At 69.8% G+C, this 42,900-nt stretch carries 41 protein-coding genes and 1 pseudogene; 20 read left to right on the top strand and 22 right to left on the bottom strand.

The annotated features are described in order from the left end of the window. The coding region (locus tag MEICH_RS23830) for an acyltransferase (protein ID WP_036218371.1) at positions 1–427 on the top strand (427 nt) is incomplete at its 5' end. 287 nt (positions 428–714) lie between these two features. After that, entirely contained in the window at positions 715–1,350 is a 636-nt protein-coding gene (locus tag MEICH_RS0105870) for a hypothetical protein (protein ID WP_027891839.1), read from the top strand. Here the strand turns inward: MEICH_RS0105870 and MEICH_RS0105875 are convergent. Next, entirely contained in the window at positions 1,331–2,479 is a 1,149-nt protein-coding gene (locus MEICH_RS0105875; protein ID WP_027891840.1) for a hypothetical protein, read from the bottom strand. The two genes, MEICH_RS0105870 and MEICH_RS0105875, sit on opposite strands and share 20 nt — an antisense overlap. A 281-nt stretch (positions 2,480–2,760) precedes the next feature. On the opposite strand from MEICH_RS0105875, the gene MEICH_RS0105880 reads away from it, so the two are divergent. From MEICH_RS0105880 to MEICH_RS0105895, 4 genes are read left to right on the top strand one after another with little or no spacing between them, the layout of a single operon-like run. Further along, positions 2,761–4,041 (top strand): sensor histidine kinase, encoded by a 1,281-nt coding sequence (locus tag MEICH_RS0105880; protein ID WP_027891841.1) that lies wholly within the window; start codon positions 2,761–2,763, stop codon positions 4,039–4,041. After that, a complete protein-coding gene (locus MEICH_RS0105885) occupies positions 4,038–4,670 on the top strand; it encodes a response regulator (RefSeq protein ID WP_027891842.1) in 633 nt (210 codons plus the stop codon). The genes MEICH_RS0105880 and MEICH_RS0105885 overlap by 4 nt, the downstream gene beginning before the upstream one ends. 3 nt (positions 4,671–4,673) lie before the next feature. Then, on the top strand, positions 4,674–5,420 hold the full coding sequence (locus tag MEICH_RS0105890) for an SDR family oxidoreductase (RefSeq protein WP_027891843.1): 747 nt from the start codon (positions 4,674–4,676) through the stop codon (positions 5,418–5,420). Between the two features lie 44 nt (positions 5,421–5,464). Beyond that, entirely contained in the window at positions 5,465–6,040 is a 576-nt protein-coding gene (locus MEICH_RS0105895; protein WP_027891844.1) for a histidine phosphatase family protein, read from the top strand. A 171-nt stretch (positions 6,041–6,211) separates the two neighbouring features. Here MEICH_RS0105895 and MEICH_RS0105900 read toward each other — a convergent pair whose 3' ends face one another. Then, positions 6,212–6,514, bottom strand: coding sequence for a hypothetical protein (locus tag MEICH_RS0105900; protein ID WP_027891845.1), 303 nt, complete (start codon positions 6,512–6,514; stop codon positions 6,212–6,214). A 73-nt stretch (positions 6,515–6,587) separates the two neighbouring features. Between MEICH_RS0105900 and MEICH_RS0105905 the strand changes: the two genes are divergently transcribed. Continuing rightward, positions 6,588–7,766: a cytochrome P450 gene (locus MEICH_RS0105905; protein ID WP_027891846.1), complete on the top strand. Its 1,179-nt coding sequence runs from the start codon at positions 6,588–6,590 to the stop codon at positions 7,764–7,766. An 8-nt stretch (positions 7,767–7,774) separates the two neighbouring features. Continuing rightward, positions 7,775–8,194 carry a hypothetical protein gene (locus MEICH_RS23835; protein ID WP_036218374.1) on the top strand — a complete coding sequence of 140 codons (420 nt, stop codon included), beginning with the start codon at positions 7,775–7,777 and terminating at the stop codon, positions 8,192–8,194. Positions 8,195–8,386: 192 nt separating this feature from the next. Here MEICH_RS23835 and trhA read toward each other — a convergent pair whose 3' ends face one another. Continuing rightward, positions 8,387–9,025 carry a PAQR family membrane homeostasis protein TrhA gene (gene trhA / locus MEICH_RS0105915; protein ID WP_027891847.1) on the bottom strand — a complete coding sequence of 213 codons (639 nt, stop codon included), beginning with the start codon at positions 9,023–9,025 and terminating at the stop codon, positions 8,387–8,389. An 88-nt stretch (positions 9,026–9,113) separates the two neighbouring features. Between trhA and MEICH_RS0105920 the strand changes: the two genes are divergently transcribed. Further along, positions 9,114–9,386 carry a hypothetical protein gene (locus MEICH_RS0105920; protein WP_027891848.1) on the top strand — a complete coding sequence of 91 codons (273 nt, stop codon included), beginning with the start codon at positions 9,114–9,116 and terminating at the stop codon, positions 9,384–9,386. 86 nt (positions 9,387–9,472) lie between these two features. On the opposite strand, the gene MEICH_RS0105925 is transcribed toward MEICH_RS0105920, so the two are convergent. From MEICH_RS0105925 to purB, 8 genes are all read right to left on the bottom strand, one after another. Beyond that, entirely contained in the window at positions 9,473–10,099 is a 627-nt protein-coding gene (locus MEICH_RS0105925; protein WP_084542198.1) for a Uma2 family endonuclease, read from the bottom strand. Between the two features lie 42 nt (positions 10,100–10,141). Continuing rightward, positions 10,142–11,560: an amidophosphoribosyltransferase gene (purF, locus tag MEICH_RS0105930; protein ID WP_027891850.1), complete on the bottom strand. Its 1,419-nt coding sequence runs from the start codon at positions 11,558–11,560 to the stop codon at positions 10,142–10,144. Positions 11,561–11,625: 65 nt separating this feature from the next. Beyond that, positions 11,626–13,857: a phosphoribosylformylglycinamidine synthase subunit PurL gene (gene purL, locus MEICH_RS0105935; RefSeq protein WP_051303951.1), complete on the bottom strand. Its 2,232-nt coding sequence runs from the start codon at positions 13,855–13,857 to the stop codon at positions 11,626–11,628. Between the two features lie 112 nt (positions 13,858–13,969). Further along, entirely contained in the window at positions 13,970–14,713 is a 744-nt protein-coding gene (locus MEICH_RS0105940; RefSeq protein WP_027891852.1) for an HAD family hydrolase, read from the bottom strand. Between the two features lie 22 nt (positions 14,714–14,735). Next, on the bottom strand, positions 14,736–15,434 hold the full coding sequence (gene purQ / locus MEICH_RS0105945; protein WP_027891853.1) for a phosphoribosylformylglycinamidine synthase subunit PurQ: 699 nt from the start codon (positions 15,432–15,434) through the stop codon (positions 14,736–14,738). Positions 15,435–15,522: 88 nt separating this feature from the next. Then, positions 15,523–15,783: a phosphoribosylformylglycinamidine synthase subunit PurS gene (gene purS / locus MEICH_RS0105950; RefSeq protein ID WP_027891854.1), complete on the bottom strand. Its 261-nt coding sequence runs from the start codon at positions 15,781–15,783 to the stop codon at positions 15,523–15,525. Positions 15,784–15,844: 61 nt separating this feature from the next. Continuing rightward, complete coding sequence (gene purC, locus MEICH_RS0105955; protein ID WP_027891855.1) at positions 15,845–16,555, bottom strand: phosphoribosylaminoimidazolesuccinocarboxamide synthase; 711 nt, start codon at positions 16,553–16,555, stop codon at positions 15,845–15,847. Between the two features lie 58 nt (positions 16,556–16,613). Then, entirely contained in the window at positions 16,614–17,924 is a 1,311-nt protein-coding gene (gene purB, locus MEICH_RS0105960; RefSeq protein WP_027891856.1) for an adenylosuccinate lyase, read from the bottom strand. Between the two features lie 477 nt (positions 17,925–18,401). On the opposite strand from purB, the gene MEICH_RS0105965 reads away from it, so the two are divergent. Both MEICH_RS0105965 and MEICH_RS26960 read left to right on the top strand, forming a co-directional pair. After that, on the top strand, positions 18,402–20,801 hold the full coding sequence (locus tag MEICH_RS0105965; RefSeq protein WP_157202629.1) for an Ig-like domain-containing protein: 2,400 nt from the start codon (positions 18,402–18,404) through the stop codon (positions 20,799–20,801). Positions 20,802–20,803: 2 nt separating this feature from the next. Next, positions 20,804–22,936, top strand: a complete 2,133-nt coding sequence (locus tag MEICH_RS26960; protein WP_027891858.1) for a S8 family serine peptidase — start codon at positions 20,804–20,806, stop codon at positions 22,934–22,936. A 477-nt stretch (positions 22,937–23,413) separates the two neighbouring features. Here the strand turns inward: MEICH_RS26960 and MEICH_RS0105975 are convergent, their stop codons facing one another. The 8 genes from MEICH_RS0105975 to MEICH_RS0106010 all read right to left on the bottom strand — a co-directional run bounded on the left by MEICH_RS0105975 (position 23,414) and on the right by MEICH_RS0106010 (position 33,784). Next, positions 23,414–24,256 carry a hypothetical protein gene (locus MEICH_RS0105975; RefSeq protein ID WP_157202630.1) on the bottom strand — a complete coding sequence of 281 codons (843 nt, stop codon included), beginning with the start codon at positions 24,254–24,256 and terminating at the stop codon, positions 23,414–23,416. Between the two features lie 98 nt (positions 24,257–24,354). Then, positions 24,355–27,123: an eCIS core domain-containing protein gene (locus MEICH_RS23845; protein ID WP_084542200.1), complete on the bottom strand. Its 2,769-nt coding sequence runs from the start codon at positions 27,121–27,123 to the stop codon at positions 24,355–24,357. A gap of 128 nt (positions 27,124–27,251) precedes the next feature. Then, positions 27,252–27,827 (bottom strand): hypothetical protein, encoded by a 576-nt coding sequence (locus MEICH_RS0105985; protein ID WP_027891860.1) that lies wholly within the window; start codon positions 27,825–27,827, stop codon positions 27,252–27,254. Positions 27,828–27,919: 92 nt separating this feature from the next. Further along, the gene (locus MEICH_RS0105990) at positions 27,920–29,212 is read right to left on the bottom strand and encodes an ABC transporter permease (RefSeq protein ID WP_245587624.1); all 1,293 of its coding nucleotides are present in this window, start codon (positions 29,210–29,212) and stop codon (positions 27,920–27,922) included. Between the two features lie 69 nt (positions 29,213–29,281). Further along, the gene (locus MEICH_RS23855) at positions 29,282–29,998 is read right to left on the bottom strand and encodes an ABC transporter ATP-binding protein (RefSeq protein WP_476695752.1); all 717 of its coding nucleotides are present in this window, start codon (positions 29,996–29,998) and stop codon (positions 29,282–29,284) included. Continuing rightward, positions 29,995–31,332 carry an efflux RND transporter periplasmic adaptor subunit gene (locus MEICH_RS0106000; protein ID WP_157202631.1) on the bottom strand — a complete coding sequence of 446 codons (1,338 nt, stop codon included), beginning with the start codon at positions 31,330–31,332 and terminating at the stop codon, positions 29,995–29,997. The genes MEICH_RS23855 and MEICH_RS0106000 overlap by 4 nt, the downstream gene beginning before the upstream one ends. Then, positions 31,329–32,363: a TolC family protein gene (locus tag MEICH_RS23860; protein ID WP_245587625.1), complete on the bottom strand. Its 1,035-nt coding sequence runs from the start codon at positions 32,361–32,363 to the stop codon at positions 31,329–31,331. The genes MEICH_RS0106000 and MEICH_RS23860 overlap by 4 nt, the downstream gene beginning before the upstream one ends. Before the next feature lie 80 nt (positions 32,364–32,443). Then, positions 32,444–33,784: a TolC family protein gene (locus tag MEICH_RS0106010; RefSeq protein ID WP_027891863.1), complete on the bottom strand. Its 1,341-nt coding sequence runs from the start codon at positions 33,782–33,784 to the stop codon at positions 32,444–32,446. 277 nt (positions 33,785–34,061) lie between these two features. Here MEICH_RS0106010 and MEICH_RS0106015 point away from each other — a divergent pair, with 277 nt between their 5' ends. The 3 genes from MEICH_RS0106015 (at position 34,062) to MEICH_RS0106025 (ending at position 36,651) form a co-directional block, all read left to right on the top strand. Further along, positions 34,062–34,523: a hypothetical protein gene (locus MEICH_RS0106015; RefSeq protein ID WP_157202632.1), complete on the top strand. Its 462-nt coding sequence runs from the start codon at positions 34,062–34,064 to the stop codon at positions 34,521–34,523. Positions 34,524–34,666: 143 nt separating this feature from the next. After that, the gene (locus tag MEICH_RS0106020) at positions 34,667–35,344 is read left to right on the top strand and encodes a response regulator transcription factor (protein WP_036218382.1); all 678 of its coding nucleotides are present in this window, start codon (positions 34,667–34,669) and stop codon (positions 35,342–35,344) included. After that, positions 35,341–36,651, top strand: coding sequence for a sensor histidine kinase (locus MEICH_RS0106025; RefSeq protein WP_036218911.1), 1,311 nt, complete (start codon positions 35,341–35,343; stop codon positions 36,649–36,651). The genes MEICH_RS0106020 and MEICH_RS0106025 overlap by 4 nt, the downstream gene beginning before the upstream one ends. Before the next feature lie 123 nt (positions 36,652–36,774). Here MEICH_RS0106025 and MEICH_RS26965 read toward each other — a convergent pair whose 3' ends face one another. Beyond that, on the bottom strand, positions 36,775–37,233 hold the full coding sequence (locus MEICH_RS26965; RefSeq protein ID WP_051303956.1) for a DUF6265 family protein: 459 nt from the start codon (positions 37,231–37,233) through the stop codon (positions 36,775–36,777). A gap of 51 nt (positions 37,234–37,284) precedes the next feature. Here MEICH_RS26965 and MEICH_RS0106035 point away from each other — a divergent pair, with 51 nt between their 5' ends. The 4 genes from MEICH_RS0106035 to MEICH_RS0106050 all read left to right on the top strand — a co-directional run bounded on the left by MEICH_RS0106035 (position 37,285) and on the right by MEICH_RS0106050 (position 39,182). Then, on the top strand, positions 37,285–37,956 hold the full coding sequence (locus MEICH_RS0106035) for an HAD family hydrolase (RefSeq protein ID WP_027891867.1): 672 nt from the start codon (positions 37,285–37,287) through the stop codon (positions 37,954–37,956). 18 nt (positions 37,957–37,974) lie between these two features. Further along, complete coding sequence (locus MEICH_RS0106040; RefSeq protein WP_027891868.1) at positions 37,975–38,325, top strand: carboxymuconolactone decarboxylase family protein; 351 nt, start codon at positions 37,975–37,977, stop codon at positions 38,323–38,325. Next, positions 38,322–38,798, top strand: a complete 477-nt coding sequence (locus tag MEICH_RS0106045; protein ID WP_051303959.1) for an 8-oxo-dGTP diphosphatase — start codon at positions 38,322–38,324, stop codon at positions 38,796–38,798. The genes MEICH_RS0106040 and MEICH_RS0106045 overlap by 4 nt, the downstream gene beginning before the upstream one ends. Before the next feature lie 177 nt (positions 38,799–38,975). After that, entirely contained in the window at positions 38,976–39,182 is a 207-nt protein-coding gene (locus tag MEICH_RS0106050) for a cold-shock protein (protein WP_027891870.1), read from the top strand. A gap of 279 nt (positions 39,183–39,461) precedes the next feature. Here MEICH_RS0106050 and pfkA read toward each other — a convergent pair whose 3' ends face one another. Then, complete coding sequence (gene pfkA / locus MEICH_RS0106055) at positions 39,462–40,430, bottom strand: 6-phosphofructokinase (protein ID WP_027891871.1); 969 nt, start codon at positions 40,428–40,430, stop codon at positions 39,462–39,464. Between the two features lie 93 nt (positions 40,431–40,523). Continuing rightward, positions 40,524–41,321: a 16S rRNA (cytidine(1402)-2'-O)-methyltransferase gene (gene rsmI, locus MEICH_RS0106060; RefSeq protein ID WP_027891872.1), complete on the bottom strand. Its 798-nt coding sequence runs from the start codon at positions 41,319–41,321 to the stop codon at positions 40,524–40,526. 245 nt (positions 41,322–41,566) lie between these two features. On the opposite strand from rsmI, the gene MEICH_RS0106065 reads away from it, so the two are divergent. Then, on the top strand, positions 41,567–42,271 hold the full coding sequence (locus MEICH_RS0106065; protein ID WP_027891873.1) for a class I SAM-dependent methyltransferase: 705 nt from the start codon (positions 41,567–41,569) through the stop codon (positions 42,269–42,271). A 242-nt stretch (positions 42,272–42,513) separates the two neighbouring features. Beyond that, a pseudogene (gene mce / locus MEICH_RS23870) lies at positions 42,514–42,900 on the top strand (methylmalonyl-CoA epimerase); the annotation flags it as partial.

A 42,900-nucleotide genomic window follows, 5' to 3' on the forward strand; every position in this document is an offset into this window, starting at 1 on the left:
GCACCGCTACGCCCTCCTCGACGACATCGGCGGGCTGGTGATCGGCGACCGCTCGTCCGTCTCCGACTACGTCAACCTCTACAGCCACACCCACCACGTGCTGGCCTCGCCCGACGTGACCCTCAGGCAGACCCTCATCGGCTCGGGCGTCCGCATCACCTACCACGCCACCGTGCTCGCCGGGGTGTGCGTCGGCGACGACGCGCTCATCGGCACCGGGGCCGTGGTCACCAAGGACGTCCCGCCCCACGCCATCGCGCTGGGCGTCCCGGCCAGGCCGGTGCGCTACAAGGTGCGCCACGACTGCCCCTACTGCCGCCGCGGCGAGCCCCACCCCTCGCAGTGCCAGGACCGCCTCCCCGACCGCAAGCCCAACCCCGACTACCCCGACTTCCTCAAGCCCGGCTTCGGGACGCGGGAGGCGTGAGAGCCGCCAGCGGGGGCGGCCAGCCCTCAGCCCTCAGCCGTCAGCGGTAAGCAGGAGGCCCATGGCCTGTGGTTCGTCCCACCCCGTCCCTCCCCGCGGGCGGGGAGGGTTTATCCCCCCTAACCCCCCTTGCTAAGGGGGGTAAAGAAAGGGCGTTTCGCGTCTTGCGTCTTGCGTCTTGCGTTTTGCGTTTGGCTATCAGCTATCGACTATCGACTATCGACTATCGACGTTCGGCCATCGGCGTTCAGCTACCGACCCCCCACCTCCTATGGCACCATAAAAGAATGCGCCGCGGATGCTTGTTCTTCCTCGCCGGCTTCGTGATCCTGCTGGGCGTGCTGGGCTGGCTCGCCAACGCGTTTCTGATCCAGCCTGCCCGTAATCTGGTGCAGGACTTCCGGCAACTGGTGCAGCTCGAGAGCGGGGTGCAGCGGCAGCAGGCTTACCGGCCCCCGGCCAGCGGGCAACTGAGCCCGGGCCAGGTGCAGCGGCTGGTGCGGGTGCAGCGGGCCGTCCGGGAGGGGCTGGGCTCGAGGTATACGGCCATCGAGGGGCGCCTTCGCCAGCTCTCCGAGCGCTTCGGCGCCGAGCAGCAGCTCGACTACCGCGCCGTGCTCGACCTCTTCCGCGAGTCGGGGGCGCTGGTCGTGGACGCGAAGAAGATCCAGGTGCGAAGCCTCAACGCGCAGGGCTTCTCGCTCGAGGAGTACCGCTGGGTGCAGCGCCAGGCCTACGCGGCGCTCGAGCTGGGCATCCCCAAGCTCGACCCGCAGAAGCTGCTGCAGCAGATCGCCTCGGGCGACTTCAACCCCCAGACCGCGCTCGAGGCCCCCGCCCCCAACCCCGCCAACCGCAGGCTGGTGCAGCCTTACGAGAAGGAGCTGCGGGACTTCTACCCCCTCACCTGGTTTGGCCTTTAGGGCCGGGGTCGGCGGTGGCGAGGGGGTCGTAGAGCAGCAGCCGGATGGGGTAGTTCGAGCCGGCGGCGGGCAGGGTGGACAGGCGGATGCGGCGCTCGCTGCGCGCGTTCACCGTGACGCGGGTGAGCTCGTAGGGCTGGCCGGGGCGCAGCAGGGGGAGCTCGTAGCCCTGCCCCTCGAGCCACACCACCCCCCGCGCGATGCCCCCGGCCGCGCTGAGCCGCAGCCCCACCGTGCGCGGGGCGTCGGAGGGGTTTTGCAGCAGCAGCTCGTAGGTGTAGAGCACGCCCCAACTGCCCTTGATGGCCTTGCCGGCCCCGTTCTCGAAGGCCCCCTCGCCCAGCGTCATCAGGGTGCCCTTGCCCGCGACGTGGGTCTGGCTGACGCGCTTCTCCAGCGACTCGAAGCGGTAGGCCGGGCTCTGGGCGTAGGTCTCCAGCGGCGGGTCGGCCTCGCCGGGGGTCCGGGCGACGAGGTCGAGGGTGACGGCCGGGCCCCGGGTGACGACGGCCTCGAGCAGCCCGCTCACCACCTGCTGGCCGCGGCTGGGGAGCCGCAGCAGCGTGCGGGTGCTGTAGGGCGGGAGCTCGACGAGCTGGCCCACCTGGTTCCAGTACAGCTCGAGCCAGCGCTTCGTGGCGACGTGCCCGGCGTAGAGCTCGTCGGCCACCGGGCCCCCGGCCGCGTCGCTGACCCACACCTGGACCTCCTGGGCGGTGGGGTTGCTCAGCCGCAGCTCGAAGTCGAGCGGCCCCAGGCTGCCGTTCTTGTGGTGGTACACCAGCCGCACCCCCTCGCCCGCGGCGAAGCGGTAGTGGAAGAGCCCGCGGCTGGCGGTGACGGTCTCGGGGGCGTTGGAGAGCAGGAGCTGGGTGGTGCGGTGGGGCGGGTAGGGGGCGTGCTCGAGGGCCACCTGGGCCGGGCCCACGTTGAGCAGGCGCTGCTGGCCGTACTCCAGCGGGGCCTGGGCGGGAAGGGCAGGGGCCTCGAGGCCGCTCCAGCCCAGCGCCCGCCGCAGGGCCTGCTCCACGAAGGACGGGGGCACCGGGTTGCCGGTGAGCCGCACCGGCTGGGCCAAGCCGAGCCCCAGGAGCAGGGCCGCCCCGAAGAGTGAGGTGAGTGCGCGCATGGCGAACCCAATCTAAAAGCCGGGGCTCGGGGGAGGGTCGTGGCGGGATTAAGAGGCCTTAAGGCCGTTGCCATCCGGTCACCTCCACCAATCGGTTGAGCCCCACCCACCGCCGTCATTAAGCCCCCGCCCCCCATCCGGCGCTTATGTCCCCCGGCCCCCAACCCCCAGGCTAAAGGTGGGTCCAACGTGCGTGGAAAGGAGGAGGCGTGCGGGCATTCGGTCGGCTCAGGGAAGAGCGTTTACGGTTGAGATCGGAGTTCCCCATTAAGATGGATGGGATGTGGGCTATTTTCGCCCAGCGGCCCGTAGCCAGGGCGGTCGCCATCTTCGCGGCGCTCAACCTGCTGACGGTACTGCTGTTCACCCTGCTGGTGCCGGGCCGTTCCCAGCTCAAGCCCGACAGCATCCCCCTGCAAAACCCCCAGGAAGTGCTGTGGCGGGTGAGCCTGGCGCTCCTGACGTACCTGGTGATCCTGTGGGCGCTGCGCCCCGGGCGGCGCTCGTGGTGGGAGACCGCCCTGCTGGCGGCCTTCGGGGCGGGGGTTGTGGTCTGGCTGACCAACTACTACATGCCCTTCCTGGCGCTGGGCATCGTGCCGGTGGTGGCGCGCTACTTCCTGCCGCTACCCTGGGTGTTGAGCCTGGTGATCGCGCTGGCCGGGCTCTCGGGCTGGTGGAGCGTGCGCCAGCCGCTGCAACTGACCCTCGAGGTCAAGCTCACCCAGATCCCCACCCGCTCGGAGAGCATCTCCGCCCGGCCCGTGCCCACCAACCCCACCGCCCAGACCAGCTTCTGGGTGTTCATCACCGTGCTCTACGCGGGCTACTCGCTGTTCGCCCTCGAGCTGCTGGTGCGTGAGGCCAAGGCCCGCCAGGCCCTCGAGCTCGCCCAGCGCGAGCTGGAGGAGGCCAGCCGCCAGGCCGGGATGCTCGCCGAGCGGCAGCGCCTGGCCCGCGAGATCCACGACACCCTGGCCCAGAACTTCGCCAGCGTGGTGGTGCACCTCGAGGCCGCCGAGGGGGCGCTGGGCAGCCCCAACGTGGTCAACCACATCAGCCAGGCCCGCAGCACCGCGCGCGAGGGGCTCTCCGAGGCGCGGCGGCTGGTGTGGGCCCTGCGGCCCGAGCTGCTCGAGGGCGTCCCCCTGCCCGAGGCGCTGCAGCAGCTCCTGCGGCGCTGGCAGTCGGCCAGCAGCCACGAGACCCGCTTCACCCTGGCGGGCGAGCCCCGCCCCCTGCACCCCGAGATCGAGCTGAGCCTGCTGCGCATCACCCAGGAGGCGCTCAACAACGTGCGCAAGCACGCCCAGGCGAATCTGGTCAACGTCACCCTTTCGTACCTCGAGGGCCTGGTGATGCTCGACATCCAGGACGACGGGGTCGGGATCGACGAGCGCGCCACGAACAGCGGGGGCTTCGGCCTGCGCTCGATCCGCGAGCGGGTGGAGGCGCTGGGCGGGGAGTTCACGGTGGAGAGCGAGCCGGGCCGGGGCACCATCCTGGCGGTCAGCCTGCCCGAGTTCCCCACGCCCAAACCCAAAGTAGGAGGCCCTAGATGAGCCGTATTCGCATCCTTATTGTCGACGACCATCCGGTGGTCCGGGCCGGTCTGGCCGGGCTGCTCTCGAGCCAGCCCGACTTCGAGGTGGTGGGGGAGGCGGGCAACGGGGTTGAGGCGCTCAACATGCTCGAGCGCCTCAACCCCGACGTGGTGCTGATGGACCTGCGCATGCCCGGCATGGACGGGGTGAGCACCATCCGCCGCATGCGCGGGCAGTACAAGAGCCAGGTGCTCGTGCTCACCACCTTCGACACCGACGCCGAGATCGTGCAGGCAGTGGAGGCGGGGGCCACGGGCTACTTGCTCAAGGACGTGCCCCGCGAGGAGCTCTTCCGCGCCGTGCGCCTGACCGCCAAGGGCGAGGCGGTGCTCTCCCCGCCCATCGCGGCGCGGCTCTTAGGCCGCATGCGCTCGCCCAGCGAGGATCATCTCTCCAACCGCGAGCTCGAGGTGCTGGGCCTCGTCGCCAAGGGCTTCTCCAACAAGGAGATCGCCAAGCGCCTGCACATCAGCGAGGCCACGGTCAAGACCCACCTGCTGCACACCTTCGGCAAGCTCGGCGTCGACGACCGCACTGCCGCCGTGACCGCGGCGCTCGAGCGCGGCATCCTGCGCCTGGAAAGCTAGCCCATGGCCCGGGTCCTCACGGTTACCAGATGCAGCCGGGGCATTGGGGCGGCCACCGCGCGGCTGGCCGCCCGGCAGGGCTACGCCCTCGCCCTGAGCTACCGCGAGAACCGGGAAGCCGCCGAGGAGGTGGCCGCGGGCATCCGGGCCGGCGGGGGGGAGGCCCTCGCCCTGCAGGCCGACGTCTCCAGCGAGGCGCAGGTCTTGGAGCTGTTCGCCGCCGTGGACCGGGCGTGGGGGCGGCTCGACGCCCTGGTCAACAACGCCGGCATCCTCGAGGCCCAGATGCGGCTCGAGGCCATGAGCGCCGAGCGGTTGCAGCGGGTCTTCGCCACCAACGTCATCGGCGCCATGCTGTGCGCCCGTGAGGCGGTGCGGCGCATGTCCACCCGCTACGGCGGGCAGGGCGGGGCGATCGTCAACGTCTCCTCGGCCGCCGCCCGGCTGGGCTCGGCGGGGGAGTACGTGGACTACGCCGCCTCCAAAGGCGCGCTCGACACCTTCACCCTGGGCCTGGCGAAGGAGGTGGCCGCCGAGGGCATCCGGGTCAACGCGGTGCGTCCCGGCCTCATCCACACCGACATCCACGCCAGCGGGGGCGAGCCCGGGCGGGTCGATCGCCTGGCCGCGACGGTGCCCATGGGCCGCGGCGGGCGCGCCGAGGAGGTGGCCGCGGCGATCCTCTGGCTGCTGGGCGAGGAAGCCGCCTACGTCACGGGCGCCCTTCTGGACGTGAGCGGCGGGCGCTGAGCGGGCTTTTCTTCCGTCCTTGCTCGGGCTAAGCTGGGCTCACCGTGAGCGCCTCACGCCGCCTTTTCCTCATCAAGCACGGCCGCCCCCATGTCGTGCCCGAACTGCCCGCGCGGCAGTGGGCGCTCTCCGACGAGGGCGTTCGCCAGAGCGAGCGGTTGGCCCAGTGGTTCCAGGCCCACCTGCCCACCCAGGTCGTCAGCAGCCTCGAGCCCAAGGCCCGCGAGACCGGCAAGGTGCTCGCCAGCCGCCTCAAGCTGCCCTTCAGCCCGGCGCCCAACCTGCACGAGCACCAGCGCGAAAACGCCCCATTCTTCCCCGACCCTGCCCAGTTCGAGGCCAAGGTGCAGGAGTTCTTCGGCGAGCCCAACCGCCTGGTCTTCGGCGAGGAGACCGCCGACCAGGCCCACAGCCGCTTCGGCCAGGCCGTGAACAAGGTGATGAACGAGTACCTCATCGACGACGTGGCCCTGGTGGCCCACGGCACGGTGATCGCCCTGCTGGTGAGCCGCGCCAACGGGCTGGCGCCCTTCCCGCTGTGGAAAGCGCTGGGCTTCTGCGGGGTGGTGGAGGTGGAGTGGCCGAGCTTGAAGCTGGTGCGGGTGATGGAGCGGGTTTAGGTGGATGGTCGATGGTGGATGGTCGATAGCTGATAGCCGATAGCCAAACGCAAAACGTGGGTCGTACGTCGTACGCAATACGCGAAACGCAAAACGCAAGACGCAAGACGCCTTGGCTCCCGGCCCTAGACCCTAGACCCTAGGCAAACCACGAGCCACTGGCCTTTTCCATCACGCCTTCGGCAGCAAATTCCGCTCGATCTCGGCGCGGAGCTTTTCGGCGAGCTCGAGCGTGTGTTCCGAGACGGCCCGGGGTTTGATGGAGAGCCAGAGCTGGTGCTGCTGGGGCCAGTAGGTGGCCTCCACGACGCCCGGGGTTCGGGCCTGCTCGAGGTGCCAGTGGGTCGAGCCGGGGTGCTTGGCCGAGGTGGTGCGCAGGGTGACGGTGAGGCCGAGCTCGCGGGCGGCGGCCTCCACGGCGGCCCAGACCGCCATCAGGGTGAGGAAGGGGGGGAGGGGGATGTCGAGGCGCACGGTGGGTCGAGCTTAGCAGGCTTGGCCTCTGCTATCCTCAGGCGTACAGCCCCCCAGCGGAAAGGATGCAGCCATGGACGCTTCAGCCCTCGACCTCAGAGACCCGGCCTTCGTGCGGGACCCCTACCCTTTCTACGCCCGCATGCGGGCCGAGGCCCCGGCCTACTGGCTGCCCCACGGCAACGGCGGGATGTGGATGTTCACCCGCTACGCCGACGTCGAGCTCATCCTCAAGGACCTGCGCTTCAAGAAGGACACCAGCCGCCTCGTGCGGCCGGGCGAGCAGAACTTCCCGCAGATGCTCAACACCGACCCGCCCGACCACACCCGCCTGCGGTCGCTGGTGAGCAAGGCCTTCACGCCCAAGGTGGTCGAGGGGATGGGGCCGCACATCCAGGACATCGTGAGCTACCTGCTCGAGCGGGCTAAGGCCAAGGGCGAGCTCGAGCTCATGGCCGACTTCGCCATGCCCCTGCCCGTCATCGTCATCGCCGAGCTGATGGGCGTGCCGATGGAGGACCGCGAGCAGTTCCGCGAGTGGAGCACCTACTTCGCCCTGGGCAACGACGCCCTGGCGACCCCCGAGGCCCGCGAGCGCGCCGGCTTGGGCATCCAGTCGCTGGTGGGCTACTTCCAGCACCTCCTCGCCCAGCGTCGCCAGGAGCCCCGGGACGACCTCATCAGCGGCCTGATCGCCGCGCACGACGAAGGGGGCAAGCTCTCGGCCGAGGAGCTCATCGGCACCTGCATCCTGCTCCTGATCGCGGGCCACGAGACCACCGTCAACCTCATCGGCAACGGCACCCACGCGCTGCTGCGCCACCCCGAGGAGCTCGAGCGCCTGCGCAAAAACCCCGGGCTGCTCGAGAGCGCCGTCGAGGAGTTGCTGCGCTACGACGCCCCGGTGCAGCGCTCCACCTTCCGCTACGCCGGGGAGGAGGCCGAGGTGGCCGGGCAGGTCATCCAGCCGGGCCAGCAGGTGAGCGCGGTGATCGGCTCGGCCAACCGCGACCCCGAGGCCTTCCCCGACCCCGACCGCCTGGACCTGGGCCGCACCCCCAACCGCCACCAGTCCTTCGGGCGCGGCATCCACTTCTGCCTGGGCGCCCCGCTGGCCCGCCTCGAGGCCCAGCTCGCCTTAAAGGGCCTGCTCGAGGCCTTCCCCGAGCTGGAGTTCGCCGCCGAAGCCCCCACCTGGCGCCCCGCCACCATGTTCCGCGGCCTCGAGCGCTTCCCCGTCGCCTTCGCCTGAGGTGCGCCGTGTTCTCCCTGTCGCGCTTCTTCGGGGTGCTCGGGGTGTACATGGCCTACACGCTCTTCATCAGCCTGTACTTCCCCGCCCGCGACCCCGCCTTGTTCGTGGTGCTGCTGCTGCTGGGGATCGGGGCGCTTTTCTACCTCATCTTTTTCGCCCGCAGCGTCTTCGCCGACCCCAAGTACAAGCGCCTACTGGCCGAGGGCAAGGACGCGGTGGCCGTGGTGCAGGACATCGCCGACACCGGCATCACCCTCAACAACTCGCCCTACGTGCGGCTCACCCTCGACGTCTACCCCGACGGCGCCCAGCCCTTCCGGGCTGAGGTGAAGGTGTTCGTCTCGAGGGTCGCCATCCCCCGCGTGGGCGACCAGCTCAGCGTGAAGTACGACCCGCGCAGGCCGCAGGACTTGATCGTGGTGTGAGGGGGTGGGTCGGGCGTCGTGCGTCGAACGCCCAACGCCGAACGCCGAACGCAAAACGCCGAACGCAAAACGCAAGACGCTAAACGCAAGACGCTAAACGCTAAACGCACGTCCTACGTCGTACGTCGTACGCTTTGGCCCTTGGCCCTAGACCCTCGACACGCTGACGGCTGATAGCTGACCGCTTATGGCTCACCCCACCACCTGCGACCACACTGCCACGACGTGCGCCGTGCTGCCCAGCAGAACGAAGACGTGCCAGATGGGGTGGGCGTACTTCAGGCGTTTGTTGAGGAAAAAGTACGTGCCTGCTGTGTAGAACAGCCCGCCCAGAACCAGCCAGAGCAGGCCCCAGGCTGTGATCTTGGCGAGCAGGACGGGGAAGGCGATCACGATGAGCCAGCCCATCGCCACGTAGAGCAGCGTGGAGACCCGTTCGAAACGCCCGGTGGCGAAGGACTTGAACACTACGCCTAGCGCGGCTAAGCCCCACACCACGCCGAAGAGGCTCCAGCCCCAGGGGCCGTTGAGGGTCACCAGCAAGAAGGGGGTGTAGGTCCCGGCGATCAGCAGGTAGATGGCGCTGTGGTCGAGGATCTCCAGCACGCGCTTGGCCCGGGGCCGCTGGATGGCGTGGTAGAGGCTCGAGGCCAGGTACATCAGGATCAGCGTGGCCGAAAAGACGGCGGCGCTGACGACCTGCCAGGCGTCGCCGGTGAGGGCGCTGAAGACGACCAGCACCGCGCCGGCGGCCAGGCTCGCGACCGCTCCGAGCTCGTGGGTGAGGGCGTTGAGAAGCTCGACTTTGGGGGGGTGGGTGGTCGCGGTCATGAGGGTTCCTCGAGGGCAGAACTCACCCGATTATGCACCGTAGCCCCTGAGGGGGGTGAGCCCACACGCGGCCCGTAGACTGGGGGAGATGGACGAGCGCGAGATCCGCTTCGCCCCCACCGAGCAGGTCGAGCGGCGGCAGGCGTTGGTGGACGAGTTCGTGGCCGAGGTGCTGCGCCTGCCCTGGGCCTTCATCTCCGACGGCACCCGCCTGCAGGACTTCGAGGGCGTTCGCACCGAGCTCGAGCTCGCCGAAGCCTGCTACGAGCGCTATGGGCTCGAGCTCGAGGCCTGGCACTTCGAGATGCCCTTATACCTGCTGCTCGACGAGCTCGAGGCGGCGCGGCGGAAAATGGGGTAGAGTTGGCCGGACGTCGAACGTTTAACGTCCAACGCCGAACGTCCAACGCAAAACGCAAGACGCCGTTCGATTTTACTGATGGCCTTCTATACGGGCCCCTCGAACAGCTTGGCTATCTTCAAGGTAAATCCAGGGAGCAGTTCGGGTTCCTGCAGAACGTCTTCGGCCTGCAGGATGCGGACGGTGCGGCTCGAGGTGTGAACTTCGACCTCCTTGAACCTGGGGTAGACGAGCCAGACCACCTGGGTTCCAGCCGCGAAGTAATCGGTCAGCTTCTCCTTGATGACCTCAGCGGTGTCGCTGGTGGAGACGATCTCGGCCACCAGATCGGGGGCCACTTCCCAAAACCCTGCCGGGAATTCGGCGGGGATGTTTTCCTTGCGTAAGAACCACACATCCGGCCCGCGCACCCGGTCGGGATTGCGCCCGAGGATGAAGCCGCCATCGGTGCCTGCCAGGCCGGCCTTGCTCTGTTTGAGCCAGAGATTTAGTGCTGTTACCAACGCTCCTGCGATCTGCCCGTGTTGTGGAAGAGCCGGCACAAGCTCGACGACTTCTCCGTTGACCAGCTCGGCCCGCTCGAGGTGCAGCGCCCAGAACTCCTCGGCTGTGAGTTTTGCTCTGGCTACCGACATTTCCTCACCTCGCTCTACCCAGAATACAGGGTCTGGAGAACCAAGGGGCGCCTCAGTGCCGGCATTGCTGGGGCGCATCCGCGCCTTCACTGCGCGCTGCGCCCCTACGAAGTCCCGCGGTCAGGCCTGCTCGAGCGCTTCCTTCTGCGCTTCTTCGGTGGGCACGCCCGCCGGGTAGCGCCCGTTGAAGCAGGCCAGGCACACCGGGCCGCCCACCGCGCGCTTCACGCCCTCCTCGCTCAGGAAGGCCAGGCTGTCGGCGCCGATGAGCTCGCGGATCTGCTCGAGGGAGTGGGTGGAGGCCACCAGCTCCTTGCGGGCGGCGGTGTCGATGCCGTAGTAGCAGGGGAACTTGATGGGCGGGGAGGAGATGCGCACGTGGACCTCGGTGGCCCCGGCGTCGCGCAAGAGCTGCACGATGCGGCCCGAGGTGGTGCCGCGCACGATGGAGTCGTCCACCATCACCACCCGCTTGCCGCGCACGGCGGGGGTGGGGGCGAGCTTGAGCTTGGTCTTGAGGTCGCGCAGCTCCTGGGTGGGCTGGATGAAGGTGCGCCCGGCGTAGGGGTTCTTGTAGAGGCCGTAGTCGAAGGGGATGCCCGAGGCACGGCTGTAGCCGATGGCGGCCCCGATGCCCGAATCCGGAACCGGAACCACCAGGTCGGCCTCCGCCGGGGCTTCGGCGGCCAGCACCTCGCCCATGCGCACCCGGCTCTCGTGGGTGCCGATGGAGTCGAGCACCGAGTCGGCGCGGGCGAAGTAGATCCACTCGAAGGCGCAGGGGGTGGGGCGGGGCTCGAGCACCTGCAGGCTCCTGAGCTCGCCCGCCTCGACCCACACCAGCTCCCCGGGCTCCACGTCGCGCACGAACTCGGCCCCTACCAGCGTCAGGGCCGGGGGCTCGGAGGCGAAGACCCAGCCGCCGCCCGGCAGCCGCCCGATCACCAGCGGGCGCACCCCGTTGCCGTCGCGCAGGGCCAGCACGGTGTGGCGGTCCATCAGCACCACCGCGAAGCCGCCCTGGAGCTCGCGCATCGAGCGGGCGGTGGCCTCGACGAGGTTGAGCTTGGCGTAGCGGGCGATGAGGTTGATCATCACCTCGGTGTCGTTGGTGGTCTGGAAGACCGCGCCGTGCTCCAGGAGTTCCTGACGGATGGCCTTGGCGTTGACGAAGTTGCCGTTGTGGGCGATGGCCAGGATGCCCTTGGAGCTTCGCACGTTCAGGGGCTGGGCGTTGAAGCGGAGGTTGGAGCCGGTGGTCGAGTAGCGGGTGTGCCCGATGCCCAAGTTGGCCCCCGGAATCCGCAGCCGGGCCATGCGCGCTTCGTCGAAGACCTGCGCCACCAGCCCCAAATCCTTCTCGATCACCAGATCCTGCCCGTTGGAGACGCAGATCCCGGCGGCCTCCTGCCCCCGGTGCTGCAAGGCGAAGAGCCCGAGCTGCAGCATCCCCGCCACGTCCACGGGCTCCGGGCTCCAGATCCCGATGACGCCGCACTCCTCGTGGGGTTTGTCGTAATCGCAAGACGCAAAACGCAAGACGCTAGACGCTCTAGGGGATTCTTCTAGCGTTTGGCGTTTGGCGTTTGGCGTTTGGCGTTCCCTCACGGCAGCACCTCCCGCAGCGGCGCTTCCCAACTTCGCTTGAGCTCGTTCACGCTCCACTTTAGCTGCGCCTTGGGCAGGAGGATTGTGAGTTCGTCCCCGCCCACCTGGCCCAGGACGCGGTGGGGGAGGCCCAGGCTCTGGAGGTGGGCGACGGCCGACTGCAGGTGGCCCTGGTCGATGCTGAAGAGGATGCGGCTGGGGGCCTCGCCGAAGAGCAGGGCGTCGGGGCGGCCGGGGTCGCGCAGCTCGAGCGTCGCCCCCAGGCCGTAGGGGAAGGTCATCTCGGCCAGGGCCACCGCCAGGCCGCCCTCGGCCACGTCGTGGGCGGTCCGGACCCAGCCCATGCCGATGAGGTCGCGGATGGCGGATTGGGCTTTGGCCTCGCGCTGGAGGTCGAGGCGGGGCGGGTGGCCGGCCTCGAGGCCCTCCGTCACCCACAGGTACTCGCTGGCCCCCAGCTCGCCCAGCGGCTCCCCGATGAGCACCACGAACTCGCCCGGCTTCCTGAAGCCCGTCTCGGCGCGGCGCTCGACGTCCTCGAGGAGCCCGACCACGCCCACCATGGGGGTGGGGGGGATGCGGTAGCTGGGGCCCTCGTTGTAGAGCGAGACGTTGCCCGAGACCACCGGGATGCCCAGGGCCCTGGAGGCCTCGGCCAGCCCGCCGATGGTCTCGGAGAGTTCGTAGTAGCCGTGGGGCGTCTCGGGGTTGCCGCAGTTGAGCCCGTCGGTGTAGGCCAGCGGCTCGCCGCCCACCACGCTGACGTTGCGCGCGGCCTCGGCCAGGGCGTGCATGGCCCCCAGGCGTGGGTGGAGGCGGCAGTAGCGGGGGTTGGCGTCCACCTTGAGCGCCACGCCGCGCTTCGTCCCCTTGACCCGCACGATGGCGGCGTCCCCCTTGCCCGGAACCAGCGCGGTGTTGGTGCCCACCTGGTGGTCGTAGCGCTCGAAGACGGGGGCGCGGCTGCAGAGGTTGGGCGAGGCCAGCAGGTTCAGCAAAACGCCGTGCAGGTCGGTGGGGATGGGGAGGGCGGCGAGGTCCTTGGCCCGCAGCGCCCCGACCTCCGGGCTCTCCTGGCCCTCGCGCACGTAGGTGACGGAGTCGGCCAGGGCGTGGGTGGGGACCTCGGCCACCACCTGGCCCTCCGACTTGATGCGGAACACCGGCTCGGCGATGGTCACGGCCACCGGCACCGCGTCCAGGCCCCAGCGGGCGGCGAGCTCCTCGAGCGCCCTCTCCCTGCCCGGGCGCGGCACCAGCACCATGCGCTCCTGCGACTCGGAGAGCATGAGCTCGAGCGGGCTCATCCCCGCCTCGCGGCGCGGGACCTTGTCCAGGTCGAGCTCCAGGCCCAGCCCCGACTTGTGGGCCATCTCCGAGAGCGAGGAGGTGAGCCCGGCGGCGCCCATGTCCTGCACGCCCTCCACCAGGTCGAGGCGGATGGCCTCGAGGGTGGCCTCCAGGGTGAGCTTGCCCATGAAGGGGTCGCCCACCTGCACGCTCGGGCGCTTGGACTCGCTCTCCTCGGAGAGCTCTTCGGAGGCGAAGGCCGCCCCGCCGATGCCGTCGCGCCCGGTCTTGGAGCCTAGGTAGTAGACCGGGCGGCCCAGCGTGGCGAAGCTCTTCTTGAGCTCCTCCACGCGCAGCAGGCCCACGCACATGGCGTTGACCAGCGGGTTGTCCTGGTAGTCGGGGTGGAAGTACACGTCCCCGCCCACGGTGGGGATGCCGATGGCGTTGCCGTAGTGGGCGATGCCCCCCACCACGCCCTGCACCAGGTAGCGGGTGCGGTCGCCCTCGGAGCCCTCCAATTTTCCGAAGCGCAGCGAGTTCAGCAGCGCGACGGGCCGGGCGCCCATCGCCATGATGTCGCGGATGATGCCCCCCACCCCCGTCGCGGCCCCCTGCACCGGCTCGACCGCCGAGGGGTGGTTGTGGCTCTCGATCTTGAAGGCCACCGCCCAGCCCTCCCCGATGTCCACCACGCCCGCGTTCTCACCGGGGCCCTGCAACACGGCGGGGCCCTCCTTGGGCAGCGTTCGCAGCAGGGGGCGGGAGTTCTTGTAGGAGCAGTGCTCGCTCCACATCACCTTGAAGAGGTAGAGCTCGAGCCGGTTGGGCTCCCGCCCCAGCAGGCGCACGATCTCCTGGTACTCGCCTAGGGGAATGCCGGTTTCCTTGAGCAGCGCCTTGGCCTGCTCGGAGAGGGGGGTTAGGGTGTCTTCCATAGAGGTCATCAAGGGGCTCGGGGGTTAGGGGAGAGGAGGCTCGTGGCGTTTGGGGTCGCGGGTCGAGGCGTCTCGCGTTTTGCGTACGACGTGAGGCGTACGACCCCTGCCATCAGGCCTCGGGCAGCAACCTGAACAGCTCGCGGTGGTCGCCCACCCGCGCGGTGGGCTCGGGGCCGCCGTTGAGGCTGCGGTGGCCGGTGTACTGCACCGCCCAGCTATAGCCGGCGTTGAAGGCCCCGCCGATGTCGGTGCGGGGGATGTCGCCGACGTGCAGGGCGTTTTGCGGCCCGACGCCCAGCTCGTCGAGGGCGGTCATGAAGGCCTCGCGGCGGGGCTTGACGGTGAGGGTCTCGTCGGAGAAGGAGAAGCCGCTGAAGTGCTCGAGCAGCCCGTGGCGCTCGAGGTGCTCGCGCAGCAGGCGGCCGCTGGTGATGCCGGTGTCGGAGACCACGCCCAGGCGGTACTTCTGGGCCAGCTTGGGCAGGCTCTCCTTGACGCCGGGGAGGGGGGTGAGGCTGCCGTGGAGGGAGGCCTCCTCGAGGCGCCGCGCGGTGAGGGCGACGAGGCCCTCGTCGGGCCGGGCGCCCAGCAGCTTGAAGATGAGGGCCACGCGCTCGTAGGGGGTCATCATCTGCTCGGCCTGCCAGGCCTGCTCGTAGGCCAGCGCGGCCTGGCGGTAGGCCTCGCGCACCTGGGCCTCGTCGGCGGGGGTCCCGGCCTCCGAGAGGGCGTCGAGCAGCACCTCGTAGCGCAGCGAGAGCACCTGGTAGGCGTAGTTCTCGCCCTCGGTGAACAGCGTCCCCCAGAAGTCGAAGGTGATGGCCTTGAGGTTTTCGATGCCTTGCGCGTTCATTGCACCTCTCCTCTCCAAAAACTCACGCCATGGCCGAGAGCGCCTTGCTCAGGCTTGTGAAGATCCCCTCGCCGTCCACCGACCCGAGCACCTCCTCCACCGCGCGCTCGGGGTGCGGCATCATGCCCAGCACGTTGCCCCGCTCGTTGACGATGCCCGCGATGTCGAGCAGCGAGCCGTTGGGGTTGTAAGGGGCCTCGGACGCGGCGCCCGGCTGGGGCACGTAGCGGAAGACCACCTGGCCCTGGTTCTCCAGCCGCGCCAGCGTCTCCTCGTCGGCGTAGTAGCGGCCCTCGCCGTGGGCGATGGGAAGGCGCAGGACCTGGCCCTTGCGGTAGTCGGAGGTGAAGGCCAGGTCGGTGCGCTCGACCCGCAGGAACACCTCCTTGCAGGTGTAGTGCAGGTTGGTGTTCGCCAGCAGCGCCCCCGGCAGCAGCCCGGCCTCGGTGAGCACCTGGAAGCCGTTGCAGATGCCCATCACCGGGTAGCCCTGCTGGGCCAGGCGGCGCACCTCGCCCATGACGGGCGAGAACTTGGCGAGCGCCCCCGCCCGCAGGTAGTCGCCGTAGGAGAAGCCCCCGGGCAGGAACACCGCGCCGTAGCCCTCGAGGCTGCCCTCGGTGTGCCAGACCAGCTCGGCCTTCAGCCCCGCGCGCTCCAACGCCCAGCGGGTGTCGTGGTCGCAGTTGGAGCCGGGGAAGACGACGACGGCGACCTTCACGGCGCCTCCGGCGCGCGAAACGCCAAACGCCATACGCCACACGCGTCGTTACTCCCAGCGTTTTGCGTCTTGCGCCTTGCGTTTGGCATCACAAAACCTCCTGCAACGGCCTCAGGGCTTCCAGCGCGTAGACCTCCATCACCGGGTTGGCGAGCGCCCGGGCGATGGCGAGGGCGGTTTCGCGGGCCTCGGGCTCGGAGGCGGCCTCGAGCTCGAGCTCGAGCACCCGCCCTACCCGCACGTTCTCGACCCGGTAGCCCAGGCCGGTGAGCACGCCCTCGACCGCCCGGCCCTGGGGGTCGAGGATGCCGTCTTTGAGTTCGATCAGGATCGTCGCGTGGTATTTCATGAGTGCGCCTCCGGCGCGCCGAACGCCAAACGTTGAACGCCAAACGCCAAAAACCCGGCCTTCACCCCGCGCCCCCCAGGACCCGGCGCAGCACCTCCTGGTAGGCCTCCTCCACCCCGCCCAGGTCGCGGCGGAAGCGGTCCTTGTCCATCTTTTCGCCGGTTCCCACCTCCCACAGCCGCATGGTGTCGGGGCTGATCTCGTCGGCCAGCACGATCTCCCCGCCCTCCAGGCGGCCGAACTCGAGCTTGAAGTCGACGAGCTCGAGGCCGCGCTCGAGGAAGAAGGCCCTGAGCGCGTCGTTGACCCGCAGGGCCAGCTCGCGGATGCGGGCCAGCTCCTCCCCGCTGAGCAGGTCCAGCGCCAGCGCGGCGTCGTCGTAGATCAGGGGGTCGCCCAGGGCGTCGTTTTTGAGGGAGAACTCCACCAGCGGGCGGGGGAGGGGGCGGCCCTCCTCCACGCCGTAGCGCTTGGCGAAGGTCCCGGCCGTGCGGTTCCTGACGATCACCTCCAGCGGCACGATCTCGACCTGACGCACCAGCATCTCGCGCTCGGAGAGCTCGCGCAGGAAGTGGGTGGGCACGCCCTGGGCCTCGAGGTGGCGGAAGAGCCGGGCCGAGATGCGGTTGTTGACCACCCCCTTGCCCGCGATGGTGCCCCGCTTCTGCGCGTTGAACGCGGTGGCGTCGTCCTTGTAGTACACCCGGTAGGTCCCGGCCTCGGGGCCCGGGTACACGATCTTGGCTTTGCCCTCGTACAGTTTCTCCGTCATCGGCCTCACCGCCTAGCTGAACAACGAGGGAAAGGGTTTACCCATCTTACCCCTCCCCTTAAAGCCCGAAACGGGCGTAGATCGCGTCCACGTGCCGCAGGAAGTACGCCGGGTCGAAGGCCGGGGCCAGCGCCTCGCCCTTCACCAAGCACGCTGGGTCGGCCTCGAGCAGCTCGCGGAAGTCGCGGCCCTCCTCCCAGCTCCTCAAGGCGTTGCGCTGCACCACCTCGTAGGCGGCGGTGCGGTCCATCCCGGCCCCCACCAGCAGGCCCAGCACCCGCTGCGAGTAGACCAGCCCCCGGGTGAGGGCCAGGTTGCGCGCAATGTTGGCCTCGTAGACCACCAGCCCCTCGAGCACCCGCCTGAGGCGGCGCAGCATGTAGTGGGCCAGGGTGGTGGAGTCGGGCAGGATGACCCGCTCGACCGAGGAGTGGCTGATGTCGCGCTCGTGCCACAGCGCCACGTTCTCCAGCTCGGCCTGCAGGTTCGAGCGCAGCAGCCGCGCCAGCCCCGAGACGTTCTCCAGCGCCACCGGGTTCTTCTTGTGGGGCATGGAGGAGGAGCCGGTCTGCTTGTAGCTGAACGGCTCCTGCGCCTCGAGCACCTCGGTGCGCTGGAGGTGGCGCAGCTCGACGGCGACGCGCTCGAGGTCGGCGCCCAGGATGGCCAGCGCGCCCATGAGCTCGGCGTGGCGGTCGCGGGGGACCACCTGGGTCGAGACCGGCTCGACCGCGAGCCCCAATTTGCGCGCCACGTAGGCCTCGACGGCGGGCTCGAGGTGGGCGTAGTTGCCCACCGAGCCCGAGAGCATGGCGACCCCCACGGCCTCGCGGGCCCGCCGCAGCCGCTCGGCGTCGCGCTTCAAGGCGGCGTAGAAGCCCAAAAAGCGCAGCCCGAAGCTGGTGGGCTCGGCGTGGACCCCGTGGGTGCGCCCCACCGCCGGGGTGTGCTTGTAGCGCAGGGCGAGCCGCTTGAGGGCCTCCTGAGCGCCCTCGAGCTCGGCCTCGATCAGCCGCAACGCCTCCACGAGCAGGAGGTTCTGCGCGGTGTCCACCACGTCGGTGCTGGTGAGGCCGAAGTGCAGCCACTGGGCCACCTCGGCGTCGTCCACCCAGGCCGAGAGCACCCGGGTGAAGGCCACGATGTCGTGGCGGGTCTGGGCCTCGAGCTCGTCGACCTGCGCGGCGAAGGCCGCGTCGATGGGCCTTCGCTCCAGCCCTTCGGCCAGTTTGGCGGCCACGCCCTTGGGCACCACGCCCAGCTCCTCCCAGGCCTCGAGGGCGTACTGCTCGACCACGGCCCAGGCCTGGTACTTGCGGGCCTCGGTCCAAAGCGCCTGCATCTCGGGGGTTTGGTAGCGCTCGATCATCCGGCTCTCCGTGGGGCCCCGCCGTGCCGGGGCTCAAAACGATTCACGCCAGGCCCCAGGGCCTGGCGGTACACTGCTCCGTCGTCGGTTGGCAGGAAAAGAAGGGATAAGGTCGGGATCACCCGGATCACTCGCTGTCCGTCGCCGTCTCACGGGGCGGCCTGGTGGACAACGGCAAGAGTCTAACACAAAGGCCGGGGGGGCGGGCCAGCCACCCGAACCCCGCGCCGCCACCCGTGGCCTAATCGCGCTCTTCCCTTGGCCCACGGCGGCCCTCGAGGCACTTGACCGGTTGATTTCGGAGTGAGTATATTTTACCGGATTCGATCCGACGGAAGGGGGTGATAAAACCCTTTAGGAGACACTTTTTCCTTGATAAGCCTACCAACTTTATGAAAGTGCTCCGGACTCCCGAGCGCTGCGGGTGCTCGGGCGGAGTTCCTTGCTGCTTAGCCAGAGATCGAGGAGAGGAAGAACGTGAAGTTGAAGCTTCTTTACGCCGGGTTGGCCGGAGCGCTCCTGCTGTTCGGGTGTACCCCGGCCGACACCAGCCCTCCCGTCGTGCGGGTCAGCCAGCCCGCCGACGGCGTTACCGTGAACACCAACGGCGTGGAGGTCCGGGGCAGCGCCACGGACGAGCGCGCGGTCGCTCGGGTCACCTACCAGCTCAACGGGGGCCCCGAGCAGCGGGTGGACGTTTCTGCCGGGAAGCAGGTCGACCTGAAGCTCGACGTCGGCGGCCTGGAACAGGGCAACAACGTGATCACCCTCAACGCCTACGACGCCGCGGGCAACAAGGGCAGCGCGCAGCTCAAGGTCAAGTACCAGCCCGGCGCGCCCAGCGTCAGCATCACCCAACCGGTCGCCGAGGCGGTCGTCAACGTCGCCAGCGTGACCGTGAAGGGCAAGGCCACCGACGACCAGCAGGTCACCCGGCTCACCTACCGGCTCAACGGCGGGGCCGAGGCGGAGGTGGCGATCACCCCCGGGGCCGAGGTCGACTTCGGCTTCAGCGTCGGCGGCCTGGCCCAGGGCAACAACGTCGTCACCGTGAGCGCCTACGACGCGCTCGGCCTGAGGGCTAGCGCTGAGGTCAGCGTCAGGTACCAGCCCGGGGCGCCCGGCGTCGTCATCACCCAGCCTGCCGCCGGGACCACGCTCAACCGCACGGGCGTGAACGTCGTGGGCAGGGCCACGGACGACCAGGCCGTGACCCGCCTGACGTACCAGCTCAACGGCGGGGCCGAGCAGGAGGTGGGCATCACGGCGGGGGCGCAGGCCGAGTTCAGCTTCGCCGTCAGCGGCCTGCGCGAGGGCAGCAACACCCTCACCGTCAACGCCTACGACGCGCTGGGCCTCAAGGGCAGCGCCACCGCGAGCGTGGTCTACGGCCCGCTCGTGCTCACGGGCTTGGTGGTGGACAACAACGCCGGGGCCGCGGTGGCGGGGAGCACCGTCACGGTGGACGGAAGCCCGGCCACCGCGGTCACCGACGGCGACGGGGCCTTCACCCTGCACCTGCCCGCGGGCACCTACAACCTCAGCTTCAGCAAGCCGGGCTACGCGGGGAGCCGCGTCGAGGGGCTGCGCCTCGAGGCCGACCTGGGCCCCATCAGCGTGGTGCAGAAGCGCGCGACCAACCCCGGCCTCGCCACCACCCCCCCGAGCCTTTCCGTAACCACCGGCGCGGGCGGGTGCGGGGAGATCGCCGCCGGGGCGGACTTCGCCAGCGTGACCCGGGCCCAAGCCTGCGTCCCCTTCCGCATCACCGCCACGGCCCAGGGCAGCGGGAACATGGCCCGGCTCATCTACGCGGGCCTCGCCAAGACCCCCGGCTCCGGCTTTTTCTCCAACCCGCGCTTTAGCTGGCCCGCCGACGTCAACGGGCCCGACACCGGCAACCGGCAACTCTCCGGCGCGGCCGTCGCCGGGGTGAACGGCCCCACGACCTTCGAGGTCGTGGCCTACGACCTCAACGACAACCGGGTGCACCGCATCTACTACCTCGACTTCGCCCAGAACACGGCCAGCCCCGCCGTCACCCCCGTGACCGCCTTCCAGGTGCTGTCGGTCACCCTGGCCCAGGCGGTCGGGTTCTACGGCCCCCCTAAGCCCACTGCCGTGCGCCTGCCCGCCGCCTCCAGCATCTCGGTCCAGGGAGCCCCTTCCGCCGACAGCACGCTGTGGGTCGAGCTCTCCTGGAATTACAGCGGCACCAACCCCGACCGCTTCGAGGTCTGGCGCTCCTTCGACGGCTCCACCTTCGCCAGGATCGCCACCCTGGGCGGCGCCGCCCGGGCCTACAACGACGGCAGCCCGCAGTTGGCGGTGGGCCGGAGGGTCTACTACCGCGTCGACGCCGTGGGCAGCACCACCGCCGCCGGGCCGGTGCTGGCCACCACCCCCCTCGACCGCTTCACGGTGAGCCTGCTCAGCCCGGCGAAGAACCAGACCGGCGTGTCGGTGCGCCCCACCTTTTCCTGGAGCGTGAGCCGGGTGGTCGGTGACCAGCGCTTGTTCGCGCCCTTCATCCTGGACTACCCGCAGCAGGGGGAGTACTTCATCTGGTCCCCCTACTTCTCCACCGGGCAGTTGTTCTCCGACGCCGACCTCGAGGTCAGCGGCAACACCTACAGCGTGGCCTACAACGCCGACGGCGCGGCCAGCCTGAGCCGTCTCGAGGCCCACCACGCCTACTCCTTCGACCTCTCGGCCGCGGCGGTGAGCTTCGACCCCGCCGACCCGGCCCGCGTCGAGGCCATCTCCATCGCCCAAGACATCTGGAACGTCTTCCACCCGCTGGGCGTGTGCAACTTCGGCGGTCCGGTCTGCACGGGCGAGTGGAACGAATTCGTGACCGGAGACGGGAGCTACTGAACATGCGCCAGGTTCTTCTGATCGTCCTGCTGAGCCTCTTGGCGGCCTGCGGCCTCCAGACCCGCCCCCCCGCGCCGGACGGCTCGAGCCCGGCCCTCACCATCCCCCAGGAGCGGCAGTTGGTGGTGGGCTATAAAGACCGGGCCAACCTCGAGGCCATCGCCCGGCGGGTCGGGGCGCGGGTGGTCGCCACCATTCCCCAGCTCGAGGCCGCGCTCCTCGAACTCCCCCAAGGCCTCAGCCAGGCCCAGGCCGCGCGCCGCCTGATGGCCCAGGCCCGCTACGCCGAGGCCAACCGCTTCGACCGCCAGCCCATCCCCCTGCCCGCCCCCAGGCCCACCGCCCAGGGCCTCAGCTCCCAGGCGGCCTTCAACGACCCCCTGCTGCCGCAGCAGTGGTGGCTCGGGAAGATCGGCGCCCCCGACGCCTGGAGCCAGGGCGCGGTGGGCACCGGCGTCACCATCGGCGTCGTCGACTCCGACTTCGACCGCTCCCACCCCGACCTCTGCGACCAGCCCAGCCGCAGCCGCTGCGTGAGCGGCTACAACGCCTTCACCCTCAGCCCGTACGCGCCCACCGACCCCTTCCAGGGCAACCCGGGCCGCGACACCCACGGCTCGGGCTCGGCGGGGATGGCCGCGGCGCTGTCCAACAACGGCCAGTTCGTGGCCGGGGTGGCCGGGGGCGACGGCAACCCGGCCAGCGCCGCCCGGCTCATGCCCGTCACCATCTTCGGGGGCTCGAGCGGTGGGTACGCCGGCGACTTCAACGTGGCGCAGGCCGTCGTCTGGGCGGTCAACGGCCCCGACGGCCTACCCCCCACCGACCCCGGCGACAGCGGCGACGGGGCCGACATCCTCAACAACTCCTGGGGCGGCGGCGGTTACAGCCACCTCCTGAAGGACGCCTTCGACTACGCCCTGCTGAACCGGGTCGTGGTGGTGGCCTCGGCAGGCAACGACTACCGCGACGCCTACCACCTCCCCTCGGGGCTGCCCGGGGTCATCGCGGTGGCGGCCACCAACCCCCACGACGAAAAGACCGACTTCTCCACCTACGGCCCCTGGGTCGACATCTCCGCCCCCGGCGACGACGTGCTGACGACCTACGTGAACCTCGGCAGCAAGACCTGGCTCTTCGGCGGGACCTCCGCGGCCGGTCCGGTGGTGGCAGGGGCGGCGGCGGCGGTGCTGCAGGTCCTGCGCGACAACGGCCTCAGCCCGACGCCCTATCAGGTCATGCGGATCCTGCAGATGACCGCCGACCCGGTGGCGGGGCCGCCCGCCGTAACCGCGGGCATGGGGGCCGGCCGGGTGAACGTGGCCAAGGCGGTGCGGCTGGCGAAGGGGATCACCACCCCGGCCGCGCTGCCCGCCGACGGGAGCAACATCACGGTGGGCGTGCTGAACAAGGCCGCCGACGCCGGCACCGACATGCTGGGCTTCGTCCCCTTTAGCAGCGTCACGCTCGTGCACGCGGCCACGGGCAAGCAGTACCACGCCCAGATCGGCGTCGGCCCTGGCGCCCTTTTCCTCGGGAGCGAGCCGGGCAACTACCGGGTGCTGGCCGGAGGCCCCAGCCAGCTTCTCCTGGGCGGCAGCGAGGACCCGCAGGAGACCGTGGTCGCCGCACCCGCGGGCAGCTCACCCCTCGTGATCCTCCGCCAGCAGGCCGACTTGTACGAGACCGCCGGGGGCTCGGGTCCGGCCCGCAACGAAACCCCCGGCACGGCCACCGACCTCGCCGGGTTCTTGGGCACGCTGCTCCCCTCCTTCACCCTCAGCGCGGCCTTCGACTCCAACAACTTCGCCCACCTCGGCCTCCCGGAGGGCGGGCCGGACGTGGACGTGTACGCCATCTCCCTGGCCGAAGGGACGACGCTTCACCTCCGTGCGGCCAGCACGTACATCGGCGGGCAGGGGAAGGTCAAGCTCAGCCTCGTCGCCCCGGACCAGATCACCGTAGTCGCCAGCGACACCGAGGCCGCCGTGCCCGCCTCGCTCAGCTTCACCGTGGGGACGGGCCAGGCCGGGACGTACTACGTCAAGCTCGAGGAAGCCAGCGGCGAGCAGGGACTGGGCTACTTCTACCGCCTGGGCGTGGGCACGAACGCCAGCCCGGCCCCCGACTTCTGACGCCGCGCCCGGGAAGACAGCCTCTCGGGTCTGGCGGCTATCTTCCCGGACCCCAGCGCACACCCCTCCCCGGCGAGCGGGCCCCCACCTTGGGTGGGGGCCCGCTCGAGCGTTTCATACGGCGCGAGGGCCGGCGCGGCTCAGCGCTTGCTCAACAGGGCAACCAGGTCGGTGAGGGTCTTCCTGGCGGGGTCCTCTTTGAAGGAGCCCGTGAGCGTATAGAGGCCGAGGGGCTCGTCCGGTGCTTTTTTTCAGTATTGGGACGGACTTTTTAAGCCTCCTTACACACGCTTCGAACCTTCTTGCGCACTGCGCCTTACCTCGAATGAGTGTTCGAGTTCTAGCCTTGGCGGCTGGTCAGGCAACTCGACTTCTTCGTCCAACCGCTCGACTCAAGTACGCCCCCAGGTAAGCCCGCTGGCGGCGGGACCACAGGCCGGGCTCGTACCGGAGGTCGGTCGGCAGGGCATGGCCCGCTCATCGCAGGGCGGCGCTGACCAGCAAGGTGCCCCCCTCGCCGTGGGGGGTGTAGCTGAAGGCGAAGCGCATAGACTTGTAAGCAACGTTATCCTCGATGACGTAAGCGTCAACCAAACCGTTCTCCCGGTAGCTCATGACGTAGTTGGGTGGAAGGTTCCTCACCTCGGGGGGGTCATTGGGGTCTGGAGGAGCGGCCCACAACTCCCCCTTATAGGTGAACGCACCGGTGGCGTAGCGCTTCCAGAACTCGTCTTTTGGGCCGGAAAAGTACCGTTCGGCCATGGCGGCGGCGAACTCCATACGGCTCATGCCCAGCTCGAGGCAGTACTGGTGGGGCTGGAGGGCGCGGGCTTGGGGGCAGGCCTGCTCGGCTTTGCGCAGGCGGCTGGGGGAGTAACCCGCCCGGTAGAGCAGGCTCCAGGCGGCGTCCCTGGCCGCGGTGCCCAGGTCCACGAGGGCGTAGCTGCCTTTAGGCATCTCGGGGCTCCTCCATTTGCCGTCCTCGGTGTACAAAAAAAGCTCCAGCACGCCTCCTAGATCGCTCAGCTCGAATTCGAGCCCAGGGTACTGGGGGATGAAGGCGAAGGTGTTCGTGCCCATGTCCCCCACCCGGAACTCCTCCACCACGACGCCCCTGGCCCGCAGGGCGGGGATCAGCTCGGCGTTGAGGTTCCTGAAGTCGCCCTTGCCCAAGTTGAAGCAACGCATATAGCGGTAGTCAGCTTGTCCACCACATGGGTTATAGCCGATCCACGCAATGCCCTCGATCAGCGCAGTGATCTCCTCGAAGACCCGGTCCATGCCCTCGATGGTCTTGACGTCCACCTTCTCTGCGTTCATAAAGCCTCCCTTCGGGGGAATGAAGAAGAGAGCAATGAGGGCAGCCCCCAGCCCCAAGGCCAGCAACATGGGAGGCAAGGGCTTTCCAAAATTCATGTTTATCGGTCCTTATCCTTGAGGGCTTCCTTGGCCGCCTGCCACAGCCTCACCGTGGCCTCGTCGGCGCGGGGGTGCTGGGCGTACCACAGGTCGGCGAGGTGCTTGTGTAAGAGCTGTCGGTTCATCTCCAGTACTTTCTCGTCCAGGTGCAGGAAACCGCCAAGGTACTTCCTCTCCAAGTCCCTCAGCGCGGCGACGCGGTACGGGATGAGGGCTTTGGGGACGTGGTGGGGGTTGAAGGGGCCTCGCTCGGGAAGCCTCCCCCCGAGGATGCCCTCCAGCGTGCCGATCTCCCTGCGTACCGCCTCCGGCGTCGTGCCAAAGGCCAGGGTGAAGTGGCGCAGGCACTGCGGGGTGTTGGGGATCTGCTCCAGGGCGTTGGCCTGCTTGAGGATGCCCTCAAGCCGGTCTACCAAGTAAGCCACGCCACCCTTCGCCGTGACTGCTTCAGGTGTGAGGGATCTGAGCTTGGGCTGCACCCACTCGACGAGGGCGTTGTAGCCGACGCTGTAGGTGTAGGCCGCGCGGAAGGAGGCGGTGGAAACGAGGGGCAGGAGGTCCTGCTTGGCGGCCTCGCCGCGCAGGATGGGGTCCTTCTGGCTGGGATGGACGGAGACGGCCACCGGGGTGACGCCGTCCTGGGCGGCGCTGGTCTCGTCGGGGTCCTGGCTGCCCAACCGGACGATGGCCTGCTGGTCGGGGGTGAGGTGCTGGGGGCCCAGGCTCTCCAGGGCCTCGGCCAGGGTGGGCATGTTGTGGGTCTTGGCGGGGTCGAGGGCCTGGAGGGATTTCCCTCGCCGGTAGGTGTGGACGCGGCCGTCCACCAACTGCTGCCCGGCCATGGGCACCACGTCGTTGGAAACCCGCAGGTGCAGGGCCTGGAGCTGGGGGTTGGCCCGGCGCAACTTCTCCACGTCGGCCTTGCGGATGCCGGGGGACTGGAAGGTGAAGACGTGGCGGAAGTGCTGGGGGTGCTCGGCGGCGGCGATCTGGGCCAGCGCCCCGCCCAGGCTGTGGCCGCAGATAGCCATAGGGCCGGGGCTGGCCTGGCGGGCTTCCTGAATGACTTTGGCGATGACGTCCCGGTTGGCTTCGTACTGGCTGTAGCCGGTGTGCTCGCTGGCGAAGTCGGTGAGGGTGTCGAGGTCGCTCTCGAGCTCCTTGGCGAACTGGGCGGCGGACATGGTCTTGGGGTCGGCCGCCTTCATGAAAGGCAGGTTGACCCCCTCGGTGCCGCGCATGGCCACGAAGGCAAAGGGGAAGCGGGCCCGGCCAGGCAGGGGCAGGAAGACCCGCATCTGGAAGCCCCACTCCCCCTGGACGGCGGGCAGGGCCCGGTAGCCGAAGGTGGCCAGCAGCCGGGCGGGGTTGGCGTTGCCCTGGCCCCCGGAGGGTTGGGGATAGCCCTTGGCGTCGGAGAGGTCGAATTGGTTGGCGTAGGCTAGGCTGATGGCGAGCTGCTCGGCGAAGGCCGCGAGGGTCACCTCCTCCTGCGAGCCGAGGGCGGCCAGGCCCAGCCGGTTGAGCAACTGGGGGCTTAGGCCGGTCCACTCCAGCTTGTGTAGCTCGTTGAGCAGCGGGCGCCCCTCGCGCCGCTCATACTCCTTGGCTACGGCGCACAATTGCTCGTGGCTGAGGGGCGAGAGCAGCTCGGTAATCCTGAAGCTATGCTGGAAGACCAGTGCCCGTCGGACAGCCGCCACCAGATTAAAAATCGCCTCACCCTGGCCGGCCTTTTCCTTGCGCTGCACGGCGGGTGACGCCTGGGCGGCCGCGGGGGCGGGGGTGGGCCTGGGCTCCTCCCCCCGGTAGGCCCGCAGCAGGCCGGCCTTCAGCCCCTCGGCCCTCCCCAGGAAGGTCAGCACCGCCTCCAGCAGGGGCATTTGCGTGGCTGCTTCAGCTTTGTGAAGGGCGTGGGCTACTTCGGCAGCGCTCGAGCCCTGCCGGTAGGCCTGGGCCAGCCTGTGGGCCACGGCGCGGTACGCCCCCCGCAGGGCCAGGGCGCTGCCCTCGTCGAGCACCCGCCGCTCGTCGGCGGGGAGCTCCACCTCCAGCCCCGCGGCCAGCCCCAGCCGCAGGGCCGGGCGGGGGGTGAAGCCTTGTTCCGCCCGCCTCGCCTGCGCCTCCAGGGCGGGGTCGGGGTCGAGGCCGGGCCGGGCCAGGCCCCGGCTCTGCTGCAGGACGTGGGCGGCCTCGTGGGCGAGGAGCCGCTGCCCGGCCTCGCTTTCCGGGTCGTAGGCGCCCTGGCGGAAGAAGACGTCGTTGCCGCTGGTGAAGGCCTCGGCCCCCAGCGCCCCGGCCAGCGCGTCGGCCTCCTCGTCGGCGTGGATCACGATCCTGGGCAGGGGGCCGCCCAGGTGCGCCTCCAGCCGGTCGTGCAGTTCAGCGGGGAGGGGGGTGCCCCGGCCCCGGCGGGCCTCGAGGCGCCCGGCGAGGCCCTCGGGAGCCTCCCGGGTCTCCTCGAGCCGCCGCCGGTAGCGCTGTATCTGGAGGTGCAGCCACTCGCGATCCAGGCGGGCTTTGCGTTGGAGAGGGGAGTCGTGGGGGTGCAGCACCAGCCCCAGCCTTCCCTCGGCCTCCTCGCCCTCGGGAGTCCAGGTAGCTCGAGGCCGCCGGGGCTCCTCGGTCTCCCTCGTCGGGGGAGTTGGGCGGTGGGGGAGGGGGAGGCTGTCCAGCGCCTCGCTCACCCATTCCTCGGCCTTCCTGGCTTGGGGGCGCGCAGGGGCGAGGAACCGCTGCTCCCTGGAACGGTCCCCGTAAACCGACATGAGCCAAGTCTACGAACTAGGTCCAGGGTGGGGCAAGCGTTGAAGCTTAATGTTCTGTGCTGGGGCTTGCGGAAGATCAGGTCAGCCTCGAGCCGGATCTCGTTACCCTCACTTCAGCCCCTTGGGGCTCAGCGCTTGCTCAACAAGGCAATCAGGTCGGCGAGGCTCTTCTTGCCGGGGTCTTCCTTGAAGGGGTTGAAGGGCTTGCCCTGCTGGATGGCCTGGAAGAGGCCGCCGCCTCGAGGCCCCCCCTGCCCGCCGGGGCCGCCCGGCCCCTGCAGGTTGTTGCCTTGCCCACCCTGGCCGCCGTTCTCCCGCCGCTGGCGCAGCTCCTGCTGCCGCTTGAGCTGGGTCTGGTCCATCCACTTGAGCTGGGCGGGGGTGAGGATCTTGTCCTCGATGTTGGCGAGGATCTTGCCGGCGTCGGCGGGCTTGAGGTCGGCGCGGGTCTGCAGGTCCTTGAGGATGGGCAGGAGCTTCTGGGCCTGGGCCTTGCTGAAGGAGAGGTTTTTCTGCTTGTCGAGCTCGAGCATCAGCCGCAGGCTGTTCTGCAGCTCGAGGACCGGGCGGTACTGCTCGAGGCGCTTGCGCGCTTCGGGGTCGAGCTGCCCTCCGGGCCCGGGGGCCTGCTGGACGACGAACCCCTGGGCCAGCGCGAGCGAGGACAGCAAAGCCAAAACCGTGGCGAGGATCGTTCTTGCCATAAGAGCTCCTTGGGTCGAAATTGCCTGCGAGGTACTTCTGTCGCGAGGTATTTCGGGCTGTCGTGCCGGACGTAGCTATCGGCGTCTTCGGCTCACTCGTACCTGAGCGACTCCACCGGGTCGAGCCGGGCGGCCCGCAGGGCGGGGTAGTAGCCGAAGAACACGCCCACCATCACCGAGAAGCCGAAAGCCAGGAGCATGCTGCCGGGGGAGAAGACCGGGCTGATGCTGAGCAGGTTGCCCACGCTGCGGGCCAGCCCCAGCCCCAGCGCGATGCCCAGCACCCCGCCCCCCACCGACAGCACCACCGACTCCACCAGGAACTGGGTGAGGATGTCGCGGGGCTTGGCCCCCAGCGCCTTGCGGATGCCGATCTCGCGGGTGCGCTCCGTGACCGAGACCAGCATGATGTTCATGATCCCGATGCCCCCCACCAGCAGGCTGATCCCGGCCACCCCGCCCAGGAAGAGGGTGAGGGTCTGGGTGACCTGATTGACGGAGGCCAGGGCGTCGGCCTGGTTCTGTACGTTGAAGTCGTACTCCTCGGGGTCGGCGATTTTGTGGCGTTCGGCCAGGAAGTCGGTGATGCGGGCCTGCAGGTCCTTGAGGGCGTTCTTGTCGAGGCCCTGCACGTAGATCTGGCTCACCGTGGGCTCGCCGCGGTTGTTGCTGCGGCCCAGGCGCTGGTGGTAGGTGCCCAGCGGCACCAGGACCTGGGAGTTGGGGTTGGCGAAGCCGGAGTCGCCCTTGTCGGGCAGCACCCCCACCACCGTGAAGGAGATTCCGGCGATCTTGATCTTCTGGCCCAGCGCCTCGCCGCCGTCGAAGAGGTCCTGGGCCACCTGGTAGCCGATCACCGCCACCCGCTTGCGGCCCTGGTCGTCGGCCTCGGTGAAGAAGCTGCCCTGCTCGGGCTGGGCGTTGCGCACGGCGGCGTAGTCGGGCCAGGTGCCGATGACGGTGGCGCTGGTGTTGTTGGCCCCGAACTTGACCTGCTGGTTGCCCTGGGCCACCGGGGCCACCCCCGCGACCTCAGCGGCGAACTGCTCCCGCAAGGCCTCGGCGTCCTTCAGGGTGAGGCTCTGGGCCCCGCCGAAGCGCACCAGCCCCGGCGGCCCGCCGCCCCGCCCGCCCGACACGGTGAGGAGGTTGGTGCCCAGGCTCTGTAGCGAGCGGGTGATGTTGGCGGTGGAGCCCTGGCCCACCCCCGTGAGCGCGATCACCGCCGCCACCCCGATGATCACGCCCAGCGCGGTGAGCGCCGAGCGCAAGGGGTTGGCGCGGATGGCCCGCCAGGCGATAGCCACGACCTGCAAGGGGTTCATGCCGGCGAGGCTCGAGCGCCGCTGGGGCCTTTCTTTAGGAAGTTCTCGGGTTGGGTTCATCCGCACCCCCCTTAAGTGCGAGCCCGCCCTGAGTGTTTAGCGTTCGACGTTTGGCCTTTGGCATCTTCTTCACGCCACACCTCCCACGGGCCGCCTGCGGTGCGGGTTGGGCCCGTCCGACTCGATGAGGCCGTCGCGGATGCGCACGATGCGCCCGGTGTAGTCGGCGATGTCGGCCTCGTGGGTCACGATGACGACGGCGGTGCCCTCGTCGTTGAGCTCCTGGAAGAGGCGCATGACCTCGGTGGCGGTGTGGGAGTCGAGGTTGCCGGTGGGCTCGTCGGCCAGCAGGACGGCGGGGCGCATGGTGAGGGCGCGGGCGACCGCCACCCGCTGCTTCTGCCCGCCCGAGAGCTGGGAGGGGAGGTGGCGCTCCTTGCCTGAGAGCCCCACCCGCCGCAGCACCTCCATCGCCCGCTCGCGCCGCTGGGGGGCGGGGACCCCGGCATACGTCAGCGGCACCTCGACGTTCTCGAGCACGCTGAGCCGGGGCAGCAGGTGGAAGGCCTGGAACACGAAGCCGATCTGCTGGTTGCGGACCTCGGCGCGCTGGTTCTCGCTCAGCGCGGTCACGTCCTGCCCGGCCAGGGCGTAGGTCCCGGCGGTGGGACGGTCGAGCAGGCCGATGATCTGCATCAGCGTGGTCTTGCCCGAGCCCGAGGGGCCCATCAGCGCGACCATCTCGCCGGGGGCGATCTCGAGCGAGACCCCCTTGAGGGCCTCGAACTCCACCTCGCCCATGCGGTAGACCTTGCGCACGCCCTCGAGCCGGACCACCGCCTTCACCGCCCACCCCCCGCCGGGATGCGCACCGGCAGCCCGAAGCCCGTGCCCTGCCGCTGTTGGCTGCTCCCGCCGCTGGTGCTGCGGGCGGGCAGCACCACCAACTGGCCGGGCTCGAGGCCCTCGGTGATGACCTGGTTTACCCCGTCGTCGGGGCCCAGGCCCACCCGCACCGTCTCCCGGGTGCCGTCGGGCTGGAGCACCTCGACGTAGCCGCGGTTTCGCACGGTCTGCACCGCCCGCTTGGGCACGGTCAGCGCCCCGCGCACCTCCTGGGCGATGATCTCGGCCTCGGCGCTCATGCCGGGGCGCAGCAGGCGCTGGGGGTTGTCGAGGGTGACGGTGGCGTAGAAGACCGGGATGTTCTGCACGGGGGTGGCACTGGGGGAGATGCGGGTGACGCTGCCCCGGAAGGTCTGGCCCTCGAGCGCGTCGAGGGTGACCTCGGCCCGCTGCCCCACCCTGACCTTGCCGATCTCGGTCTCGTCGACCTGCACCGGCAGGTTGAGCCTGGAGTCGTCGACGAGGGTGAAGAGCGCGGCGTTGCTGGCGGCGGGCCCCCCGAGCTGGGCGCTCACCGCCGTGACCACGCCGCTGAAGGGGGCGTAGACCTTGGTGCGGGCCAGGTTCTGCTGGGCGTTGCGCAGGTCGAGCCGGGCCTGCTCCACGGCGAGCTGGGCGTTCTTGAGGTCCTGGGCGCTCGAGCTGGCCTTGAGGCTGAGCGCCTGGCGGGCGGTCTCGAGGTTGACCCGGGCGCTCTCGAGGCCGGCCTGGGCCTTGGCGTAGGCGTCCTTGGCCTGTTGCAGGCTCTGCAGGCTGGCCCCGCCCACGTCGTAGAGCTTCTGGGCGGCGGCCAGGCCGTCGCGGGCGCTCTGCAGGTCGCGCTGGGCGTTGGCGTAGCCGACCTCGGCGTTGGTCACGCTCTGCCGGTTGGCGGCCTGGGTGCTGGCCTGGTTGGCCCGCAGGGCGTCGAGGTTGGCCTGGGCTTTTTGCAGCGCGAGCTGGGCGTTCTCGAGGGCGCGCTGGTAGTCGGCGGGGTCGAGCCGGGCCACGAGCTGCCCCTTCTGCACGCGGTCGCCCACCTGCGGCAGGCTCAGCACGGTGCCCGAGGTCTGGGGCTTGACCTCGAGGGTGCGGGCGGCCTCGAGGCTCCCCGGCCCCGACACCGAGACCCGGAACACCCCCCGGCTCACCGCCACCGTCTCGGGGCCGCTGTCCTGGGCGGCCTGCCCCGCCGGGCGCCCCCGCAGCCAGAGGAAGACCCCGCTCCCGATCAGCGCCAGCAGCAGCAGCCAGACCCACCCGGCCACCCGGCGGCGGCGAACGACCGCGCTCACGACCCACCCCCTGCCCGCGCCAGCGCGGGCCCCCAACCCGTCACGTCCACCCCGGCGGCCACCGAGAGCGCGGCCAGGGCCTTGAAGTAGCCGTTCACCGCCTGCTGGTAGGCCAGGCGCGAGCGGGTCAGCGCGACCTCGCTGCCCTGGAGCTGCACGCGGGAGATGGTGCCGCTGTTGAAGCGGGCCTGGTCCTGCTTGAGCGTGGCCTCGTCGTTGGCGAGCTCCTTCTGGGCGATGCGCACCTTCTCGAGCGCGTTCTGCACGGCGCGGTAGGCGTCGCGCAGGGTGGTGAGGGCGTTCTGGCGGGCGTTGTCGAGGCTGCGGCGGGCGTTCTCCAAGCTGGCCCGCGCGTCGCGCAGGGTGGCGGCGGGGGTGTAGTCGTTGTCGGCCAGCCGCACGTTGAGCTCGGCCAGCTCCACGCTCTGCGCGGCCTGGAGCAGGCTGGGCAGGCGGGCGAGGCCCTGCTCGAGCGCCCCCGGGTCCAGCTTCACCTCCTGGAAGGCGGGGGGCGGGGTCACGCGGGTGGCGCCGCCGGCCGGCTGGCCCAACAGCGTCTCGAGCCGCGCGGCCAGGATGGGCAAGCTCGCGCGGGCGTCGGCCAGGCTCTGGCGGCTGGCGGCCAGGGTGTTCTCGGCCTTAGCCACCTCGAGCGCGGTGCCGTTTTTGGCCTCGAGCTTGGCCTTGGCCACCTCGAGGTTGCGGGCGTCGAGGGCGAGCTGGGCCTCGAGCACCTTGACGTTCTCCTGGGCCTCGTAGAGCGCGGCGTAGGCCGAGAGCACCGACTGCAGCACCTCGAGCTGCTTCTGCGCGGTGCGGGCCTCCTCGAGCGCCGCGCTGTTTTTGGCCTGGGTCAGGGGCACGACCAGGGTGCTGGGGTCGGCCTGCTTGGCGGCGAGGTCGGCGCGGGCGTTGGCGAGCGTGGCCCGCTGGTTGGCGAGCTCGGGGTTTTGCGCCAGGGCCCGCTCGAGGGCCTGCGGCAGGGTGAGGGCGGGGGCCTGGGCCTGGGCTGTGGCCAGTGCCGACAGCACCAAAACGCACAGGATGAGGCTGCGTATCGCGTATGGCGTATTGCGTATGACGTACGACGTACGACCCCTTGGAACACGCATCATCGGTCTCCTCCGGTCAGGTCTTCCCCCAGCGCGGCCCGCAGCCGCAGCGCGGCGGTCTGGGCCGAGGCCAGGGCGGTCTCGAGGCTGAGCTGCGATTGCTGCACGTTGAGCTGGGCGAGCTGCACGTCGAGGGCGGTGGCGGTGCCCGCGGCCAGCCGGGCCTGGGCGGTCTTGAGGCTCTGCTCGGCGTTGCTCAGGGCCAGCCGGGCCACCTCCACCCGCACACGGGCATTCTGGGCCTCGAGGTGCTTCTGCCGCACGTCGAGCTCCGCCGACTTTCGCGCGGTCTCGAGGGCCTTCTGGGCCGAGGCCAGCGCGGTCTGGGCCGAGGCGATGGCGGCGTCGGCGCCGGGGGCCAGCACCGCGAGGTCCACCGACAGCCCCACGCTGAGCGCGTTGGCGGCGGTGCTCGAGCCCCCTAAGAGCGGGTAGGAGGCGCTGAGGGTCGCCAAGCCGCTCTGCAGGTTGAGCCCGGCCTGCACCGAGCCGCCCCCCGACTGGCTGCTGCCGTAGCCCAGGCTCAGCGAGGCCGCGGGGAACCAGCGGTCGCGCTGGGCGATGGCCAGCCTGTCCTCGGCCTCGGCCACCTGGAGCTGGGCCTTGCGCACGTCGGGGCGGCGGGCCAGGGCCTGCGCGAGGAGTTGCTCGAGGCCCCCCGGGGGCAGCTCGGCGGCCTCGGGCGCGGTGCTCAGTTCGCCCAGGGCGCCCACCTCGAGGCCCAGCGTGTTCGCCAGGCTCAGCCGGGCCAGGCTCAGGTTGCCCTCGGCGTTGATCGCGCTCACCTGGGCGTCGGCCAGGTTCTGCTGGGCGGCGATGAGGTCCTCGAGGGTGGCCTGCCCGGCCTGCTGGCGGGCGGTGGCGACCTCGAGCTGGCGCTGCCGCAGCCGCAGGGCGGCCTGGGCCGCCTCGTGGCTCAGCGCGGCCTGCCGGGCGCTGAAGTACTGGCCGAGGGCGGTGGCGTAGAGGGTGTTGCGGGCCTCCTGGCGCTCGAGCGCGGCCCGCGCCAGGCTGCGCTCGGCGCTCCTCAGGCCGTCGTAGGCGCTCGACCAGGGCAACAGCCCGCCCAGCGAGGCGCTGCCCGAGAGGCTGAGCCGCTGGGTGGGGTCTGGCGAAGCCATGCTCGAGCCCGCCAGCGAGTAGTCCCCGCCCAGCGAGGCTTTGAGCCCCAGGCCCGCCCGGGCCGCCTCGAGTTGGCGCTGCGCCGACTCATACGAGAGCTCGGCGCTGACCCAGCCCGGCGAGCGGGGCAGTTGCCGCAGGGCTTCCGGCAGGCTGAGGGCCTGGGCGGAGGTCGCCAGCGCCAGCAGGGAAAGCCAAAGCAGGGGTTTGCTCAACACTCCACCTCCATGCTTTCGAAGTCTCGAGGGCGGCCGTGTAGCGGTTGGGTACGCCTTGTGTAGGTTTCGTGAAGGCTCGGGGATTGTGTAGCCCTTTTGAAGACCGCCCTGCTGGAAGGGCGTAGCTTTCCCCGCCCAGAGCGGGCTCCAGGCCACCTCAGCCCGGGTCCGGAGGTCTTCGCACGGGCTTTACATTCCCTCCATGGCTTTTGCACGCCCCGGTCCCACACTTGGCCCCGTGGGCAAGCGAGCCTTGCCCCGCCAAAGGAGGAACATCATGTTCGGATTGATCGCAGCAGCCGCTATTGTCATCGGAAGCCTCTTCCTGCCCGCCGCTCCCGAGGGGATGTACGCCGCTAACCCTGTCGAGGTTCAGGCGGGACAGGCCATCCAGGCCAGGGCCGGGAGCACCACCTACGTCCAGCTCACCCAGGACCCCACCGGCTGGGGAATCAGCAAGGACGACGTCAGCGACCTGGTCTACGTGGATGACGACGGCTACGCGCCCAACCCCACGGCCCGCCTCGAGCGCTTCTGGGTCCTCGACGAGGGCGCCCCCGCCGGCTGGGCGGTGTTCGTGCCCGACAGCCAGGCCACCCGGGAGGGCGCCATCGTCAACACCTACGGCATCCGCGTCCCCGAGGGCACCCCGGCCGGCCAGTACGCCCTCGAGGTGCAGGTGCGCGACAACGAGAGCGGCCAGGTGTACACCTTCCCCCTCACCGTCAACGTCGGCTAGCCGCCCATCCTCGAGCCTCCACAGAGCCCCCGCGGGGGCTCTTCCGCCGTCTACACACGGCCTTCACAATTTCCACCCCCGCCCTTCACCGCCGCAGGCCAAGCTGGGCCATGATGCCGAGTGCTGCGGATAAACTGAACCTGATGGCGCTGGTGCTGGTGGTCGAAGACGAGCCCGAGATCGCCGAGATCCTCGAGGGCTACCTGCGCCGCGACGGCTACCGCACCGAGCGGGCGGGGGACGGGCGCAGCGCCCTCAACCTCTACCGCGCGGCCAAGCCCGACCTGATCCTGCTCGACATCCAGATCCCCGAACTTGACGGCCTCGAGGTGCTGCGCCGCGTGCGCTCCGACGGCAACACCCCCGTGATCATGGTCACCGCCCGCACCGAGGACCTCGACAAACTGCTGGGCCTCGAGCTCGGCGCCGACGACTACATCACCAAGCCCTTCAGCCCGCGCGAGGTGGTGGCGCGGGTCAAGGCCGTGCTGCGCCGGGCCCACCCGGCCGAAGGCCCCAAGCCGGTGCTGCGGGCGGGGCCGCTGGAGGTGGACGCCGAGCAGGTGGTGGCCCGGGTGGGCGGGGCGCGCCTCGAGCTCACCCCCACCGAGTTCCGCCTGCTCGAGGCCCTCGCCCGCTCGCCCGGCCGCGCCTTCAGCCGCGCCGAGCTGCTCGAGGCCGCCCACCCCGACTCCGACGCGCTGGAGCGGGTGGTGGACGTTCACATGAAGAACCTGCGCAAGAAGCTCGAGGCCGCCGGGGCCCCCAGCCTGCTCGAGACCGTGCGGGGGGTGGGCTACCGGCTGTGGGTGCCGGCATGAAGCTGTGGAACCGCCTGGAGGTCCGCCTCGCGCTGCTGATGGCGGCGGTGGCCGTGGCCACCAACCTCATCACCTTCGGCCTCACCGCCTACCAGGGCCAGAAAGAATTCCGCTACCTCCCCGCCAGCGTGCGGGCCGTCCTGCAGGACCCCGAGGCCGTGCCCCTGCCCTTCGACCTCTCCAAGGAGATCAACCGCCAGCTCCTCAACTCCGACCAGGTCATCATCCAGATGGCCCCCGACGTGGTCCAGGGCGAGCGGGTGGTGATGCTGCGGGCCCTCGAGGGCGGCAACGTGCTCATCACCCAGCAGTTCACCCTGCGGGCCCCGGTGCCCGGGGTCTCCCGCCGCGAGGCCGGCTTCCTGGCCCGGCTGCAGCAGAGCCTGACCTGGGCCACGCTGGCCTCGGTGGGGCTGGGCATCCTGATGGCCTTCGTCTTCGCGCGCCGCCTGGCCCGCCCCCTCGAGGCCATCTCGCAGGGGGCCAACCGCTTAGCGCGGGGCGAGCTCGCCGTGCGCATCCCCGCCCCCCGCAGCAACGACGAGGTGTCGCTGCTGGCGCGCAACTTCAACGCCATGGCCGAATCGCTCGAGCGCCTGGAGAAGGAGCGCCGGGCCATGATCGCCGACATCGCCCACGAGCTGCGCACCCCCCTCACCGTGCTGCAGGGCCGCCTCGAGGCCATCCAGGACGGGGTGATCCGCCTCGACGAGGCCGAGGTCGCCCGCCTGCACCACCAGACCCGGCTGCTGGCCCGCCTCGTCGAGGACCTGCGCACCCTCTCGCTCGTCGACGCCGGGCGGCTCGCCCTCGAGCGCCAGCCGCTCGAGCTGCGCGAGGTGCTGGCCTCGACCACCCAGAGCTTCCGCACCCGCGCCGAGGCGCGGGGGGTGCGGCTCGAGCTCGACCTCCCGCACCAGCCCATCGCCCTCAGCGCCGACCCCGACCGCCTGGCCCAGGTGGTGGGCAACCTCCTCACCAACGCCCTCGACCACGCCCCGCCCCAGGGCCGGGTCATCGTCGCGGCCGGGCAGGAGGACGGCGAGGTCTGGTTCAGCGTGGCCGACACCGGCCCCGGCATCCCCGAGGAGGCCCTGCCCAAGATCTTCGACCGCTTCTACCGCGTCGAGCAGAGCCGCAACCGCCAGACCGGCGGAACCGGCTTGGGCCTGTCCATCGTGCGCGCCCTGGTCGAGCTGCACGGGGGGCGGGTGAGCGCGGGCAACCGCCCGGAGGGGGGTGCGGTGTTCCGGGTGGAGCTGCCGGTAGCGCCGAAAGGGGTCGAGGGCCGGGGGGCGGTGCGCTGAACGCCGGGAAACGCCGATAGCCGATAGCCGAACGCCCAACGCCAAACGCAAAACGCCAAACGCAAGACGCAAAACGCGAGATGCGAGGCGCCTTGGCCCTTGGCCCTCGACTGCCACAAGCCTTTACAAGCTGAACCGCCGGTATACGAACTTGTCCTCCGGAGCGACCTCCTTGCCTTCCTGGGCGAAGTAGGAGTGGAGGAGGCCGGGCTCGAGGTGTTCGTAGAGCATCCACAGGTCGGGTTTGTCGGGGTTGAGGCGGTAGAACACGGCGCGGCCGGGCTCGAGCTCCACGGCGCAGAACTTCACCGACTCCTCCTTTTCCTCCCAGCCCACCAGCCCGGGGTTGAAGTGCTTGATGCGCAGGATCAGGCCCTCGGGCTCCTGGGTGATGGTGATGTGTTCGGTGAACCAGGGCTTTTCCTCGCGCACCCAGCGGAACATGCCCATCATCAGGCCGTGGGCGGGGTAGCTCCAGTACTCGTCGATCTCGTCGAGGCCTTTGTGGCCGCGCCAGGCCCCGGTGAGCCAGGAAAGCGTCTCGAGGCTGGCCTGCTGGGCCTGGGTCGGGTAGATCGGCATATGCGCTCCTTTCCTGAGAAAGCCCTAATCCGAGTTTAGTAGGATTCCATCATGAAGCGTGCCGTGCTCTTCGACGTGGGCGACACCCTCATTCTCGGGCATCCGAAGTTCTGGCTGTGGCCCCTGCTGCACGAACGGGGGATCACCGACAAGGCCGACACCTCGAGGCTCATGGAGGCCGTCATGGCCGCCTACCGGGTCTACAACGAGCGCCACATGCAGGCTACCACCGTCGAGACGGCCCTGCCGGTGTGGGCCGACTTCCACCTCACCCTGCTCTCGGGCATCGGGTTGGGCGAGCACGCCGAGGAGATCGTGGGCTTCCTGCGCGACAACTGGCAAAACCCTAAGGTCTGGCCGCTCACGCCGGGGGCCAAGGAGGTGCTGGGCGAGCTGAAGGGGCGCGGCTACAAGCTGGGCGTGGTCTCCAACTGGGACGCGCTGCTGCCGGGGGTGCTCGAGGCCACCGGACTGGCCCCCTACTTCGACTTCGTGGCCGCCTCCGCGCTGGTGGGCGCGGCCAAGCCCGACCCCCGCATCTTCCGGGTGGTGCTGGAAGCGCTGGGCGTCGAGCCCCACGAGGCCTTGCACGTCGGGGACTCCCCGGACGACCTGGGCGGCGCTGCGGCCGCCGGGGTCGAGGCCGTCCTCTTCGACCCCTACCGCCGCAACCCCGAGGCCCTGCACGAGCTGTGGGGGGTGCTCGAGCGGCTGGAGGCCTGAGGCGTTAGGCTGGAGCCCATGAGCGTGCGCAAAGCCATCTGGGGAGAGAAATTCGAGGCCATCGAGCAGAGCCTCAGCGAGGTGGACGCCGACCTCTACGGCTACATCCGCGACTTCGCCTACGAGGAGGTGCTCGCCCGCGAGGGCCTGGACCTCAAGACCCGCGAGCTGCTGGCGATCACCAGCCTCATCGCCCTGGGTTCGCCCAAGGAGCTCGCCACCCACCTCGAGGGCGCCCTCCTCAACGGCGCCAGCGAGCGGGAGATCCGCGAGACCATCATCCAGTCGGCGCTCTTCGTGGGCTTCCCCAACGCGCTGGGGGCCATGAAGATGTTCCACGCCCTGCTGCGCAAGCGGAGCGAGGCATGATCGTCTGCTCCGACGTGCTGCTCTTCGACCGGCCCAACGGGCGGCTGGGGATGGGGCGCAAGAAGCGCGGGGCAGAGGTGGGCAAGATCCAGGGCTACGGCGGCAAGCTCGCACCCGGAGAAACCCTGGCCCAGTGCGCCATCCGGGAGCTGATGGAGGAAGCGGGCGTGCGGGCCAAGGAGCAAAACCTCTGGTACGTGGCCTACCTGACCTTCGAGTTCCCCCACAAGCCCGAGTGGAGCCAGGTCGTGCACGTCTTCCGCCTGGAGCACTGGGAGGGCGAGCCCCAGGAGACCGAGGAGATGGCCCCGGTGTGGTGCGACCTGCAGGCCCTGCCCTACCCCGAGATGTGGGACGACGCGCGCTACTGGATGCCCAGGGTGCTCGAGGGCCGCAAGGTGCGCATGCGCTTCGTCTACGGCAAGGACAACCAGACCGTGGCCCAGGCCGAGCACGAGGAATGGCCGTCGTGAACCCCACCCTCGATCGTCCGACACCACCGACTTCAGCGAGCTCGACTACGACGCGGTATTGCAACGGGTGAGCGAATTGTTGGAGGAGGCTATTTGACTTACGTCCCTGCTCGTGCTACTGTTGCGGTGTCCCCCAAAAATCCGGTTGGGTTTTGCAGGGTCGTAAGGAGAAGTTTCATGAACAAAGGTACCGTCAAGTGGTTCAACGCGGAAAAGGGTTACGGCTTCATTGCTCAGGAGGGTGGCCCCGACGTATTCGTGCACTACTCGGCCATTCAGACCGATGGTTTCCGTACCCTTAACGAGGGCGATGTGGTCCAGTTCGAGATCGAGCCGGGCCGCAACGGGAAGGGCCCCCAGGCCAAGAACGTTCGCAAGGCCTAACACCTCGCAAAACGTCTGCCCCCCGCTAAGCGGGGGGTGTTTCTTTGGTGTTTGCGTCGATGGTCGATAGCTGATAGCTGGGCGCGGGTCGTACGTCGTACGTCCTACGTCGTACGCGAGACGCCAAACGCAAGACGCAAAACGCCTTGTCACCCCCCTTAGCAAGGGGGGCTGGGGGGGATACTCCCTCCCAGCCCGTGGGGAGGGACGGGGTGGGGGTAACCACGGGCCACGGGCCTCCCGCTGAAAGCTGACGGCTGACGGCTGACCGCTGACGGCTTAGAGCGCCAATGTCTTCGCCAGTTCGTACTTCCGCCGGTTGATGTCCTTGCGCTTTTCGACGGCTTCCTTGAAGGGGGTGAGCCGGATCTCGTCGTTGACCTCGCCGATGGCGACGCCGCTGGCCCCGGCGAGGAGGGCGTCGACGCAGGCGGCGCCCAGGCGGCTGGCGAGGACGCGGTCGATGGCGGTGGGGCTGCCGCCGCGCTGGATGTGGCCGAGCACGGTGACGCGGCCCTCGATGCCCGAGCAGAGCTTCACGTCGCGGGCCAGGGCCTCGGCCCCGCCCTCGTAGCCGCCCTCGGCCACCACCACGATGGACGACTTCTTGCCCTTGCCGGCGGAGGCCTCGATCACCTGCGCGCACATGTGGGCGCTGGTGGGGTCTTCGGGGAGCACGATCACCTCGGCGCCGCCGGCGATCCCGACCTCGAGCGCGATGAACCCGGCGTGCCGCCCCATCACCTCGATGAAGAACACCCGCTCGTGGCTGGCGGCGGTGTCGCGGATGCGGTCGATGGCGTCGAGGGCGGTGTTGACGGCGGTGTCGAAGCCGATGGTGTAGTCGGTGCCGTAGAGGTCGTTGTCGATGGTGCCGGGGGCGCCGACGATGGGGATGTGGTGCTCCTCGACGAGCTTCAAAGCTCCCCGGTAGCTGCCGTCGCCGCCGATGCAGACCACGCCGCTGATCCCCGCGTCCCGCAGGTTCTGCGCGGCCTTGGCCCGGCCCTCAGGGGTCATGAACTCCTTGCTGCGGGCGGTGAGGAGCACGGTGCCGCCGCGCTGGAGGGTGTTGGCCACGTCGCGCGGGCCTAGCTCGATGAAATCGCCGTCGATCATGCCCTGGTAACCGCGGCGGATGCCCACGACCTCCAGGCCCTGCGCCGTGCCCGCGCGCACCACCGCGCGGATGGCCGCGTTCATGCCAGGGGCGTCGCCGCCGCTGGTAAACACACCGATTCGCTTCATCATTCGACCTCACCACTCCCACGCCAGGTTCAGCGTTCACGCGTCGCCGGGAAGCCCTTCCCGCGGGAAACGCTTCCAGAAGACGCCCGGCCCTCAGGCCGGATCGTCATGAGCCAAAGTATAAGCCTGGTTTCGCGGAATGCCAGCCTCGACCAGCGCCCGGACCAGCGCCTTGCCGTGCAGGCCCTGGGCGCGCAAGCGCTCGAGCAGTTCCGCCGCGCTCGGCCCCTGAGGGGCGGCGGCCTCCTTAGGCCCCAGCACGATCACGAACTCCCCGCGCGGCTCGCGGAAGTGCTCCAGCGCCTCGCCCAGGCTGCCGCGGAACACCTCCTCGTGCAGCTTGGAGAGCTCGCGGGCCACGGCCACGGGGTGCGCCGGGCCGTAGAACTCGAGCAGGTCCTCGAGGGTGTCCCGCAGGCGGTGGGGGGCCTCGTAGAGCACCACGGTGCGGCCCGCGGCGATGCTCTGCAGGCGCTCGCGGCGCTCCGAGCTCTTCTGCGGCAAAAAGCCCTCGAAGGCGAAGCGGGCGGTGGGCAGCCCCGAGGCCACCAGGGCCGGGACCAGCGCGGTGGGGCCGGGCAGCACCTCGATCGCCCACCCCTCCTTCAGCCCCAGGCTCACCAGCTCGGCGCCGGGGTCGGAGATGCCGGGCGTGCCCGCGTCGGTGGCGTAGGCCACGTAGCTGTAGCCCTCCAGCAGCTCCCTGGCCCGCCCCACGGTGTGCTGGTCGAGCCGCACGGTGGGTTTGGCGATGCCGAAGTGCTTGAGCAGGATGCCGGTGCGCCGGGTGTCCTCGCAGGCCACCACCTCGGCCTCCCTGAGCGCCCGCAAGGCCCGCAGGGTGATGTCCTCGAGGTTGCCGATGGGGGTGGGGACGAGCACCAGGCGCATGGGGACTAGTGTAAGTCAATGGTCGGTGGTCGATGGTCGATAGCCCATAGCCGATAGCTGATAGCCGATAGCCGAACGCCAAACGCCCTTTCTTTGCCCCCCTTAGCAAGGGGGGCTGGGGGGATACCCCCTCCCCGCGTGCGGGGAGGGACGGGGAGGGGTAACCACGAGCTGACGGCTGATAGCTGATAGCTGACCGCTGACGGCTTAAAGCTTTTCGCTTCCCGCTTCCCTAAAATCCCCCTATGGCCCGCAACGCTTACGGTTGGCTTTACGACAAAATCTATGGCTTCAAGGACTACGGCCTCGAGGCGCGGCGCGTCCATGAGATCATCCAGGCGCGCAACCCGGGGGCGGGCAGCTTGCTGGACGTGGCGTGCGGGACGGGGAAGCACCTGGAGCACCTCAAGGCGCGCTACCGGGTGGTGGGGACCGACCTCGACGAGGGGCAGCTCGAGGAGGCCCGCCAGCGGCATCCCGAGGTGGGGTTCCACCGAGCCGACATGCGCGACTTCGAATTGGGCCAGCGCTTCGGCGCGGTCACGTGCCTGTTCAGCGCCATCGGCTACGCCGGGAGCGTGGAGGGGATGAACCGTGCGGTCGCCACGATGGCGCGGCACCTCGAGCCCGGCGGAATTCTCCTGCTCGAGCCCTGGCTCAGCCCCGAGGTCTGGCAGAACGGCCGCCCCCACGCCGTCTTCGTGGACGAGCCCGAGCTCAAGGTGGCCCGCATGAACGTCAGCCGCCAGGAGGGGCGCGAGAGCGTGCTCGAGTTCCACTACCTCCTCGCCCGCCCCCAGGGCGTCGAGTACTTCACCGAGGAACTGCGCCTGTTCCTGTTCACCCACGAGGAGTACATCAACGCCTTCCAGCAGGCCAGTCTGAGCGTCGATTTCGACCCCCAGGGCCTTACCGGGCGGGGGCTTTACGTGGGGGTGAAGGGAGAGTAGGGGGAAGCTTTGAGCCCTCAGCTATCAGCTATCAGCCGTTAGCGGTTAGCTTGTGGCTCGTGGTTTACCCCTCCCCGCACGCGGGGAGGGGGTATCCCCCCAGCCCCCCTTGCTAAGGGGGGTAAAGAATGGGCGTTTTGCGTCTTGCGTTTTGCGTTTGGCGTTTGGCGTTTGGCGTACGACGTACGACCCGCACCCGGCTATCAGCTATCGACTATCGACCATCGCCGTATATTTGACCCATGGAACTCCACCACGTCGGCATCGCCGTCAGCGACCTCGAGGCCCGCCGCCCGGCCGTACTACGCCCTGGGGTACGAGCTCGAGGCCAAGGACACCGTCGAGAGCCAGGGCGTGAGCGTGTACATGCTCAGGAGCGGCCACAGCCGCCTCGAGCTGCTCGCCCCCACCCGGCCCGACAGCCCCATCGGCAAATTCCTGGACAAGCGGGGGCCGGGGATCCACCACCTAGCCTTCGCGACGGGCGACATCCGGGGGGAGCTCGAGCGCCTGGCCGGGGAGGGCACGCCCCTCATCGACGCGGCGCCGCGCCCCGGGTTCGGGGGGCACCTCGTGGCCTTCATCCACCCCAAGTGGTCGGGCGGGGTGCTGGTCGAGCTCGTCGAGGC

It is taken from the genome of Calidithermus chliarophilus DSM 9957, from assembly GCF_000430045.1.
Classification (GTDB): domain Bacteria; phylum Deinococcota; class Deinococci; order Deinococcales; family Thermaceae; genus Calidithermus; species Calidithermus chliarophilus.

Coding starts and splice junctions, on each gene's coding strand:
- purL (WP_051303951.1), bottom strand. CDS start 13,857: ATGGAAGACACCCTAACCCCCCTCTCCGAGCAGGCCAAGGCGCTGCTC.
- MEICH_RS0105940 (WP_027891852.1), bottom strand. CDS start 14,713: ATGAACGCGCAAGGCATCGAAAACCTCAAGGCCATCACCTTCGACTTC.
- MEICH_RS0105875 (WP_027891840.1), bottom strand. CDS start 2,479: ATGCGCGCACTCACCTCACTCTTCGGGGCGGCCCTGCTCCTGGGGCTC.
- MEICH_RS0106045 (WP_051303959.1), top strand. CDS start 38,322: ATGATCGTCTGCTCCGACGTGCTGCTCTTCGACCGGCCCAACGGGCGG.
- MEICH_RS0106065 (WP_027891873.1), top strand. CDS start 41,567: ATGGCCCGCAACGCTTACGGTTGGCTTTACGACAAAATCTATGGCTTC.
- MEICH_RS0106020 (WP_036218382.1), top strand. CDS start 34,667: ATGGCGCTGGTGCTGGTGGTCGAAGACGAGCCCGAGATCGCCGAGATC.
- MEICH_RS0106050 (WP_027891870.1), top strand. CDS start 38,976: ATGAACAAAGGTACCGTCAAGTGGTTCAACGCGGAAAAGGGTTACGGC.
- MEICH_RS0106040 (WP_027891868.1), top strand. CDS start 37,975: ATGAGCGTGCGCAAAGCCATCTGGGGAGAGAAATTCGAGGCCATCGAG.
- MEICH_RS0105890 (WP_027891843.1), top strand. CDS start 4,674: ATGGCCCGGGTCCTCACGGTTACCAGATGCAGCCGGGGCATTGGGGCG.
- purC (WP_027891855.1), bottom strand. CDS start 16,555: ATGACGGAGAAACTGTACGAGGGCAAAGCCAAGATCGTGTACCCGGGC.
- pfkA (WP_027891871.1), bottom strand. CDS start 40,430: ATGAAGCGAATCGGTGTGTTTACCAGCGGCGGCGACGCCCCTGGCATG.
- MEICH_RS0106025 (WP_036218911.1), top strand. CDS start 35,341: ATGAAGCTGTGGAACCGCCTGGAGGTCCGCCTCGCGCTGCTGATGGCG.
- rsmI (WP_027891872.1), bottom strand. CDS start 41,321: ATGCGCCTGGTGCTCGTCCCCACCCCCATCGGCAACCTCGAGGACATC.
- MEICH_RS0105870 (WP_027891839.1), top strand. CDS start 715: ATGCGCCGCGGATGCTTGTTCTTCCTCGCCGGCTTCGTGATCCTGCTG.
- purB (WP_027891856.1), bottom strand. CDS start 17,924: ATGATCGAGCGCTACCAAACCCCCGAGATGCAGGCGCTTTGGACCGAG.
- MEICH_RS0105990 (WP_245587624.1), bottom strand. CDS start 29,212: ATGAACCCAACCCGAGAACTTCCTAAAGAAAGGCCCCAGCGGCGCTCG.
- MEICH_RS0105925 (WP_084542198.1), bottom strand. CDS start 10,099: ATGCGCCCCAGCAATGCCGGCACTGAGGCGCCCCTTGGTTCTCCAGAC.
- MEICH_RS0105885 (WP_027891842.1), top strand. CDS start 4,038: ATGAGCCGTATTCGCATCCTTATTGTCGACGACCATCCGGTGGTCCGG.
- MEICH_RS0105920 (WP_027891848.1), top strand. CDS start 9,114: ATGGACGAGCGCGAGATCCGCTTCGCCCCCACCGAGCAGGTCGAGCGG.
- MEICH_RS0105985 (WP_027891860.1), bottom strand. CDS start 27,827: ATGGCAAGAACGATCCTCGCCACGGTTTTGGCTTTGCTGTCCTCGCTC.
- purS (WP_027891854.1), bottom strand. CDS start 15,783: ATGAAATACCACGCGACGATCCTGATCGAACTCAAAGACGGCATCCTC.
- trhA (WP_027891847.1), bottom strand. CDS start 9,025: ATGACCGCGACCACCCACCCCCCCAAAGTCGAGCTTCTCAACGCCCTC.
- MEICH_RS0105905 (WP_027891846.1), top strand. CDS start 6,588: ATGGACGCTTCAGCCCTCGACCTCAGAGACCCGGCCTTCGTGCGGGAC.
- MEICH_RS26960 (WP_027891858.1), top strand. CDS start 20,804: ATGCGCCAGGTTCTTCTGATCGTCCTGCTGAGCCTCTTGGCGGCCTGC.
- MEICH_RS0106015 (WP_157202632.1), top strand. CDS start 34,062: ATGTTCGGATTGATCGCAGCAGCCGCTATTGTCATCGGAAGCCTCTTC.
- MEICH_RS26965 (WP_051303956.1), bottom strand. CDS start 37,233: ATGCCGATCTACCCGACCCAGGCCCAGCAGGCCAGCCTCGAGACGCTT.
- MEICH_RS0106035 (WP_027891867.1), top strand. CDS start 37,285: ATGAAGCGTGCCGTGCTCTTCGACGTGGGCGACACCCTCATTCTCGGG.
- MEICH_RS0105880 (WP_027891841.1), top strand. CDS start 2,761: ATGTGGGCTATTTTCGCCCAGCGGCCCGTAGCCAGGGCGGTCGCCATC.
- MEICH_RS23845 (WP_084542200.1), bottom strand. CDS start 27,123: ATGTCGGTTTACGGGGACCGTTCCAGGGAGCAGCGGTTCCTCGCCCCT.
- MEICH_RS0105975 (WP_157202630.1), bottom strand. CDS start 24,256: ATGAACGCAGAGAAGGTGGACGTCAAGACCATCGAGGGCATGGACCGG.